We start from the raw sequence: 56,460 nt of genomic DNA, 5'->3' as shown, positions 1-56,460 counted from the left end.
CGCCTCGTCCAACCGCACGCTGGAAATCATCGACAAGGTCGAAAAGTACTTCATGGCCCTGCCGCAGGTGGCCAACATCATCGCCGTCCAGGGCTTCAGCTTCAACGGCAATGGCCTGAACGCGGCCATCGCCTTCGTGCCCCTGAAGGATTTCTCGGAACGCAAGGGCCCGGGCGATTCGGCGCAGGCCATTTCCGGCACAGCCATGGGCAAGCTGCTGTTCGGGCTGCCGGATTCCATGGTGATTTCCATCACGCCGCCCGCCATCTCCTCGCTGGGCAATGCCTCCGGGTTCGACCTGCGCCTGGAAGACCGCAGCGGCGTAGGCAGCGAGGCGCTGCAGAACGCCACCCAGCAACTGCTGCAGCTGGCCTCGCAAAGCCACATCCTGACCGGCACGCGCGTCACGGGCCTGGGCGCGGGGCCCCAGCTGAAGGTGAACATCGACCGCGCCAAGGCGGCCGCGCTGGGCGTGGATTTCTCCGAGGCGGCCCAGCTGATTTCCACGGCGATCGGCTCGTCCTACATCGGCAAGTTCACGAACCAGGGCTGGGTGCAGAACGTCTGGGTCCAGGCGGATCAGAACGCCCGGATGAACCCCGACGACATCCTGCGGCTCAATGCCCGCAACGCCAGTGGCGAGATGGTGCCGCTGTCCTCGTTCGTCTCCCTGGAATGGACCCGGGGTCCGGTCCAGGTCGTGCGCTACAACGGCTACGAATCCATCCGCATCGGCGGTTCGGCGGCGCCGGGCTACTCCACGGGCCAGGCCATGGCCGAGATGGAACGCCTGATCACGCAGCTGCCGTCCGGCCTGGGCTACGAATGGACCGGCCTGTCCTACCAGGAAATCCAGGCGGGCAGCCAGTCCACGATCCTGATGGGCCTGTCGATCCTGGTGGTCTTCATGGTGCTGGCCGCCCTGTATGAAAGCTGGGCCATTCCGTTGTCGGTGATGCTGGCCGTGCCGCTGGGCATGCTGGGGGCCGTGGTGCTCAGCAGCCTGATGGGCAAGGACAACGACGTGTACTTCATGGTCGGGATGGTGACTGTGATCGGTCTGGCGGCGAAGAACGCCATCCTGATCGTCGAATTCGCCAAGGACCTCTACGCCAGCGGGGCCGGCCTGAAGGAAGCCGCCATCGAAGCCGCCCGCCTACGTTTCCGGCCCATCCTGATGACTTCCTTCGCCTTCATCCTGGGGGTGGTGCCCCTGGTGCTGGCCAACGGCGCGGGCGCCGCCAGCCAGAACGCCGTGGGCCTGGGGGTGCTGGGCGGAATGCTCGCGGCCACGCCGCTGGCCGTGATTTTCGTGCCGACCTTCTTTGTGGTGATTCTGAAATTGTTCAAGACCAAACCGAAACTCCTGGGCCATCAGGCGCCGCACATCCCGGCGGCGGAAGACTCCAGCGGAGACCGCACATGACATCCTGGATGCGACAAGGCCGCCTGGGGGCCATGACGGCCCTGTGCCTGGCCCTGGGGGCCTGCTCCCTGGCGCCGACGTATCACCGGCCCGCGGCGCCGGTGCCCGATCAATTCCCCCTGGCGGAAAACGCGGCCGGGCCGTCGGAACTGCCCGCCTGGCGCGACGTGTTCCGCGATCCCCGGCTGCAGGCCCTGATCGAACTGGCCCTGCGCAACAACCGCGATCTGCGCATCGCCGTGGAAAATGTCGAGGCGGCCCGCGCCCAGTTCGGCATCGTCCAGAGCGACCGGCTGCCCACCATCGGGGTGCAGGGCACGGAGCAGGCCTCCCATTCGCCGGAGAACATGCGCAATGGGGGCGCGAACAGCCCCGCGGTGAACCGCAGCTTCGTGGCCGGCGTCGGTATGACGGCCTTCGAACTGGACTTCTTCGGCCGCGTGCGCAATCTCAGCGAGTCCGCCTACCAGCAATTCCTGTCCACCGAACAGGCGCGCCGCACCGTGCAACTGAGCCTGATCGCCCAGACCGCCGAGGCCTATTTCAATCTGCGTTCCGCGCAGGCGCTGCACGATCTGATGGAAAAGACCCTGCAGGCCCGACAGGGCTCGCTGGATCTGGTGAAGGTGCGCTTCGACGTGGGCGTGGCGTCGGATCTGGATCTGGCGCAGGCGCAGTCCCAGCTGGATACGGTGCGGGCCGACCTGGTGGCGGCCGAGCGCGCCATGACGCAGGCGACCAATGCCTTGCAGCTCATCCTGGGCGCTCCGGTGCCCGCCGACCTGCCGGCGCCGCTGCCGTTCGGCCGTGACCAGCTGCTGCAGGCCATCCCGGCCGGGCTGCCGTCTCAATTGCTGGAACGCCGCCCCGACATCATCGGCGCCGAAAACGGCCTGAAGGCCGCCAATGCCGAGATCGGCGCGGCGCGGGCGGCGTTCTTCCCGCGCATCACGCTGACCGGCCTGCTGGGCTTCGCCAGCCCCGAACTGGGCGGCCTGTTCGCCGGCAGCCAGCGCTACTGGCAGTTTTCGCCGCAGATCCAGATGCCGCTGTTCTCCGGCGGCGTGAAGGGCAATCTGGACCTGGCCAAGGCCCAGGACAACATCGCCGTCGCCACCTACGAGAAAGCCATCCAGACCGCCTTCCGCGAAGTCGCCGACGGCCTGGCGGGCGAGGCCACCTACAGCCGCCAGCTCGACGCGGTGCGCGCCACCGAGGCCTCGACGCTGCGGGCTCTGAATCTGGCGCAGGTGCGGTACGAGACGGGGGTGGACAGCTATCTGCAGGTGCAGACCGCCCAGGTCAACCTGTACGGCGTGCAGCAGCAATTCATCCAGCTGGGGGCCGCCGCGCTGGCCAACCGCGTGGAACTCTACAAGGCGCTGGGCGGGGGCTGGTCTCCCGACGACCTGCCGGCAAAGGAAGACTGATGGAACTGGGCGTCAATATCGATCACGTGGCCACGCTGCGCCAGCAGCGGCTGACGCGTTATCCGGACCCTCTGCAGGCCGCGCTGCGGGCGGAAGACGCCGGCGCCGATCTGATCACCCTGCATCTGCGGGAAGACCGGCGCCACATCCAGGACGCCGATGTCTGGGCGATCCGCCCGGCCCTGCGCACCCGCATGAATCTGGAATGCGCCATCACGCCGGAGATGCTGGACATCGCCTGCCGGCTGCAGCCTCAGGACGTCTGCCTGGTGCCGGAGAATCGCCGTGAATTGACCACCGAGGGCGGCCTGGACGTGCTGGGCCGCTTCGACGAGGTCCATGCCGCGGTGTCCCGTCTGCACGACGCGGGCATCCGGGTGTCGCTGTTCATCGACCCGCAGGCGGACCAGATCGCCGCCGCCGTGCGGGCCGGCGCCCAGGTGATCGAGCTGCATACGGGCGCCTTCGCCGATGCGCCGGACGAGGCGCAGCAGGCGGCGCAGCTGGAACGGCTGAGGGCCGCGATTGCCGTCGGCGTGGGCGAAGGCCTGAGGGTCAACGCCGGTCATGGCCTGCATTACGGCAATGTGCAGGCGATCGCAGCCTTGCCGGGCATCCGCGAACTGAACATCGGGCACGCCATCGTGGCCCAGGCCGTCTTCGACGGCTGGGAACCCGCGATCCGGCGGATGAAGGCCCTGATCGTCCAGGCGGCCAGCCGCTAGCGCCGTCCTCGGCCAGGGCGGCCGTCTTCTTTCACTTCTTCAGGGCTTGCCCGGCAGGGCGGGCCCGTTACCGGAGCGTCCATGTCTGCCATGGTGGAAACCCTTCTGAGCCGTCAATCGGTCAAATTCGTGCAGTCTCCCGGCCCGACCGGAGCGCAGCTGGACCTGATCCTGCAGGCCGCCATGCGGGCGCCGGATCACGGCGCGGTGCGTCCCTGGCGGTTCGCCCTGGCGCAGGGCGCCGACGTGCCGGCGCTGGTGGATGTCGCCGTGCGCGTCGGGCTGGCCGAAGGCAAGCCCCTGCCGGAACACAAGGTCGCGAACGCCCGCATGTGGTTGTCCAAGGTTCCGCTGGTGATCCTGCTGGCCTGCAGGCCGGATCCCAACGGCCGCATCCGGCCCGAGGAAAGTCGTCTGTCGGTGGCGACGGCCGTGATGAACATGCTTAATGCCGCGCATGCGCTGGGGCTGCACGGCTTCTGGAGCACCGGCCTGGGCACGTACCTGGACGGCATGGGCGAAGCCCTGGGATTCGACCCCCTGGACGAGCAGTTCATGGGCTATCTGGCCATCGGGACGCCCATCGACGCCCCGCGCGCCCCGCAGCGCCCGGATTACCGGGATTTCGTGCGGGAATGGCATCGGGACCCGGCTGAGGCCTGATCTCCCCGAAGGGGCGCCGCTTGCGCTATCGCCCGCGGCCGGCCTGGGCATCGACGGCCGGCCGATCCTGGAGGGCCTGGGCGGCCAGCCCCTCCAGGATCGGGCATTCGGGCCGGTCGTCGCCGTGGCAGTGGAGCGCCAGCGTCCTCAAGGTCGCCGCCATGCTCTGCAGGACGGCGGCCTTGGCTTCCAGTTCGTCGATATGGGCCATGGCCAGGCGCTTAACCTCCGCGCTGGCGCGGTGGCGGTCGCGCCACAGATCGGTCAGGTCGGCGATCTGGGACAGCGAAAACCCCAGGTCCCGGGCGCTGCGGATGAAGCGCAGGGCGTGCAGGTCGGCCTCGTCGTACAGGCGGTAGCCCGCGTCGCTGCGCCCCTGGGGGGCGAACAGCGCCTGGCTTTCGTAGTAGCGGATCATCTTGGGCGTCAGGCCCGTGCGGGCGGCGGCCTCGCCGATGGTGTGCAGGGAATTCATCAGAGGCCCTCCTGGCGCGTGTTCAGGGATTGGGTTTTCAGCCGCAGCGCGTTGGCGACGACGAAGACGCTGGACAGGGCCATCGCCCCCGCGCCCAGCATGGGCGAGAGCTGCAGGCCCGTCCAGGGGTACAGGGCGCCGGCCGCCACCGGAATCAGGGCCGCGTTGTAGGCGAAGGCCCAGAACAGGTTCTGGCCGATGTTGCGCAGTGTCTTGTGCGACAGCGTGATGGCGCGGGCCACGGACGTCAGATCTTCGTTCATCAGCACCACGTCGGCCGATTCGATGGCCACGTCGGTGCCGCGTCCCATGGCGATTCCCACGTCGGCGGTGGCCAGGGCCGGGGCGTCGTTGATGCCGTCCCCGACGAAGGCCAGCGGCCCGATGGATTGCTGCAGTTCGCGCAGCCGTTCGGCCTTGTGTTCCGGCAAAGTCTGGGCGTGGACGACGTCGATTCCCAGTTCTTGCGCCACTGCCTGGGCGGCGGCCGCGTGGTCGCCCGTGATCAGGGCGGTCTTCAGCCCCCGGGCGTGCAGTTGCGCGATCAGCGGCCGGGCGGACGGACGCAGGATGTCGGCCACGGCGACGATGGCGATCGGCTGCCCGTCGCGGGCCACCAGGAACGGGGTCTTGCCCGATTGCGCGAGGGCTTGCATCCGCGCCAGCGCGGCCTCGGAGACCGGCACGGCGGCGTCCTGCATCAGGCGCAGGGACCCCATCAGATAGAGTCCGCCCCCGACCCGCGCCTGTACGCCGGCCCCGGTGATCGCCTTGAAGTGCGCGGCCTCGGGGATGCGCAGCGATTTTTCCAACGCGGCGGTCCGGATGGCGTGGGCGATGGGGTGTTCGGATCCCGCCTGGACGGCGGCCAGCGCCGCCAGCAGCTCGTCCGGATCGCCGCCGTCCAGCGGCAGCAGGTCGGTGAGGGCGGGGCGGCCCAGCGTCAGGGTGCCCGTCTTGTCGAAGGCGACGACGCGCACGTCGCGCAGGCGCTGCAGCGCTTCGCCTTGCCGGAACAGGATGCCCAGGCCGGCGGCCCGGCCCGTGGCGACCAGGATCGAGATGGGAGTGGCCAGGCCCATGGCGCAGGGGCAGGCGATGATCAGCACCGCGACGCCCGCCACCAGGGCGTGGGCCAGGGCGGGCGCGGGTCCCCAGATCCACCAGGCCGCGAAGGCCAGGGCCGCGAGGCCCATGACGACCGGCACGAACCAGGCCGTCACCTGGTCGATCCGCTGCTGCACCGGCAGCTTGCCGGACTGCGCCTGCTCGACCAGGCGGATGATCTGGGCCAGCACGGTCTGCGCGCCGACTTCCGTGGCGCGCAGGACCAGGCTGCCCTGGGTGTTCAGGGTGCCGCCGATCAGGCGGTCGCCCACGCCCCGGCTGGCGGGCATGGGTTCGCCGGTGATCATGGATTCGTCCACCCAGGATTCGCCTTCCTGGACCACGCCATCCACCGGGATCTTTTCCCCGGGCCGCACGCGGATGTCGTCGCCCGCCGCCAGGCTGTCGATGGGCTGTTCGCTCCAGTCGCCGCCCCGGCGCACCCAGGCGGTGCGCGGCTGCAGGCCGATCAGTTGGCGGATCGCGGAGCCCGCCCGGCCCTTGGCCCGCGATTCCAGCCAGCGGCCCAGCAGGATCAGGGTCGCGACCACGGCGGCGGCCTCGAAGTACAGATGCCTGGATTCGGCGGGGAAGAGGGCGGGGGCCCAGGCGACGCCGGTGGAATACAGCCAGGCGCTGCCCGCGCCCAGCGCCACCAGGGTGTTCATGTCCGGTCCGCCATGCGCCAGGGCCTTGGCGCCGCGCGTGAAGAAGCTGCGACCCGGGCCGGCCAGCACGGCCGTGGTCAGCGCGAATTCCAGCCACGCCAGGGATTGTCCGGGGACCAGTTCCTGAATCAGGTGGTGCAGACCGGGGATGAGGTGACCGCCCATCTCCAGGATGAAGACGGGCAGGGTCAGGATCAGCGCCCAGGCGAAACGCCAGCCGGCGCGCGGGTCTTCCGCGCTCAGGTCTTCTTCGGTGGCGAGGCGCGAGGCGTCGAGCACCTGGGCCGTATAGCCGCGCTTGGCCACGGCGGCGATCAGGGCCAGGGGGTCGGCGCCCGCCGGAGCCAGGGTGACGCTGGCCCGGTGCAAGGCCAGGTTGACGCTGGCGTCCGCCACGCCGGGAACGGATTTCAGCGCGGTTTCCACGCGTCGCACGCAGGACGCGCAGGTCATGCCTTCGACGTCCAGATCGAGGGTGGAAGAGGGGGAGAGCCTGTTCATGTCGAGTTCCTGATCATAAGGATGATTGTATGATCAAGCTTGACCTTATGGTAAGGTCAAGGGGCTTGAGCTTGCCATCGTGTCAGGGTTTAACATGGCTCTATCCCTTTCCCGGAGTCTTTCATGAAAACCGAATTCATCGTGTCCGACATGACCTGCAACCATTGTGTGCAGACCATCACCCAGGCCGTGCAGGCGGCCGCGCCCGGCGCCGTGGTTTCCGCGGATCTGAACGCGCATCGGGTCGTGGTCGAATCGGCGGCGGATGCGGGCGTGTTGCGGGCGGCCATCGCCGACGAGGGCTACGACGTCCGTCCAGCTTGAAGGAGGCGTCATGAGCACACGCAGCGATTGCGACGTCGCCATCATCGGCGCGGGCTCGGCGGGCCTGCCGGCCTATCGTGAAGTCGTGAAGGCGGGCTTGAAGCCCCTGCTGATCGAAGGCGGCCCGCACGGCACCATGTGCGCGCGGGTAGGCTGCATGCCGTCCAAACTGCTGATCGCCGCCGCCGAGGCGGCCGCCGCCATCCGCCACGCGCCGGGGTTCGGCATCACGGCGGCTGGTGATCCCCGGGTGGATGGCGTGGCCGTCATGGATCGCGTGCGCCGCGAACGCGACCGTTTCGTCGGTTTCGTCGTGGACGACGTCCAGGCCATGCCGCCGGAACATCGCCTGGACGCCCGCGTGGAGTTCCTGCGCGACGGCGTGCTGCGAAGCGACCAGGGGCACGAGATCCATGCCTCCCGCATCGTCATCGCCACCGGCACCCAGCCGGTGGTGCCCGACCTCTACCGGCCGCTGGGCGAGCTGGCTATCGTCAACGACGATGTGTTCGATTGGCAAGATCTGCCGCGCAGCGTGCTGCTGATCGGATCGGGGGTGATCGGGGTCGAGCTGGGCCTGGCCCTGGCGCGGTTGGGAGTGCGGGTGCGGGTGCTGAACCGTTCGGACAGCTTCGCCCACCTGACGGATCCCCCGGTGCGCCAGGCGGCCTTGGACGCGCTGGCGCCGGAATTGAACCTGGTGCGCAATGCCCGGGTGACGGCGGTGCGGCGCGATGGCGACGAGGCGCTGGTGAACTGGTCGACGGCGGGCGGTTCGGACATGCAGGAACGCTTCGATCGCGTGCTGCTGACCGCAGGCCGCCGCCCCGTGCTGGCTTCGCTGCATCTGGACCGCACCAGCCTGCCGCTGGACGACCGGGGCGTGCCGGTCATCGACCCGGCCTCGCTGCAGGTGCGCGGGCAGCCCGTGTTCCTGGCCGGCGACGTGACCGGGCGGCATGCCATCCAGCACGAGGCCTCGGACGACGGCCGCGTGGCCGGCGCCAATGCGGCGGCCTGGCCCGACGTGCGGGCGCGGCCGCGCCGGGCGCCCATGGCCGTGGTCTTCAGCAATCCGCAGATCATGCAGGTGGGCGGCGGCTTCGGCGCCTACGATCCCGACACCATGGCGATCGGCGCCGTCGACTGGACCCGCCAGGGCCGCTCGCGCGTCATGCTGCGCAACCAGGGCGTGCTGCACGTGTACATGCGGCGCGCCGATCAGCGTTTCATCGGCGCGGAAATGGTCGGCCCGGACGCCGAGCACGTCGCGCATCTGCTGGCCTGGGCCCTGCAGATGGAACTGACGGTGCCGCAGATGCTGAAGCTGCCGTTCTATCACCCCACGATCGAGGAAGGCATCCGCACGGCCTTGCGCGACGCGGCGAAGCAGGGGGAGTAGGGAATTCCGCGCCTGTCCCGCGCCGCCGGGACCCGCTATTGCAGCATCGGCTTCAGGGCGGCCAGCAGGTCGTCCTGGGATTCGCTGTCGGAGGCCAGCCACACGGCCTTGCCCTGCTGGTCGAAGGCGTAGATGCCCCGGCTGTGGGACACCTCGTAGGGCGCGCCGGGCGCGGTGGAGTCGGGGCGCTCGATCTGGTAGGCCACCCGGTAGCGGCGCGCCAGGGCGGCGATGGCGGATTCGTCGCCCGTCAGGCCGATGGCATGGCGGTCGAACTGATCCACATAGGCCTGCAGCACGTCGGGCGTGTCCCGGTGAGGATCCACGCTGACGAACAGGATGCGGACCTGGTCGGCCTTGGGCCCCAGGGATTCCGTCACCTGCGCCAGCTGGGCCATGGTGGTGGGGCAGATGTCGGGGCAGCTGGCATAGCCGAAGAACATCAGCACGACCTTGCCGGCGAAGGCCTGCTGGGTGACCGTGGCGCCGCCCGCGCCTTGCAGCGTGAACTTCAGGTCGGGCAGAAAGCCGCGCACCGGGTGGACCGCCGCCAGCGCTACGCCGATGCCGCACGCCCATAGAACCAGGGCCGCCATCAGGCGCTGGACGAAGCCTGCGCGGCGCGGGGGCTTAGTCATTTTTCAGGCTTCCACCAGGCCGCTGTGGCGCAGCAGGGCGTCCAGCGACGGATCGCGGCCGCGGAAGGCCCGGAAGGAATCCGCCGCCGGGCGCGCGCCGCCCACGGCGATGATCTCGTCCAGGTAGCGGCGGCAGGTATCGGGATCGAACACGTCGCGGGTGCCGTCCGGCTGGGCCTGCGCGCGTTCTTCGAACGCGGCGAAGGCGTCGGCGGACAGCACCTCGGCCCACTTGTAGCTGTAGTACCCGGCCCCGTAGCCCCCGGCGAACAGGTGCGAGAAGGCATGCGGAAAGCGGTGCCAGGCCGGCGGCACCAGCAGGGCGACTTCCTGGCGCACCTGGTCCAGGGTGTCGAGCACGGCGCTGATCGACAGGCCGTGGTCCTGCGTGTGGATCAGCATGTCGAAGAGCGAGAATTCCACCTGGCGCAAGGTCTGCAGGCCGCTCTGGAAATTGCGGGCGGCGGTCAGCTTGTCGAACAGGGCCCGGGGCAGTGTTTCACCCGTCTCGGCATGCCGGGTCAGGGACTTGAGCACGCCCCATTCCCAGCAGAAGTTCTCCATGAACTGCGAAGGCAGTTCGATGGCGTCCCATTCGACGGCGGCGAAGGCCGCCGCGGCCGGCTCGTCCACCCGCGAGAGCAGGGTATGCATGGCGTGGCCGCTTTCGTGGAACAGGGTGATGACTTCGTCGTGCGTGAGCTGCGCCTCGCCGCCGTCGTGGGGCGCCGAGAAATTGCAGGTCAGCCAGGCCAGCGGCTGGTGCAGCGTGTCGCCGTGGCGGCGTCGGCTGCGTTCGCTGTCCACCCAGGCGCCGCCTTGCTTGCCGGGGCGGGCGTACAGATCCATGCCCAGGCGTCCCAGCTCGCGGCCCTGCGCGTCGAGCACCCGGTAGATGCGGGCGTCGGGATGCCAGGCCGGGGCATCGCAGGCTTGCAGGCGCACGCCGAACAAGGTGTGGATGACCTCGAACAGCCCCTTGAGCACCTGGGATTCGGTGAAGTAGGGGCGCAGTTCTTCGTCCGAGTAGGCGTAGCGCTGTTCGCGCAGCCGCTCGGATGCGTAGGCGATGTCCCAGGGTTCCAGCGTGCCCAGGCCCAGATGCCGGGCGGCGAATTCGCGCAGTTCTTCCAGGTCTCGCCGGGCGCTGGGGCGGGCTTTGGCGGCCAGTTCGCGCAGGAAGGCCAGCACCTGGGGCGCGCTGTCGGCCATGCGGGTTTCCAGGCGCAGCGAAGCGAAATCGGCGTGGCCCAGCAGCGCGGCTTCCTCGGCCCGCAGCGCCAGCAGCGATTCGATGGATTCGGAGTTGTCGAAGGCCGGATCGCCCTGGTCGGAGGCGCGGGTGCCGTAGGCGCGGTATACGGCCAGGCGCAGATCGCGGTCCTGGGCGTGCTGCATGACCGGCAGGTAGCAGGGCATGTGCAGCGTCAGTTTCCAGCCGTTTTCGCCGGCGGATTCGGCCAGCTGGCGGGCGCTGGCGACGACGTTGCCGGGCAGCCCCTTCAGGCGGGCTTCGTCCGTGATCAGCAGGGACCAGCCGTCGGTGGCGTCCATGACGTTTTCGGAGAATTTCTGCGATACCTGGGCCTGCAGATCGGCGTTGCGGGCGTAGGTGTCGCGGGCCGGGCCCTGGAGTTCCACGCCGCTCAGTCGGAAGTCGCGCAGGGCCAGGTCGACGATGCGCCGGCGGGTGGGCGACAGGCCGGCATAGGCGGGGCTGGCCGCCAGGGCCCGATAGCGTTCGTACAGGCCCTGGTGCAGGCCGACCCAGGTCGAGAATTCGCTCATCAGCGGCAGGCACGCGTTGTAGGCCGCCCGCAGTTCCGGGGTGTTGACCACGCTGTTCAGGTGGCCTGCGATCGACCAGGCCCGATGCAGGCGCTCGGAAGGGTCTTCGATGGCTTCGACCAGGTTTTCCCAGTCGGGCGCCTCGGGGGCTTCCGCCGCCTTAATGATGGCGGCGCGGGTCTCGGCGATCAGCGCGCTGATCGAGGGCTCGATGTGCGCCGGCAGCACGGCGCTGTAGTCGACGAAGGCCTCGGCCGGCGCGAGGAGGGGATTTTCTACGGCAATCGGTGCGGATGTCATGAGCGGCACATGGGGGCGCAAGGCCCCGATTTCAAGTCTGTAGCGTACGTTCTGCGGCTTCGAGGGTGTTGACCAGCAGCATGGCGATGGTCATGGGGCCCACGCCGCCCGGCACCGGCGTGATGGCGGCGGCCGTCCTCGCGGCGGATTCGAAATCCACGTCGCCGGTCAGCTTGCCCGAGGGCAGGCGGTTGATGCCCACGTCGATGACCACGGCGCCGGGCTTGACCATGTCGCCCTGGACGATGCCGGGCTTGCCGGTGGCGACCACCAGCACGTCGGCGCGCCGCGTCTGGGCGGCCAGGTCGCGGGTCTTGGAGTTGCACAGGGTCACGGTGGCGCCGGCCGCCAGCAGCAGCATGGCCATGGGCTTGCCGACGATGTTGCTGGCCCCGACGATGACGGCTTCGGCGCCGCGCAGCGGCACGTTCTCGGATTCCAGCATCTTCATGACGCCGTAGGGCGTGCAGGGCCGGAACAGCGGCCGGCCGGTCATCAGCAGGCCGGCGTTGCTGACGTGAAAGCCGTCGACGTCCTTGGATGCGCTGATGGTTTCGATGACCAGGCCGGTGTCGATGTGGCCCGGCAGCGGCAGCTGCACCAGGATGCCGTGGATGGCGGGATCCGCATTCAGCGCCTCGATGACGTCCAGCAGTTCGCCTTCGGGCGTGTCCGCACCCAGCGGGATGACGCGCGACAGCATGCCGGCGGCCTCGCAGGCCGCCGCCTTGTTGCGCACGTAGACTTGCGAGGCGGGGTTGTCGCCCACCAGCACCACGGCCAGGCCGGGGGTGACGCCCCGCTGCCTGAGCGCCTGGACGCGTTGTGCCACGTCGGCGCGGACGCGCGCGGACAGGGCCTTGCCGTCGATGATGCGGGCGCTCATGATCCGGCTTCCTCGGTGCGGGTCAGGGCGATCTTCATCAGGTCGGCCACGGTGGTGACTTCCAGTTTTTCCATGATGTTGGCGCGGTGCGCCTCGACCGTCTTGATGCTGATGTTCAGGTCGCCGGCGATCTGCTTGTTCAGGCGGCCGGCCACGATGCGTTCCAGCACCTGCTGTTCGCGGGCCGTCAGGCGCCCCAGCACGGCCTGCTGGTCGCGCTGCGCCTGGGCTTCGCGGACGCGTTCGGTGGCCTGGGCCAGCATGCCGGCGACGATGCGCCGCAGGTCGGCCTCGTTGAACGGTTTTTCCAGGAAGTCGACGGCGCCTTTCTTCATGGTGGAGACGGCCATGGGGACGTCGCCGTGGCCGGTGATGAAGACGATGGGCAGGGGGGCCTTGCGGGCGATCAGGGTTTCCTGCAGTTCCAGGCCGCTCATGCCGGGCATGCGCACGTCGGCGATCAGAACCGCGGTCTGGTCGGGGTTGTAGGCGTCCAGGAATTCCTCGGCGCCGGCGAAGCTGCGCACGGCGTAGCCGTTGGCTTCGAGCAGCCAGCGCAAGGAGTCGCGGACAGCCTCGTCGTCGTCGACGATGTAGATGATGCTGGAGACTTGAGGGTCGGTCATGCTTGCGTTTCCTCCGTGGATTCTATTTGTGCGCTCGGGGGCGCCTTGGGCAGGGTAAAGCGGAATATGGTCCCGCCTTCCGGATTCGGGCTGGCCCACAGGCGCCCGTGATGCGATTCGATAATGGTACGGCAGATATTCAGGCCCATGCCCAGGCCTTCGGATTTGGTGCTGTAAAAAGGCTCGAACAGGCGGTCGGGATTGCGCAGGCCGTGGCCCCGGTCGATCACGGCGATCTCGATCTGCGGATCCTGGTCGGTGATGTTCACGTGCAGGCTGCGGTATTCGCTGTGCTCCATGGCTTCGACGCCGTTCTTCAGCAGGTTCAGCAGCACCTGTTCGATCAGGATCGGGTCGGCCAGCACTTCGGGCATGGGGTCGGGCAGGCTCTGGACGATGTCGATTTGCCGCTTGCGCGCGTCGATGTCGGCGAAGCCCACGGCGTTTTCCACGATGCGGGTCAGCTCCACCGCCTGGCGCCGCGGCTCGCTGCGTTTGACGAACTCGCGGATGCGGCTGATGATCTTTCCGGCCCGTTCGGCCTGCTGGGATGCCTTTTCCAGCGCTTGCAGCAGCGATTCGGCGGGCGCCTTGCCCGATTTCACCATGGCCACGGCCGCCATGTTGTAGTTGCTGATGGCCGTCAGGGGCTGGTTCAGTTCGTGCGCCAGGGACGAGGCCATCTCGCCCATGGTGGTCAGGCGGCTGGTCAGCTGGGCCTTTTCCTGCTGCACGCGGGATTCTTCCTCGTGCTTGCGGCGCTCGGTGATGTCGCGGGCCACCTGCAGGCGCACGCGCCGCGAGTCCGTCCATGCCAGCATGCGGTGGTGGACTTCGAACCAGCGTTCGGCCGTGGGCGAGAACAGTTCCATGGTCTCGTCGGTGAACCGGCCTAGGCGCCCGCCCAGCAGCTGCGCGTGGCCGCTGGTCTGGGCGCCGAACAGGCGCCGGTAGGTGCGGTTGGCGAACAGCAGTTCCAGGCCTTCGGGGGTGTCCGCCACCACGGAAATGGCGTCGTCCAGGCCTTCCAGCACGGTCATGAATCGTTCGTGCGCGGCGGTCAGGGCTTCGCGGATGCGCTTGGGCTCGGTGATGTCGGTCATGGACGTCATCCAGCCGATCTGTTCGCCCTTGGGGTCGCGCAGCGGCGACACGTACATGCGGGCGGTGAAGCGGGACCCGTCGCGGCGCTGGGCCTCGATTTCCAGGCCGCTGCTGGGGGTGCGGCCCGACAGCAGCTGCGCCAGGGTCTCGCGGTGGTGGTCGTGGCGTCCCGGCAGCCAGTAGGGGAAGGGGGCGGTGCGGCCGATCAGGTCGGCCTCGTTCCAGCCGATCATGCGGCAGAATGCCGGGTTCACGTAGGCGATGCGGCCCTGCATGTCGAACACCCGCATCCCGGTGGACATGGAATTTTCCATGGCGCGGCGGAAGCCGGTTTCCGCGATCAGGGCGGCCTCGGCCTGGGTGCGAAAGCGCGTGTAGCGCCACAGGGCCAGCAGGCTGAAGATGATCACCAGCGACAGGGCGAAGACCACCATCATCAGCCGCTGCTGCCGGGTTTCCTGATCGATGGTGACGAACATCACGCTGTCGCTTTGCAGGTGCTGCAGCCAGATGAAGGCCCCCATGACGCACAGGTACAACACCAGCACGACGGCCGGCGTCAGCCAGTACAGACGGCGGCTATGACGGGCATGCTCATAGAATGTCGTCGGGATCAGGGACTTGCGGTTCGGGTTTGCCATGGCCATGATGGTCTTGCGATTGCGTCATTTTAGACGCGAAATCAGTATTCAATTTTTCACATAATAAAAATTCACACCACGAGATGAAATTTCGCTTGTGCGGAACCGGGGTCTTTCCTAGAATGGGCACAGGTGCCGGACCCCTGGACGCATTCGTGTTCGGGACATCCTTTGCATCCGGCGTAATTTTCAGGCAGGCGCGATGTGTGGTCGCGCCCTCGAACCACACAGGAGACACACCTTATGTCCTCTCTTGAACAAGCTCAGGCCGCCGTGGCGGACCCCGATCGGCAGGAAACCCAGGAATGGCTCGACGCGCTCGAAGCCGTGCTCGATCGGGAGGGCGCCGAACGCGCCCACTTCCTGATTGAAAGCTTGATCGATCTCGCCCGCCGTTCCGGTGCGCATATCCCGTATTCCCTGAACACGGCCTATGTCAACACCATCCCTCCGGGGCTGGAGCCCCCGCACCCGGGCAACATGGTGCTCGAAGAGCGCATCCGTTCCTACATCCGCTGGAACGCCATGGCCATGGTGGTCAAGGCCAACAAACATGAACCGGCCGACGGCGGCAGCCTGGGCGGCCACATTGCCTCCTTCGCCTCGCTGGCGACCATGATCGAATGCGGCCAGAACCACTTCTGGCACGCCGAATCGCCCGATCACGGCGGCGATCTGGTCTACTTCCAGGGCCACTCGTCCCCGGGCATGTATTCGCGCGCCTTCCTGGAAGGCCGCCTGACCGAGGAAAACCTGAACTACTTCCGCCAGGAAGTCGGCGGCAAGGGCAAGGGCCTGTCCTCCTACCCGCACCCCAAGCTGATGCCCGATTTCTGGCAGTTCTCGACGGTGTCCATGGGCCTTGGCCCCATGATGGCCATCTACCAGGCCCGGTTTCTGAAGTACCTGCATGCCCGCGGGCTGGCCGACACGGCCCAGCGCAAGGTCTGGGTCTTCGTGGGCGACGGCGAGATCGACGAGCCCGAAACCCTGGCCGCCATCGGCCTGGCTTCCCGCGAGAAGCTCGACAACCTGATCTTCGTCGTCAACTGCAACCTGCAGCGCCTGGACGGCCCTGTGCGCGGCAACGGCAAGATCATCCAGGAACTCGAAGGCGCCTTCCGCGGCAACGGCTGGAATGTGCTCAAGCTCATCTGGGGCGGTTATTGGGATCCCCTGTTCGCCCGCGACAAGGAAGGCATCCTGCGCCGCGTCATGGAAGAAACCGTGGACGGCGAATACCAGGCCTACAAGGCCAACGACGGCAAGTTCGTGCGCGAGAAATTCTTCGGCAAGCATCCGAAGCTGCTGGAAATGGTCAGCCGCATGAGCGACGAAGACGTCTGGCGTCTAAACCGCGGCGGCCACGATCCGCACAAGGTCTACGCGGCCTTCGCCGCCGCCGCCGGCCACAAGGGCCAGCCTTCCGTCATCCTGGCCAAGACCATCAAGGGCTACGGCATGGGCCACGTCGGCCAGGCCAAGAACCCCACCCATCAGCAGAAGAAGCTGGACATCGATTCGGTGCGCGAATTCCGCGACCGCTTCAACATCCCCATTCCCGACGACAAGGTCGAGGAAATCCCCTTCTTCAAGCCGGCTGAAGACTCGCCGGAAATGAAGTACATGCATGAACGCCGCAAGGCGCTGGGCGGCTACCTGCCGCACCGCCGCGCCAAGGCCGACCAGTCCCTGCCGGTGCCGCCGCTGGATGCCTTCAAGGCCGTGCTGGAACCCACCGCGGAAGGCCGGGAAATCTCCACGACCCAGGCCTTCGTGCGGGTGCTCAACCAGATCCTGCGCGACAAGGACCTCGCTCCGCGCGTCGTGCCCATCCTGGTGGACGAATCGCGCACCTTCGGCATGGAAGGCCTGTTCCGCCAGATCGGCATCTACGCGCCGGAAGGTCAGAAGTACGTGCCGGTCGACAAGGGCCAGGTGATGTACTACCGCGAAGCGGAAAACGGCCAGTTGCTGCAGGAAGGCATCAACGAGGCCGGCGGCTTCAGCTCCTGGGTTGCCGCGGCGACGTCGTATTCCGTCAGCAACACCATCATGATCCCGTTCTTCATCTACTATTCGATGTTCGGGTTCCAGCGCTTTGGCGATCATGCCTGGGCGGCGGGCGACATGCTGGCGCGCGGCTTCGTGCTGGGCGGCACGGCGGGTCGCACGACCCTGAACGGCGAAGGCCTGCAGCACGAAGACGGCCACAGCCACATCCAGGCGTCCCTGATCCCCAACTGCGTGGCCTACGATCCGGCCTTCGCCCACGAAGTCGCGGTCATCATCCGCAGCGGTCTGCAGCGCATGATGCACGACCAGGAAGACGTGTTCTTCTACATCACGGTGATGAACGAGAACTACGCCCATCCCGGTCTGAAGGCCGGCGACGAGGACGGCATCCTGCGCGGCATGTACAAGCTGCAGTCCAGCGCCAAGGCGTCCAAGAAGACCCACGTGCAGCTGATGGGTTCGGGCACGATCCTGCGCGAAGTCATGGCGGCCCAGGAACTGCTGGAAAAGGATTGGGGCGTGACCTCCGACGTCTGGAGCGCCACCAGCTTCTCCGAACTGCGCCGCAACGGCCTGGACGTGGAGCGCCACAACCTGCTGCACCCGACCGAGCCGGCTCAGGAAGCGTACGTGACCCAGCAGCTGAAGGGTACGCAGGGCCCGATCATCGTCTCGACCGACTACATGAAGGCCTATGGCGACATGATCCGTCCCTTCATCCCCGACGGGCGTCACTTCAAGGTCCTGGGCACCGACGGTTTCGGCCGTTCGGACTTCCGCTCCGAACTGCGCAAGCACTTCGAGATCGACCGTCACTTCATCGTGCTGGCCGCCCTGCGCAGCCTGGCCGACGAGGGCTCGATCGACATCAAGAAATGCGCCGAAGCCATTGCCAAATACGGGATTGAGTCCGACAAGGCCAACCCGCACCACGCCTGAGGAGGACGAGGAACATGAGCATCGTGGAAATCAAAGTCCCCGACATCGGTGATTTCGACCAGGTCGACGTCATCGAAGTCCTGGTCGCCGTGGGCGATACGATCCAGGCCGAACAGAGCCTGATCACCGTGGAATCCGACAAGGCCTCCATGGAAATTCCCGCCTCGCAGGGCGGGGTGGTCAAGGCCGTCAAGGTCAAGGTAGGCGACAAGGTCGCGGAAGGTTCCGTGATCCTGGAAGTGGAAGCCGCCGAGGGCGCGGCCGCCAAGCCCGCCGACGAGGCCCCCAAGGCGCAGGCCCAGCCGGCCTCCGAAGCGGCGCCGGCCGCCAAGGCCGAAGAAGCCGCCCCGGCCCCGGCGCCCGCGCCGACCATGGCCTCCAGCACACCGGATCGCACGTCGCCGACCGCCGCGTTCGCCGAGGCCGACGTGCCGCTGCGCAACCTGCCGCATGCCTCGCCGTCGGTGCGGCAGTTCGCCCGCGAACTGGGGGTCAATCTGGCCCAGGTCAGCGGCACCGGACCGAAGAACCGCATCACCGCCGACGACGTGCGGGCCTATGTGAAGCAGGCGCTGGCCACGGGCGGCGCCAGCCCGGTGGGCTCGACACTGCCGGCCGGCGAAGGCTTCAGCGTGCTGGGCTGGCCCAAGGTCGATTTCGCCAAGTTCGGCGAGATCGAATCCAAGCCGCTGTCGCGCATCAAGAAGATCTCCGGCGCCAACCTGCATCGCAACTGGGTCATGATCCCGCACGTCACCAACAACGACGTGGCCGACATCACCGACCTGGAAGCCCTGCGCCAGCAACTGAATGCGGAAAACAAGAAGGCCGGCGTCAAAGTCACCATGCTGGCCTTCCTGATCAAGGCGGTCGTGGCGGCCTTGAAGAAGTTCCCGGAATTCAATGCGTCCCTGGACGGCGACAATCTGGTGCTGAAGCGCTACTTCCATATCGGCTTTGCCGCGGATACGCCCAACGGCCTGGTCGTGCCGGTGATCCGCGACGCCGACAAGAAAGGCGTGCTGCAACTGGCCACCGAGACGTCCGAACTGGCGGCCCTGGCCCGCGACGGGAAACTGTCGCCGGCGCAGATGCAGGGCGGCTGCTTCTCGATTTCGTCCCTGGGCGGGATCGGCGGCACCGACTTCACCCCCATCATCAATGCGCCGGAAGTGGCCATCCTGGGGGTGTCGCGCTCGACCATGCAGCCTGTCTGGGACGGCTCGGCCTTCCAGCCGCGCCTGATGCTGCCGCTGTCGCTGTCCTACGATCACCGCGTGATCGACGGCGCGGCCGCGGCCCGCTTCAACGCCTATCTGGCTGGCCTGCTGGCGGACTTCCGCCGCATCATCCTGTAAGGGGGCACGCATGAGTCTGATCGACATCAACGTTCCGGACATCGGCGACTTCGACCAGGTCGACGTGATCGAACTTCTGGTGGCCGTGGGCGATACCATCGCCCCCGAGCAAAGCCTGATCACGGTGGAATCCGACAAGGCCTCCATGGAAATCCCGGCCGATCAGGGCGGGGTGGTCAAGGAGATCCTCGTCAAGGTCGGCGACAAGGTCGCGCAGGGCACGACGATCCTGCGCGTGGAAGCCGAAGGCGGCGCCGCCAAGGCGGCGCCGGCCGGCGAACCTGCCGCAGCTCCCGCTGCGGCGCCCGCGCCCGCGCCTGCCGCGGCGGCGCCCGCCGCCCAGCCCGCGGCGCCGGCTCCGACGGCCGCCCAGTTCGCCGGCACGGCGGACTCGGATTGCGACGTGCTGGTCCTGGGCGCCGGGCCGGGCGGCTATTCGGCCGCCTTCCGCGCCGCCGACCTGGGCCTGAAGGTGGTGCTGGTCGAACGCTACGCCACCCTGGGCGGGGTCTGCCTGAACGTCGGCTGCATTCCGTCCAAGGCGCTGCTGCACACCGTGGGCGTGCTGGAAGAAGCCAAGTCGCTGGCGGGCCACGGCATCAGCTTCGCCGAACCCAAGATCGACCTGGATGCCCTGCGCGGCTACAAGGACGGCGTGGTCGGCAAGCTGACCGGCGGCCTGGCCGGCATGGCCAAGGCCCGCAAGGTCACGGTCGTCCAGGGCGTCGGCGCCTTCGCCGATCCGCATCACCTGACGGTGACCAAGGACGACGGCGGCAAGACCACGGTGAAGTTCGCCTCGGCCATCATCGCCGCCGGCAGCCAGTCCGTGAAGCTGCCGTTCCTGCCCGACGATCCGCGCATCGTCGACTCCACCGGGGCGCTGGCGCTCAAGTCCATCCCCCAGCGCATGCTGATCATCGGCGGGGGCATCATCGGCCTGGAAATGGGCACGGTCTATTCCGCGCTGGGCGCCCGCCTGGACGTCGTGGAAATGCTGCCCACCCTGATGACGGGCGCGGACCGCGACCTGGTCAAGGTCTGGGACAAGATGAATGCCAAGCGCTTCGACCACGTCATGCTGAACACCAAGACCGTGGCCGCCGAGGCCAAGGACGACGGCATCTGGGTGACCTTCGAGGGCGAAGCCGCCCCGAAGGAGCCCCAGCGCTACGACCTGGTCCTGCAGGCCGTGGGCCGCTCGCCCAACGGCAAGAAGATCGGCGCGGAGAACGCCGGGGTGGCGGTCGGCGACCGGGGCTTCATCGCCGTGGACAAGCAGATGCGCACCAACGTGCCGCACATCTACGCCATCGGCGACATCGTGGGGCAGCCCATGCTGGCCCACAAGGCCGTGCATGAAGCGCACGTCGCCGCCGAAGCGATCGCGGGCGAGAAGGCCTGTTTCGACGCTCGCGTGATCCCGTCCGTCGCCTATACGGATCCGGAAGTCGCCTGGGTCGGCCTGACCGAGGAAGAAGCCAAGAAGCAGGGCGTCGCCCTGAAGAAAGGCCTGTTCCCCTGGCAGGCCTCCGGGCGGGCCATCGCCAATGGCCGCGACGAGGGCTTCACCAAGCTGCTGTTCGACGCCGAGACCGGTCGCATCCTGGGGGGCGGCATCGTCGGCACCCATGCGGGCGACCTGATCAGCGAAATCGTCCTGGCCATCGAGATGGGCGCGGATTCCGTGGATATCGGCAAGACCATCCACCCGCACCCGACCCTGGGCGAATCCGTCGGCATGGCCGCCGAAGTGGCCGACGGCCACTGCACGGACGTGCCCCCCGCGCGGAAAAAATAGGGATATCCCCAAGAAAGAGGACGGCAGGTGCTAATATCGGCACCTGCCGTTTTCTTTGTGATTTTCATTCTCATGTCATCGATTGCTCCCGCCCAAGGCGCTGCGCTGGCCGATTGGCTGGCTTATCTGGAAACTCTGCATCCCAAGGCCATCGATCTGGGCCTGGACCGGATCCGGGCGGTGTCCCGGCGCTTGGAGCTTTCCCTGGAGTGCGTCAAGATCACCGTGGCGGGCACCAACGGCAAGGGTTCCACCTGCGCCATGCTGGAAGCCATCCTGCTGGATGCGGGCTATCGGGTCGGGCAATACACCTCGCCGCACCTGCTGCGCTTCAACGAACGCATCCGCGTCAACGGCCAGGAGGCCCCGGATGCGGAGATCGTCGCGCAGCTTGAACGCATCGAGGCCGCGCGCGGCGAGATCACGCTGACCTATTTCGAGATGACGACGCTGGCGGCCCTGCTGCTGTTCCAGGCGTCCAGCCTGGACGTGGTCGTGCTGGAAGTCGGCCTGGGCGGGCGCCTGGACGCCGTCAATCTGATCGACACGGACTGCGCCATCCTGACCAGCGTGGACCTGGATCACATGGCCTACCTGGGCAACACCCGGGAGGCCATCGGCTGGGAAAAGGCGCACATCTTCCGCCCCGGCAAGCCGGCGATCTGCGCCGATCCCGTACCGCCCCAGACCGTCATCGACTACGCCGCCGAGATCGGCGCGGATCTGTGGCGCGTCGGCATCGATTTCAACTATTCCGGCGATCGTCAGCAGTGGGCCTACGGCGGGCGCAGCCAGCGCCGCAACGCTCTGGGCTATCCGGCCCTGCGCGGCGCCAACCAGCTGCTGAACGCCTCGGCCGCCCTGGCGGCCCTGGAAAACCTGCGCGACCGCCTGGTGGTCACCCAGCAGAACGTGCGCCAGGGCCTGCTGCACGTCAGCCTGCCCGGGCGCATGCAGATCCTGCCGGGGCTGCCGGCCACCATCCTGGACGTCGGCCACAACCCCCATGCCGCCGCCGCCCTGGGGCAGAACCTGGACAGCATGGGGCATTATCCGCATACCTATGCCGTGGTCGGCATGCTGCACGACAAGGACATCGAAGCCACGTTGTCGCGCCTGTCGCGCCGGGTGGACCGCTGGCTGTGCGCGACGCTGGGCGGACCGCGCGGCACCACCGCGCAGGAACTGGCCGACGTCGTGCATCGCATCGCCGGCGACGCGGCCCCCGTGGATCCCTTCGTGGCGCAGGCTACGGAAGTCACGCGCCAGGACCACAAGCCCGGCGTGCGGGCGGCCCCCCGGCCGGCCGTGGCGGCCCGGGACGTGCTCGTTTCGACTTTTGACAGTCCGGAACAAGCCTTTGCCGAGGCCCGGAAGCTGGCGGGCGACAATGATAGAATTCTCGTGTTCGGGTCATTCGCGACGGTCGGCCCGGTACTTCAGGTCCTGCGCCAGGAAGGCAGGGACGTCCTCTCTTGACCGGGCGGGAACGTCTCCGCCCTTGCTAACGGGTAAGCTGCACGATGCTTTTTCGTCATGGGACTGACACGGGGAAACGCGCGACGCGTGCCGGTGGCGCCAGCGAGGCTCAGTTGAAAGAATTGCGCGGCAAGGCGCGCCGTCGACTGATCGGCGCGCTTGCTCTGGTGCTGGCCGCTTTCATCGTGGTGCCCTGGCTGTTCGACGAACCCGTGCCGGACGACACGCATGCGCCGGTGGTCGTGCCCGCCACGCCCCCCGGTCTGCCGCCTCCCGCCAGCACGCCCGCTCCCGCGGACGCCGCGGCGCCCTCCACGGCGCCGCCGGCCGACAATGCCATCGGCGGCACACTCGCCCAGAACGGCGGGCAGCCCGGCGGTCCGGTGACGGAAACACCCGCTCCGGGATCGCCTGCCGCTGCTGCCCAGAATGGTCAACTAGGGGCTGCGACGTCGCCCGCCGCGCCCGCCGCCCCTGAAACGCCCGCGGCCAAACCTCCCGCGCCGCCCGCCGCGCCTTCCACGGCCGCAAAGAAACCCGGCGATGCGGAAAAACCGGCCAAGTCCGGCGCCAAATCCGGCGAACGCACCGACGACGGCTCCGTGGCGCTGGCCCTGCTGGCGGGCAAAGCCCCCGCAAGCTCCTCGCGCGGCAGCACGGCTCCGTCATCCGGACAGGGGCGCTATTACCTGCAGGTGGCGGCCTACACGGTCGAACAGGATGCCCAGAACCGCCGCGACAGCCTGCGCCAGTCGGGGGTGAGCGACGCCTACGTCGAACGCGGGCAGTCGGGCGGGCGCACCGTCTATCGTCTGCGCGTGGGCCCGTTCAGCTCTCACGAAGCCGCGCAAGCGGCCCAGGCCCGCCTGCGCGCGCTGGGGTATCAGAACGGCCTGATCTCCGACAAGTGACCAGCTTCGACTACATCGTCCTGACGATCGTGGTGGTGTCCAGCCTGATCGGCCTGCTGCGCGGCTTCCTGCGGGAAGTCCTGTCCCTGGTCGCCTATGTCGCCGCCTTCGTCGCCGCCATCTGGTGGGGGCCGACGGCCTCGCAGTGGCTCGACACCCTGATCGAGAACGGTCTGTTGCGCACGCTGGCGGCCTATGGCGCGGTGTTCATCCTGGCGCTGCTGGCCGTCGGGCTGCTGAACATGGCGCTGGGCGCCCTGGTGGACCGCACCGGCCTGACGCCCGCCGATCATGGCCTGGGCGCCGTGTTCGGCGCGGTGCGAGGCCTGGTGCTGGTGCTGGCGCTGGTCGGGCTGGCCGGCTACACGGAACTTCCCCGCGAGCCCTGGTGGCAGCAGGCCCGCACGTCGGCGGCGCTCACCAAAGGCTTTCAGCAAGTCAAATTCCTGTTGCCCGCCGATGTGGCGCAGCTACTTCCCTACTAGTTCGGAACTCAACCATGTGTGGAATCGTCGGTGTCATGGGCACCAGCCCGGTCAATCAGCTGATCTATGACAGCCTGCTGCTGCTGCAGCACCGGGGCCAGGACGCCGCCGGCATCGCCACGGCGCACGACCAGTTCTTCAGCATGCACAAGGCCCACGGCCTGGTGCGCGACGTCTTCCGCACACGCAACATGCGGGCGCTGCCCGGCAACAGCGGGGTGGGGCAGGTGCGCTATCCCACGGCCGGGTCCAGCGCCAGCGTGGACGAGGCCCAGCCCTTCTACGTCAATGCCCCGTTCGGCATCACCTTCGTGCACAACGGCAATCTGACCAACTGGCGCGAACTGCGCGAGGCCCTGTTCAAGCACGACCGGCGCCACATCAACACCAATTCGGATTCCGAAGTCCTGCTGAACGTCTTCGCCCACGAATTGCAGCAGGCCTCCAACGGCGTCACGCTGGACGCCAACGCGGTCTTCCAGGCGGTGCGGGCGGTCCACCGCCGGGCCAAGGGCGCCTATGCCGTGATTGCCCGCATCAGCAGCTTCGGCCTGGTGGCTTTCAGGGATCCGCATGGCATCCGTCCTCTGTGCCTGGGCTGCCACGATACGGATGCCGGTCCCGAATGGATGCTGGCCTCCGAATCGGTGGCGCTGACGGGCAGCGGCTTTACGCTGGTGCGCGACGTCGCCCCGGGAGAAGCGCTGGTGATCACCGAGGATGGCGAGGTCAGCCACGAACTGTGCGGGGACGCCGACGCCGCGCAGACCCCCTGCGTCTTCGAATACGTGTACTTCGCCCGCCCGGATTCCATCATGGACGGGATTTCCATCTATGACGCCCGTCTGCACATGGGGGAATACCTGGCCGACAAGGTCGCCAAGACCCTGCGGCTGGGCGAGGTGGACGTGGTCATGCCGATTCCGGACTCGTCCCGGCCGTCGGCCATGCAGCTGGCTTCCCGCCTGGGGCTGAACTACCGCGAGGGCTTCATCAAGAACCGCTACGTCGGACGCACGTTCATCATGCCCGGCCAGGCGGTGCGCAAGAAATCCGTGCGTCAGAAGCTCAGCGCGATCGATCTGGAATTCCGGGGCAAGAACGTGCTGCTGGTGGACGATTCCATCGTGCGCGGCACCACCAGCCGGGAAATCGTGGACATGGCCCGTGCCGCCGGCGCCAACAAGGTCTATTTCGCATCGGCCGCCCCGGCCGTGCGCTATCCCAACGTCTATGGCATCGACATGCCGACCCAGGCCGAACTGATCGCCACGGGCCGCGACACGGACCAGATCGCCCGGGAAATCGGCGCCGACAGCCTGGTCTACCAGGACCTGGACGATCTGGAGCAGTCGCTGCGCGACCTGAATCCGGCGATGCGGGACTTCGAGTCCTCGTGTTTCAACGGGCGGTACGTCACGGGCGACATCGATGCCGCCTATCTGGAGCGCCTGAGCCAGACGCGAGGCCTGCCCATCCGCTCCGGCGCCATGACGCCGGCCCTGGCGGACGACAACTGACGGACGAGGCGCCCCCACGCTGTGCAGCCTGCGGCCGGAGTCCGTCTATTCGCGGCGGCCCGCTACTTTTCCCGCACCAGCACCCAGGCGCACAGCGCCGCGCAGACCGCGAACAGCATCAGCCCCCAGAGCGCGTATTCGATGCCCAGCAGGCTCACGCGCGCGTCCGCGCAGCTGGCGTAGATGCCGAACAACCAGGGCAGGGCGGCGTCCAGCCCGGAGCCGGACATGAAGCGATCGGCGAAGGTCTGGGCGCAGGAAAAGGCATTGCTGGCGACGGAATACTGGTACCAGGCGGCGACGATGCCGCAGACGCCCAGCACGGCCCCCAGCGCGGCGCCGATCCGCCGCGCCAGGGTCGAGCCCCAGCCGGTGCCGGCCAGGCCGCAGACCGCCGCGATGGCCAGCAGGATCAGGCGCTGCAGCACGCACCAGGCGCAGGGCCGCATGTTGAAGACGTGCTGCGAGATCAGGGCGATGCCCACCGCCGCCAGGCACAGCAGGGAAACGGCTCTCAGGGTGCGATCGGATGAACTGGTTTTCATGATGGATCAGTGAGTGGAGTGGCCGGATCGAGTCCGGGAATGGGCGCCCTGTCGGTTTCGACCGTCAGGGCATCGAAGACGTGGCGTTCGAACTGGAGCTGGCCGCGCGTTTGTTCCAGAATGGCGCCCTGCAGGATGAAGATGTCCTCGACCCGGTCGCCCAGGGTCATGATCTTCGCCATCTTCAGATTGACGCCGTGGCGGGTGAACACCCGGGCCAGATCGCGCAGCAGGCCCACGCGGTCGGCCGAGGTGACGGACAGGCGCCAGGTGCCGCCCTGTTCGTCCGCCTGCAGGGTGATGCTGGGCATGATGGGAAAGACCCGCGAGCGCCGCGATCCCCGTCGCGCGGCGGAAGGGGGCGGCTGAGACCCAGGCGGCGCCGTCAGGGATGCCCGCAACTCGTGTTCGATCAGGCTGGCGTGGGAGCGGTAGTCGCGGTCCGCGTCGGGCAGCAGCACGATGAAGCTGTCCAGCGCCCAGCCCTGGCGCGTCGTGTGGATGCGGGCGTCCTGGATGCTCAGCCCGTGCCGGTCGAAATAGGAGCAGATGTCCATGAACAGGTCGGCGCGGTCCGGCGCATAGGCCAGGATCTGCAGGGCTTCGCTCTGTCCCAGGACACGCGCCCGGACCACGGGGTCCGGCCCCTGGAAGCAGTGGTACAGGTGCCGCGTGTGCCAGGCGATCTCGTTGGCGTCGTGGCGCAGGAAGTAGGCGACGTCCAGCTGCGACCAGAAGGCGTCCCGGCTCTCGTCGCGCAGCCCCATGCGGCGGATCTCGGCGGCGGCCGCGTCCTTGCGCAGGGCCAGGATGGTGCCGGTGTCGGGGCGGGCGCCCCCCAGGGCCGCCAGGGTCTGGTGGTACAGGTCGTCCAGCAGCTTGCCCTTCCAAGCGTTCCAGACGCGCGGGCTGGTGCCGCGGATGTCGGCCACCGTCAACAGATACAGGGCGGCCAGGCGGCGCTGCGTGCCTACCCGGGTGGCGAATTCATGGATGACGCGCGGGTCGCTCAGGTCGCGCTTCTGCGCCACCTGCGAGAGCGTCAGATGTTCGCGCACCAGGAACTCCAGCAGGTCCGCCTGGTCGCGCGGCAGCTGGTGCTGGCGGGCGAAGCGGCGGACTTCGGCGGCGCCCAGCTGGGAATGATCGCCCCCGCGGCCTTTGGCGATGTCGTGGAACAGCGCGGCCACGTACAGCAGCCAGTGCTCGTCCAGGTCGGCGATCAGTTGGCTGGCCAGGGGGTATTCCTGGGCGTGTTCCGGCATGGTGAAGCGGCGCAGATTGCGGATCACCATCAGGATGTGCTGGTCCACCGTGTAGGCGTGGAACAGGTCGTGCTGCATCTGTCCGACGATGCGGCGAAAGACCGGCAGGTAGCGCGGCAGGATGTTCCACATCGTCATGTCGCGCAGGGCGTGGACGATGCCGCGCGGCTGCTGCAGGATCTGCAGGAACTGCCGCCGGTTGACCGGATTGTCGCGGAACTGCGGGTCGATGCGCCGCCGCGCGTGCCAGATGGCGCGCAGCGTGCCCGCCGCCATGCCCTGCAGTTCCGGGTGCTGCTGCATCACCAGGAAGACGCGCAGCAGCAGGGCCGGGTTGCGCTCGAAGGCGTCGGGGCGCCGCAGCGCCAAGTGGTCTCGGCGCACGCAGAAATCGTCGTCCAGGTTCACGGTGCGGGTCTGCGGCTGGGGGAACAGGTGTTCTTCCAGGCTCTGCATCAGCAGCCGGTTGACCTGGCAGACCACCCGCGCCGCCCAGTAGTAGCGCTGCATCAGCAGTTCGCTGGCGCGGCGGTGGGGCTGGTCCGTGAAGCCGTAGATGTGCGCCAGACGCGGTTGCAGATCGAACAGCACCCGGTCTTCGCGCCGGCCCGCCAGCAGATGCAGTTCGATGCGCAGGCGCTTGAAGGCCCGTTCCGCCCGGCGCAGCGAACGGAATTCGGCCGGCGTCAGCAGGTCTGTCCTGGCGACTTCCTTCCAGCTGGCGCCCAGGCCCGCGGCCCGCGCCAGCCATAGCAGCACCTGCAGGTCGCGCAGGCCTCCGGGGGCTTCCTTGCAGTTGGGTTCCAGCGCGTAGGGCGTGTCCTGGTGGCGGACATGGCGCTGCTGCATCTCGGTCCGCTTGGCCAGATAGAATTCGCGCGGGTCCAGGTCCGCCTGCATCTGGTCGCGGAACTGCTGGAACAGACCGCGGCTGCCCGCCAGCCAGCGGGCTTCCAGCAGGGCGGTCTGGACCGTGATGTCGGCGGCGGCCTCGTGCCGGCACTGCGATACGGTGCGCACGCTGTGGCCGGGCTCCAGCCCGGCGTCCCACAGCGCGGCGATCAGGGTTTCGATGCGGTCGCGGTCATCGGCGTCCGGGCTGTGTTCCAGCAGGATGAGGATGTCCAGATCCGAGCCAGGGTAGAGTTCGCCGCGTCCATAGCCCCCCACGGCGGCCACGCAGGCCCCCCGGGGGACGGGATGGATCTTCAGCAGTTCGCGGACCTGTTCGTCCGCGATCCGGCGCAGGGCCGTCAGCAGGGGTTCCGGCCGCAGGTGGCGGCGATAGGCCTCGACGGCTTCGGCGCGGCGTGTCTGCAGGCGGCAGCGCAAGGCTGCGACGCCGTCCTGCGGCGAGGAGATCATGCAGAGGCGGCGGCTTTGGCGAACGCGGGAGGAGCCGGCATGCCGGGCGAGACGGTCAGCACTTCATAGCCGTCATCCGTCACCAGGATGCTGTGCTCCCACTGCGCCGACAGGCTGTGGTCGCGCGTCACCACCGTCCATTGGTCGGCCAGGGTGCGGATCTCGCGGCGGCCGGCGTTGATCATGGGCTCGATGGTGAAGATCATGCCGGGTTCCAGGCGCAGCCCGGTGCCCGGCTTGCCGTAGTGCAGCACCTGGGGATCCTGGTGGAAGCGCCGGCCGACTCCGTGGCCGCAGTATTCGCGCACGACGGAAAAGCCGGCTTTTTCGGCATGCTGCTGGATGGCGTGGCCGACGTCGCCCAGGGTGGCGCCGGGGCGCACCTGCTCGATGCCCAGCCACATGCATTCATAGGTGGTTTCCGCCAGGCGCCGGCCCAGGATGGTGGGTTCGCCCACGTAGTACATGCGGCTGGTGTCGCCGAACCAGCCGTCCTTGATGATGGTGATGTCCATGTTCAGGATGTCGCCGTTCTTCAGAACCTTGTCGCCGGGGATGCCGTGGCAGATGACGTGGTTGACCGAGATGCAGATGGAAGCCGGGTAGGGCGGGTAGCCCGGCGGCGCGTAGCCGACCGTGGCGGACTTCACGTGCAGCACGTTGGTCAGGTAGTCCATGCACAGACGCTCGAGTTCCCCGGTGGTGGCGCCCGGGCGCACATGGGGTTCCAGATAGTCCAGAATGCTGGCGGCCGCCTGGCAGGCGGCGCGCATCTGGTCGAGTTCCTGGGGGTCTGTGATCAATGGAATCATGGGAGAAGCTTGCTGAAAATGTAGGAAGAATAGTAGAATTATAGGCTTCGCTGTAAATAGCGTGCATGGCCTACCATGGGTGTCTTTGACTAGCCCTTGCCTGCAAGACCGAGTGCGTCTTGGATGCAGGACATGTTAGTCCCGGATGCTGGCCATGTACAAGACCAAACCCTTTGGAGATCCATTCCATGAGCCTCATGCGTGAAATGCTGGAAGCTGGTGTGCACTTTGGCCACCAGACCCGTTACTGGAACCCGAAAATGGCCGAATACATTTTCGGCCAGCGCAACAAGATTCACATCGTCAACCTGGAACGCACGGTTGAAAAGTACCTGGAAGCCACGCAATTCGTGCGCCAGGTGGCGGCCCGCGGCGGCAACGTGCTCTTCGTGGGCACGAAGCGCTCCGCCCGCGAACTGGTGGCGGCCGAAGCCCAGCGCTGCGGCATGCCCTACGTCGACAGCCGCTGGCTGGGCGGCATGATGACCAACTTCAAGACGGTCAAGACCTCCATCAAGCGCCTGAAGGACATGGAAGCCCAGCAGGCCGAAGGCGCCACCGAGCACATGAGCAAGAAAGAAGCGCTCATGTTCGAACGCGAACTGGTCAAGCTGAACAAGTCCATCGGCGGCATCAAGGACATGAACACCCTGCCCGACGCCCTGTTCATCATCGACGTGGGCTACCACAAGATCGCCGTGGCCGAAGCACGCACCCTGGGCATCCCGGTGGTCGGCGTGGTGGACACCAACCATTCGCCCGAAGGCATCGACTACGTCATCCCCGGCAACGACGATTCCAGCAAGGCCATCGCCCTGTATGCCCGCGGCATGGCGGACGCCGTCCTGGCCGGTCGTGAGCAGAGCCTCAATGGCCTGGTCGAAGAACTGGCCGAAGGCGAGGAATTCATCGAGGTCGAGCAGGATCAGCACGAGGAATAAGTCCTCGTCCCTCGTCCCCCCTGGCGCGGGCTCGTTCCGCGCCAGCCAGTCCGATACCGGCACCAGCCGGTATCTGCATTGATCGAACAGGAGAATCGAATGGCTCAAATCACCGCTGCCATGGTCAAGGAACTGCGCGAAAAGACCGACGCGCCCATGATGGAATGCAAGAAGGCCCTGACGGAAGCCGAGGGCGACCTGGCCCGAGCTGAAGAACTGCTGCGCGTCAAGCTCGGCAGCAAGGCCTCCAAGGCCGCCAACCGCGTCACGGCCGAAGGCCTGATCGGCCTGTACATCGCCGCCGACGGCAAGACCGGCGCTCTGGTCGAAGTCAACTGCGAAACCGACTTCGTCGCCAAGAACGACGATTTCGTCGCCTTCGTCAATGATCTGGCCCGCCTGGTCTCCGAACACAATCCGGCCGACGTCGCCGCCCTGGGCCAGTGCGCCATGGGCGAGGGCACCGTCGAAACCACCCGCACGGCCCTGATCGGCAAGATCGGCGAAAACATGTCCGTGCGCCGCTTCCAGCGCTTTGAAACCGTGGACGGCCTGAACAGCTACGTGCACGGCGGGCGCATTGGCGTGCTGGTGGACTTCGCCGGCGCCGAGGAAGTCGGCAAGGATCTGGCCATGCACATCGCCGCCACCAAGCCCCGCGCCCTGGACGCGGGCGGCGTGGATCCGGCCCTGATCGCCGCCGAACGCTCGGTCGCCGAGCAGAAGGCCGCCGAATCGGGCAAGCCGGCCGAGATCGTCACCAAGATGGTCGAAGGCGCCGTGCAGAAGTTCCTCAAGGAAGTCACGCTGCTGTCGCAGCCCTTCGTGAAGAACGACAAGCAGTCCGTCGAGCAGATGCTCAAGGAAAAGAGCGCCCGCATCAACCGCTACACGCTGTTCGTGGTGGGCGAGGGCATCGAGAAGAAATCCGAGGACTTCGCCGCCGAAGTCGCCGCTGCCGCCAGCGGTTCCTGATTTCTTCCGATTCAGGTACGATGGCATCGCGCCGCGTGCGCGGTGCCGTTGCACGTCTGCTCCACCCGTTTTTTCCGTTTCGTCCTTCCAGGAACCTGGTGCATGTCAAATCCAGCCTACAAGCGCGTCCTTCTGAAATTGTCGGGCGAGGCGCTGATGGGGGGTGATGCCTTCGGCATCAACCGCGCGACCATTCTTCGCATGACCGAAGAAATTCACGGCATCGTGTCGCTCGGAGTGCAATTGGCCGTCGTGATCGGCGGCGGCAACATTTTCCGGGGCGTGGCGCCGGGCGCCCAGGGCATGGACCGGGCCACCGCCGACTACATGGGCATGCTGGCCACCGTCATGAACGGGCTGGCCCTGCAGGATGCCCTGAAGAACCACGGCGTGGATGCCCGCGTGCAGTCGGCCCTGAACATCGACCAGGTGGTCGAACGCTACATCCGCCCCAAGGCGCTGCGTTACCTGGAAGAAGGCAAGGTCGTGATCTTCGCGGCCGGCACCGGCAACCCTTTCTTCACGACCGACACCGCGGCGGCCCTGCGCGGCGCCGAAATCGGCGCGGAAATGGTCCTCAAGGCCACCAAGGTCGACGGCATCTACAGCGCCGATCCCAACAAGGACCCGAACGCCACCCGTTACTCGCGCATCAGCTTCGACGAGGCCATCGTGCGCCGCCTGGAAGTCATGGATGCGACGGCCTTCGCCTTGTGCCGCGACCAGAAGCTGCCCATCAAAGTCTTTTCGATCAATAAACCCGGGGCCCTGCGCCGCGTCGTCTGCGGCGAGGACGAAGGCACCCTGGTTCAGGTATAGGAACACCCCTCATGAGCCTTTCCGACATTCGACGCTCGGCCGACGAGCGCATGGGTAAAACCATCGAATCCCTGAAGACCAGTCTGGGCAAGATCCGTACCGGCCGCGCTCATGCGGGCATCCTGGATCACGTCCTGGTGGAATATTACGGTTCTCCCGTGCCGATCAGCCAGGTGGCCAACGTCACCGTCATCGACGCCCGCACGCTCAGCGTCCAGGTCTGGGAAAAGACCATGGGGGCGGCGGTGGACAAGGCCATCCGCGAATCCGACCTGGGCCTCAATCCCATCGCCATGGGCGACAACATCCGCGTGCCCATGCCGGCCCTGACCGAAGAGCGCCGCCGCGACCTGACCAAGGTCGTGCGAGGCGAAGGCGAGGACGCCAAGGTCGCCGTGCGCAACCTGCGCCGCGACGCCAACGATGCGCTGAAGAAGCTGCTCAAGGACAAGGAGATCTCCGAGGACGACGAGCGCCGCGGCCAGGACGACATCCAGAAACTCACCGACCGCTACGTGGCCGATGTCGACAAGCTCGTCTCCCAGAAGGAAGCCGAGATCATGACGGTCTGACCGCCGTCTTCCGATGGCTCACAGCGGCATGACCCAGGCCAGCTCCACGCGCAGCATTCCCGCGACCGGACAGATCCCCCGACATGTGGCCATCATCATGGATGGCAACGGCCGCTGGGCCACGCAGCGCATGCTGCCGCGCACGGCGGGCCATGTGCGCGGCGTGCAGGCCGTGCGCCGCGCCGTCGAGGCCTGCGGGCGCCGGGGCGTCGAATACCTGACGCTGTTCGCCTTCAGTTCCGAGAACTGGCGCCGTCCGGCCCAGGAAGTCTCGCTGCTGATGAAGCTGTTCGTGCGCACCCTGGAAAAGGAAGTCGACAAGCTGATCGCTCAGGGCGTGCGCCTGCGCATCGTGGGCGATCTGACGCCTTTCGATCACAAGCTGCGGGATCTGATCCGCGACGCCGAGGCGCGCACCGCCGATCAATCCGCTCTGGTGCTGACCATCGCCGCCAACTACGGGGGGCGCTGGGACATCCTGCAGGCCGCGCGAGCCCTGCTGGCGGAGCGCCCCGATCTGGCCGATCACCCCGAACGGCTGGACGAGGAAGCCCTCGGCGCCCGGCTGGCCATGGCCTACGCGCCCGAGCCCGACCTGTTCATCCGCACCGGCGGCGAACAGCGCATCTCCAATTTCCTGATCTGGCAGCTGGCCTACACCGAGCTGTATTTCACCCCCTGTTACTGGCCCGATTTCGGGGCTGAGGACATCGATCAGGCCTTTGCCTGGTATCGTGACCGTGAACGGCGCTTTGGTCGCACCAGCGAACAATTGCGCGCGCAGACCTGAAAGGGGCTTCCATGTTGCGTCAAAGAGTCTTCACCGCGATCGTCCTGCTGCTGATCGTTGCGGGCGCCGTCTCCGCACCCACGCCCTGGCCCATGCTGTCGCTGCTGACGCTGATGACGGGCTGCGCCCTGTGGGAATGGTGGCGGCTGGTATGGCCGCATCCCCTGGCGCGCGGCGGGGCGGCCGTCCTGGCCGTCTGTATCCTGGGCATCGTATCGCGCCTGCTGGTCGACGGCCAGCCGGATGCGCACCGCGTGTTCCAGACGGTTCTGCTGCCTCTGGCGGTCGTCTTCTGGCTGCTGCCCGCGCCCTGGATGGTGGCGCGCGCCGGGGTGCCGGAGCGCTGTCCGTCCGCCGGGCTGGCGCTGGCCGGGGTCTTGGCGCTGGCGGCCACCTGGTATGCCTTGTCCTGGGTCTTCCTGCAGCATGGCGCGGGGGCGCTCATCAGCCTCTGGGCCCTGGTCTGGTGCGCCGATATCGCCGCCTATTTTGCCGGCCGCAGCCTGGGGCGTCATAAACTGGCTCCGCGCGTCAGTCCCGGCAAGACCTGGGAAGGCGCGGCGGGCGGGGTCCTGGCGGCCACGGCCTGGCTGCTGGCCACGGCCGCCTGGTGGCCCGGCAGCTACGGGGCGCTGCTGCAGCAGCGTCTGGGCTGGCCCGCGCTGGCGCTGGCCGGCATCGTGCTGGCCGCCTGGTCCATCGTCGGCGATCTGTTCGAATCCCTGTTGAAGCGCCGCGCGGGCGTCAAGGACTCCAGCCAGCTGCTGCCGGGGCACGGCGGGGTGTACGATCGGATCGATGCCGTGCTGCCTGTGGCGCCGGCCGCCATTCTTCTGCTGCTGATCGGATAAGTCATGCCTGCTGCTGTCCAAAGACTGTGCATTTTGGGGTCTACGGGGTCCATCGGGGTCAGTACCCTGGACGTCGTCGCCCGCCATCCGGATCGCCTGTCGGTGTACGCGCTGAGCGCCCATAGCCGCATCGAATCCCTGGCGGCCCAGGCCGCCGCCCATGCCGCGCGGGTGGTGATCGTGCCCGACGACGCCGCACGGCGGCGCTTCCTGGCCGCCTGGCCCGCCGGACGCGCGCTGCCCGAGATCCGCCAGGGGGCCCAGGCCCTGGCCGACACGGCGGCCGATCCCGAAGTCACGGCCGTGATGGCCGCCATCGTGGGGGCGGCCGGCCTGCCGGGCGCCCTGGCGGCGGCCCGGGCGGGCAAGCGGGTGCTGCTGGCCAACAAAGAAGCCCTGGTCGCGGCCGGCTCCCTGTTCATGCAGGCGGTGCGGGACGCGGGGGCGGAACTGCTGCCCATCGACAGCGAACACAACGCCATCTTCCAGTGCCTGCCGCAATCGGCGGATCGCGCCCGGGCCCCCGCGCAGCCCGCGCCGGGCGTGCGCCGCCTGCTCTTGACCGCTTCGGGCGGCCCTTTCCGCTGCACGGCGCTCGACGAGCTGGAACACGTCACTCCGGAACAGGCCTGCGCGCATCCCAACTGGCGCATGGGCCGCAAGATCTCCGTCGATTCCGCCACCATGCTGAACAAGGGGCTGGAGGTCATCGAGGCTCACTGGCTGTTCGCCATGCCGCTGGAACGCATCCAGGTCGTGATCCATCCCCAGAGCGTGGTGCATTCCATGGTCGAATACACCGACGGGTCCATCCTGGCTCAGCTGGGCCAGCCCGACATGCGCACGCCCATCGCCTTCGGCCTGGGCTATCCCGACCGCATCGACAGCGGGGTGGGGCTGCTGGAGCTCACCCGCCTGGGGCGCCTGGATTTTGAACCGCCCGATCTGCGGCGTTTCCCCTGCCTGCGCCTGTCGCTCGACGCCCTGAAGCAGGGGCAGGGCGCGTGCATCACCCTGAACGCGGCCAACGAGGTCGCCGTGGACGGCTTCCTGCATGGGCGCATCCGGTACACTCAGATATCCGCCATCATCGAACGCTGCCTGGGCGATTCCGTCCGTTCGGGCGTTTATGCGCCGGCCTCGCTGGAAGAAGTCCTGGATCTGGACGCGCATACCCGCCGGCTGGCGACGAGCTACTGTCAAGCCGCTTTGGGCTGAGTCTTCATGCTGTTCACGCTGTTCGCCTTCATCCTGGCCTTGGGCCTGCTGGTGACGTTCCACGAGCTGGGCCACTACTGGGTGGCCCGCCGGTGCGGGGTGCGCATCCTGCGGTTTTCCGTGGGCTTCGGCCCGGTCCTGTTGCGGCGCCACGACCGGCGCGGCACGGAATGGGCGGTGTCGGCCATTCCCCTGGGCGGTTACGTGAAGATGCTGGACGATGCGCCGCCGGGCGCCGATGCCGCCACGCGGCGGGCCGCCTTCAATGCCCAGCCCCTGTCCAGGCGGGTGGCGGTCGTGGCCGCCGGTCCGCTGGCCAACCTGCTGCTGGCCGCCGTCATCTATACGCTGCTGGGCCTGTGGGGCACCCAGGAACCCGCCGCCATCCTGGCGGCGCCGGCCGCCGGAACGCCCGCCGCCCAGGCGGGCCTGCAGGCGGGCGACCGCCTGACCGCCGTCGATGGCCGGGCGGTGGCGTCCTGGACCCAGGCCCGCTGGCAGCTGCTGGAACCCCTGGCCGGGGGCGGACAGGTGACGCTGTCGGCGCAGACGCCGCAGCATGCCGTCCGGCAGGCGACGCTGCAACTGAGTTCCCACGATTTCGGGCCGGACGGCCCCGATCCCCTGGCTCAGGCGGGGCTGGCCCTGCAGGCGCCCCGGGCGGTCATCGGCACGGTGAACGCGGACGGCGTCGCCCGGCAGGCCGGCCTGCAGGCCGGCGACGTGGTGCTTGCCGCCGGAGGACAGGAAGGGCCGTCCGTGCAGGCTTTCGTGCGCATCGTGCAGGAACATCCGGGTCAGCCGCTGGCGCTGCGGGTGCAGCGGCAGTCCGCCGCACTGGATCTCACCCTGACGCCGGCGGCCGTGGACGACGCCGGCCGGACGGTGGGCCGGATCGGCGCGCTCATCGAAGCGCGCCAGCCGCTGGTGCTGGTGCGCCTGGGGCCGCTGGAGAGCCTGTGGTCGGGCGCGCGCCGCACCTGGGACACGAGCCTCTTCACCGTGCGCATGATGGGCCGCATGGTGGCGGGCGCCGTGTCCTGGCGCAACATCAGCGGACCGGTCACGATCGCCGAATATGCCGGCCAGACGGCCCGCCTCGGCCTGGAGGCCTACCTGAGCTTCCTGGCCCTGATCAGCATCAGCATCGGGGTGCTGAATCTGCTGCCGATCCCCATGCTGGACGGCGGCCATCTGTTGTTCTACCTGATCGAGGCGCTGCGCGGCGGGCGGCCGGTCTCCGATCGTGTCCGCGACCTGGGGTCGAGGGTCGGGATGGGTTTGGTATTCAGTCTCATGTTTCTCGCCTTGTTCAATGATTTTTCGCGGCTTTTCAGGTGATCGGATTGTGACTTACAATCGCGCATCACTTGTCCCATGTCCCTCCCGCGGCTGAAAAGGATTGCCAGGATGTCGTCTCTCCGGAACTCTCGTCTCATCAAGCGCGCCATTCCCCTGGTGCTGGCTGCCTTGCTGGCGCCGGCCGTGGCGGCCGCCTTCACGCCTTTTGTCGTGCGCGACATTCAGGTGCAAGGCATCGAACGGGTGGATCCTGGCACGATCTTCACCTATCTTCCTGTGAAAATCGGCCAAACCTTCACCGAGGAAGAGGCCGCCACCGCCATCCAGAAGCTGTACGGCACGGGCTTCTTCAGCGACGTCAAGATCGATTCCCGGGGCGACGTGCTGGTCGTCTCCGTCAAGGAACGGCCGACCATCGCCTCCATCAACTTCAACGGCATGCGCGAATTCGATGCCAAGGCGCTGACGAAATCCCTGTCCCAGGTGGGCTTCGGCCAGGGCCGCATCTTCGATCAGGCCATGCTGGACCGCGCCGTCTTCGAATTGAAGCAGCAGTATCTGTCCAAGGGCAAGTACGGCGTGCAGATCAGTCCGGTGATCACGCCGCTGCCGCGCAATCGCGTGGGGGTCAGCTTCGACATCTTCGAGGGCGGCGTCGCCACCATCGACAAGATCGAATTCATCGGCAACGAGGCCTTTTCTTCCAGCACCCTGGAAGACCAGATGGAACTGACCACTGGCGGCATGATGACCTGGTACACGGGCACCAACAAGTATTCGCGCGAAAAGCTGGAAGGCGACGTCGAACGCATCCGTTCGTACTACCTGGACCGCGGCTACCTGGAATTTTCCATGGAACCGCCGCAGGTCACGATCTCGCCCGATCGCAAGAACATCTACATCACCATGACGGTGCATGAAGGCAAGCCCTACAAGCTGGGCGCGGTCGACATGGCCGGCGACCTGCTGGGCCTGGACGACAAGCTCAAGCCCCTGGTCACGGTCAAGGAAGGCGAAACCTTCTCGGCCGAAAAGACCAACGCGGTGGCCAAGTCCATCACCGACTACCTGGGGTCTCTGGGCTACGCCTTCGCCAACGTCAACCCCAGCCCGGCCCTGGATCGCGACACCCACGTCGCCAAGCTGACCTTCTACGTCGATCCGGGCCGCCGCGTCTATGTGCGCCGCATCAACGTCGGCGGCAACACCCGCACCCGCGACGAAGTCGTGCGCCGGGAAATGCGCCAGCAGGAAGCCGCCTGGTACGACGCCTCCAGCATCAAGACTTCGAAGGAACGCGTCGACCGCCTGGGCTACTTCAGCGAAGTCGACGTCAAGACCGACCCTGTGCCGGGTTCCCCCGACGAGGTCGACGTCAATGTGGACGTCAAGGAAAAGCCCACCGGCATGATCAATCTGGGCGTGGGCTACGGCACCACCGACAAGCTGATGCTGTCGGCCGGCATCAGCCAGGACAACGTCTTCGGCAGCGGCAATTCCCTGTCGCTGAACGTCAACACCAGCAAGACCAACCGCGCGGCCGTGCTGTCGCACACCAATCCCTACTGGACCCAGGACGGCATCAGCAAGACCACGTCCCTGTACTACCGCCGCACCACGCCGTACGACGTGGCCGACAGCGGTTCGCGGGGCTGGTACACGATCGAATCCATGGGCCTGGGCCTGAATTTCGGCGTGCCGATTTCGGAAGTCGACCGGGTCTTCGCCGGGGTGACCTTCGAGCGCAATTCGCTCAAGGACATCCGGCGCAGCGGCGTCAATCCGGCGCCTCTGGCCTACCAGCAGTTCGCGGATCAATACGGCGAAACCACCAATGCCGGCATCTTCACAGTGGGCTGGTCCAAGGACACCCGCGACAGCGCCCTGGCGCCCCATCGCGGCAGCTACACCCGTCTGTCGACCGACGTCTCCACCATGGATCTGCGCTACTACAAGCTGTCGGGCCAGCAGCAATACTACCTGCCGCTGGGCCGCGCCTTCACGCTGGCACTGAACGGCCAGGTGGACTGGGCCAAGACCTACGGCAGCAGCGGCAAGGCTTTCCCCGTCATCAAGAACATGTATGCCGGCGGCATCGGCTCGGTGCGCGGCTACGAGGGCGCTTCGCTGGGGCCTCGCGACTCGCTGACCGACACCTTCCTGGGCGGCTCCCGGCGGATCGTCGGCAACGTGCAGCTGTATCTGCCGTTCCCGGGGGCGTCGCGCGACCGCACCCTGCGCTGGTTCATGTTCTCCGACGTGGGGCAGGTCGCCAACACCGACGGTTCGCCGTGCGCCCAGGGACAGTACGGCCAGGTGGCCGATCCCTGCGGCTGGAAGTATTCCGCCGGTCTGGGCCTGTCCTGGGAATCCCCCCTGGGGCCGCTGCAGCTGTCCTTCGGCCGGGCACTGAACGCCAAGGAAGGCGACCAGAAGCAGGTCTTCCAGTTCCAGATCGGCACAGGTTTCTGATTCCGATCGTTTAATGGCACAATAGTTCTTTTTTATCGCAGCCTTTTGGGCAGGTGGTTTTATCATCATGATTCTTTCAGGTTTGAATGTTTCAACGTTGGCGCAGCGCGCCGTCTCCAGCCACCGTGCCCTGGCCGTGGCGGCTGCAATCGGTCTGGGGGTGCTGTTCGTCGCCCCGTCCTACGCCCAGAGCACCAAGATCGGCTTCGTCAGCACCGAACGCATCCTGCGCGATTCCAAGCCGGCCAAGGCCGCTCAGGCGAAGATCGAATCCGAATTCAAGAAGCGCGACCAGGATCTGCAGAAGCTGTCCGACAGCCTGCGGGCCCAGGCGCAGAAGCTCGACAAGGACGCTCCCGTGCTGTCCGAAGCCGAACGCGTGAAGCGTCAGCGCCAGCTGCAAGACATGGATTCCGACCTGCAGCGCAAGCGTCGTGAATTCCAGGAAGACTTCAATCGCCGCCGCAACGAGGAATTCTCCTCGATCGTGGAAAAGGCCGACGCTGCCATCAAGAAGATCGCCGAGCAGCAGAACTACGACCTGATCATCCAGGACGCCGTGACGGTCAGCCCGCGCGTGGACATCACCGACCAGGTCATCAAGGCTCTGGGCGGCTGATTCCCGATGCCGGTGTTGCTTGCGCCCCAGCGGGCTCCTGCGTTGTCACATCTGTTGCAGGCTGCCGACTCGGTCGGGCTGGGATGCAGCATCACCGGCGCAGCCGATGCGGACGCGCTGCCGATAGCGGGGCTCGGATCCCTGAATGCGGCCGGCGCGACCGAAATCAGTTTCCTCTCCAATCCGCGCCTGCAAGGGCAACTCGCCCAGTGTCGGGCGGCGGCGGTGATCCTTCGCGCCGAGGACTGGGCGGCCTTCCAGACCGCCCATCCGGAACCGCCCGGCTGGGTGCCGGTGCTGTGCAGCCAGCCGTATCTCATGTACGCGCTGCTGGCGCAATGGTTCGACCGGCACCGCCTGGAGGGTCTGCCCCGGGGCATCCATCCCAGCGCCGTGATCGCGGCGGACGCCGTCCTCGAGGACGACGTCCATGTCGGGCCGCTGGCGGTCATCGAATCCCGCACGCGCGTCGGCGCCGGCACGCGCATCGGCGCGGGCTGCATCATCGGACCGGATTGCGCCATCGGGCGCGACAGTCTCCTGCATGCGCGCGTGACGCTCTATCACGGCGTGCGGGTGGGGGATCGGGCCATCCTGCATTCCGGCGTGGTGCTGGGGGCGGACGGTTTCGGCTTCGCGCCGGACCCCCGCACGCCCGGCGCCTGGGCGAAGATCGCCCAGCTGGGGGGCGTGCGGATCGGCGACGATGTGGAGATCGGCGCCAACACCACGGTGGACCGCGGCGCGGTGGAAGACACCGTGCTGGGCCATGGCGTCAAGCTCGATAACCAGATCATGATCGGTCATAATTGCCGCATCGGGGATCATACGGCCATGGCCGCCTGCGTGGGGGTGGCCGGCTCCACCACCATGGGCCGGCGCTGCGTGATCGGCGGCGCGGCCATGTTCGGCGGGCATCTGACGCTGGGCGACGATGTGCATATTTCCGGCGGCACCGCGGTGACGTCCGATATTCTCAAGGCGGGCCGCTATACCGGGGTCTTTCCCGTGGCGGAACACGGCGCGTGGCAACATAATGCAGCAGTCATCGGTCAGCTGGCCCAGTTGCGCAAGCGCCTCCGCGCTGCGGAACAGCAAGCGGCCAGCCGGGCTGAGCCGAAGAACAACAAGCAGGACACACGATAATGGAACTCGATATCAAAGACATCATGGAACGGCTGCCGCACCGGCAGCCGATGCTGCTCGTGGACCGCGTCCTGGAAATGGACCCGGGCAAGAGCATCGTCGCCATCAAAAATGTCACCTATAACGAACCGTTTTTTCAGGGGCATTTCGCGCATCACCCCGTGATGCCCGGGGTGCTGATCATCGAGGCCCTGGCCCAGGCGGCCGCCTTGTTTTCCTTCGCCGATGCCGGGGCGCCCAACCTGGCCAGCACCAAGATCGCCTATTACCTGGTGGGCGTCGACGGGGCGCGGTTTCGCCGGCCGGTCGTGCCGGGCGACCAGTTGCGCATGGAAGTCTCCGCCGACAAGCTCAGCCGCTCGATCTGCAAGTACACGGCCGTGGCCAAGGTCGGCGACCAGATCGCGGCGGAAGCCAAGATCATGTGCGCGGTGCGCATCCTGGAAGAATAATGACGGCGGCGCAGATCCATCCCACGGCCATCGTCGCGCCAGGAGCCGTGCTGGGTGACAAGGTCAGCATCGGTCCCTACAGCATCATCGGGGAACACGTCCGCCTCGGGGCGGGCACGCGCGTCGGACCGCATTGCGTGATCGACGGGCACACCACCATCGGGCCGGACAATCACTTCTATCGCTTCTGCTCGATCGGCGGCATTCCCCAGGACAAGAAGTACCAGGGCGAACCCACCACGCTGGAGATCGGCGCCGGCAACACCTTCCGGGAATTCGTGACGGTCAACATCGGCACCGCGCAGGACGTGGGCGCCACCCGGCTGGGCGACGACAACTGGATCATGGCCTACGTGCACATCGCCCATGATTGTCAGTTGGGCAGCCACATCGTCATGGCCAACAGCGTCCAGCTCGCCGGACACATCCATATCGGCGACTGGGCGATCGTGGGCGGGCTGTCGGCCGTGCACCAGTTCGTCCGCATCGGGGCGCACACCATGATCGGCGGCACCAGTTCCGTGCGCCAGGACGTTCCGCCCTACGTGATCGGCGCGGGGGATTCCTTCCGGCCGGTCGGCATCAACTCCGAAGGCCTGAGCCGGCGAGGCTTCACCGCCGCCGACATCCAGGTCTTGAAAGACGCCTACAAGATCCTGTATCGCCGCAAGCTGGACGTCGAACAGGCGATCCAGGCGCTGGCGGCCTTGCAGGCGGATCATCCGGCCGAGGCCCCCGCCGTGCAGACGCTGCTGGATTTCCTGCGGGCATCCAATCGGGGCATCGCGCGCCCATGATCGCACCGAGCCGGTCCGGCCCTGCGAACGATCCGGCGCGAGGCCGCCCGGGCCGGCCATGACGGCTCCTGGAATCCGCGCCGCCATCGTCGCGGGCGAACCCTCCGGGGACCTGCTGGCCGCCCGCATGATCCGGGGGCTGCGGGCGCGGGATCCCTCCGCTGCGGCGGCGGGCATCGGCGGTCCGGCGATGGCCCGCGCGGGCTTTCAGGCCTGGCATCCCATGGATGCCCTGTCGGTCTTCGGCTACGTCGATGCGCTGCGGCAGGCGCCGCGCTTGATCCGCACCTGGCGCGACACCCGACGCCGCGTCCTGGCCGAGCGTCCCGACGTGTTCGTCGGGGTCGATGCGCCCGATTTCAATCTGCGGCTGGAAGAAAAACTGCGGGCGGCCGGCATTCCCACCGTGCATTTCGTCGGTCCGTCGATCTGGGCCTGGCGCTTCGAGCGCATCCACCAGATCCGCCGGGCGGTGTCGCACATGCTGGTGCTGTTCCCCTTCGAGGTCGATCTCTATCGCGAGCAGGGCGTTCCCGTCACCTACGTGGGACACCCCCTGGCGGAACTCATCCCCAAGGCGCCCGACCGCGCGGCGGCCCGGGCCGCGCTGAACCTGGATCCGGGGCGCCGGGTCCTGGCGCTGATGCCCGGCAGCCGGGAGTCCGAAGTGCGCCTGCTGGCGCCCCGGTTCCTCCAGGCGGCGCAACTCCTGCTGCGTCAGGATCCGGATCTGCAGATCGTCGTGCCCGTCGTCAACGCCCGGCGCCGCGCCCAGTTCGAGGCCATCCTGGCGCAGATTCCGGTGCCGGAATGCCGGGTGCTGGAAACGCTGCCGTCCGAGCCCGGCGTCGCGTCGCGCCAGGACGGGCTGGATTCCGCGGAATGGCCGGTCGCCTGGCATGCGATGGAGGCCGCGGACGCCGTGCTGGTCGCCAGCGGCACAGCGACGCTGGAGGCCGCCCTGTTCAAGCGGCCTCTGGTCATCTCCTACGTCATCAGCCCCTGGATGCGGCGCATCATGGCCTGGAAGTCCGGCCAGGACGCGCCCAGCCTGCCCTGGGTGGGCCTGCCCAACATCCTGGAGCGGGAATTCGTCGTGCCCGAACTGCTGCAGGAAGCCGCCACGCCGGAGGCCCTGGCGGAACAGACCTGGGTGGCGCTGAGCGACCGCGACCATGGCCAGCGGGTGGCGCGGCGCTTCGCCGCCCTGCACGAGACCCTTGACCGCGATACGCCGGGCCTGGCCGCCGAAGCCATTCTGCGAGTCTGCCATGATCATGCAGCCTGAGCTGTTCACGGCGCCGCCGCCTGCGCCGGACTGGATCGCCGGAGTGGACGAGGCGGGCAGGGGGCCGCTGGCGGGGCCGGTCTTCGCCGCCGCCGTCATCCTGGACCCCGATCGTCCCATCGAAGGACTGGCGGATTCGAAGAAGCTCAGCGCCCGGCGGCGCGAGGTCCTGGCGCAGCAGATCCGCGAGCGGGCGCTGGCCTGGGCCATCGCCCAGGCGGACGTCGAGACGATCGACCGCGTGAACATCCTGCAGGCGACGCTGCTGGCCATGAGCCAGGCGTGCGCCGCGCTTTCGCGTCCGCCGCGGCTGATCCTGGTGGACGGCAACCGCCTGCCGGCGGGACTGCCGTGCGCCGCGCGCGCCGTGATCGGCGGCGACGCCCTGGAGCCCGCCATTTCGGCCGCCTCGATTCTGGCCAAGACCGCCCGCGACGCCTGCTGCCTGGCTTTGCACGCCCAGTATCCGGGCTATGCCTTCGACCAGCACAAAGGCTATGGCACGGCGCTGCATCTGGAGCGCCTGATGCAATTCGGTCCCTGCCCGGCGCACCGGCGCAGTTTCGCCCCCGTCCGGCGGCTTCTACAGGATACCCAGGCATGAGCATCGCGGCGCCCGTGCGGCACATCGCCTCGCGCGACAATCCGGATTACCGGCTCTGGCTGCGCCTGGCCCAGGGCCGGCCCGGCCGTCGCGAAAGCCGCGTCATTCTGGAAGGCGAGCACCTGTGCCGCGCCTGGCTGGAGCACAACGGTCCGCCGCAGGCCCTGATCGTCAGCGAGGCGATCCAGGCGCAGTCTCCGGGCTGGATCAAGCCCCTGTGGCAGGACTGCGAGACCACGCGCCGCATCGTGCTCGAGGATCATCTTGCGCGGATGCTGTCCCAGGTGGAGCACGGTCCCGCCGTCTTTTTCCTGGTGGAACCGCCCGTGCCGGTTTTGCCGGACCGGATCACGGAGGGCTGCCTGTGGCTGGACCGGGTGCAGGATCCCGGCAATCTGGGCACCCTGTTGCGCACGGCCGCCGCCGCCGGTCTGTCGGCCGCCTATCTGTCGGAGGGCTGCGCGGCGGCCTGGTCGCCTAAAACGCTGCGCAGCGGGCAGGGCGCCCACTTCGCCCTGGACATCCATGAGCACGCCGATCTGCAGGCCCTGCGCGATCGCCTGCGGGTGCCCCTGGCGGCCACCACCCTGGAACGGGCGCAGTCCGTGCATCGCCAGGATCTGCGGCAGCCCTGCGCCTGGCTGTTCGGCAATGAAGGACGCGGCGTGGCGGCCGATCTGCTGGAGGCCGCCGACTGGCGGGTGCACATTCCGCAGTCCGCGGGGGTCGAGTCCCTGAACGTCGCGGCCGCCGCAGCCATCTGCCTGTTCGAGCAGCGCCGGCAGCAGGGAAGCTGAATCCGCGCGATCCGGGGGAGCCGCCCAGACGGCGCGTCCCCTGCGCGGCGGCCTTCGTTCAGTAGGTGGTGCGGTCCAGCCCGACCTCGTCCAGGATCTTGGTGGAGATTTCTTCGATGGAGCGCGTCGTGGTGGACAGCCACGGGATGTTTTCCATGCGCATCAGGCGTTCCGCGTCGGCGATTTCCTGGCGGCATTGCTTCAGGGACGCATAGGTGCTGTTGGGCCGGCGCTCGTTGCGCACTTCCGCCAGGCGCTCGGGCTGGATCGACAGGCCGAACAGCTTGCGCCGGAAGGGCAGCAGCGTGGCGGGCAGCGCGCCCCGGTCGAAATCTTCCGGGATCAGGGGGTAGTTGGCCGCCTTGACCGCGTACTGCATGGCCAGGTACAGGCTGGTGGGGGTCTTGCCGCAGCGCGACACCCCCACCAGGATGACGTCGGCCTGTTCCAGGCCCTGGATGTACTGGCCGTCGTCGTGGGCCAGGCTGAAATTGATGGCTTCGATGCGGTTGTTGTATTGCTTGGACAGGCCGTTGGTGTGCGAACGGCCCACCGAGCGGCTGGATTTCACGCCCAGCACGCCTTCCAGGTGCTGCACGAAGGCGCCGAACAGGTCCAGGAAGATGCAGGGGGCCTCGCGGATGCGGTCGGCGATTTCCGGATCGACCAGCGTGCTGAACACCAGGGGCGGGGGGCCGCCCTGGTCCGCCCGCAGGGTGATGCGCCGCGCGGCGGCGTCGGCCTTCTCGACCGAGTCGATGAAGGGCAGGCGCACCGCCTGGAAGGCGATTTCCTCGAATTGCGACAGAACCGCATGGCTGAAGGTTTCAGCGGTAATCCCGGTGCTGTCCGAGACGATGAACACGGGGCGTTCGATGACGGGATCGATCATGGATTTTGAACCACCAGGCCTGAGAAACGGTACAATCCGCGAAGGTTACCAGTCACCTGATGGTCAGGCAAGGCTGGTTTGCCGGACGCATGCCGGCCGCAGGCGGCCGATGCCTTTCCAGGGCATCCGCCGCCGCGCGGTCCGCGTTCCCGGGGCTTTGCCCCCCGGGCGGCGTGCGTCCCGCAAACACGCTTTTTCTATCTCAAAGGTGACATCATGTCGTACGTTGTATCTTTCGAGCAGCTCCGCATGTCGGACGTGGACTCGGTAGGGGGTAAGAACGCTTCTCTCGGTGAAATGATCAGCCAGCTGGCCGGCGCCGGGGTCCGGGTGCCGGGCGGCTTCGCGACCACCGCGGACGCATTTCGCGATTTCCTGAAATCCACCGGGCTGGACGACCGCATCAAGGCGCGCCTGGACGCCCTGAATGCCGACGACGTGCGCGAACTGGCCGCCGCCGGCGCGGAAATCCGCCAGTGGGTGATCGACACCCCGTTCCCGGCCGCCTTCGAACAGGCCATCCGCGGCGCCTTCGCCCAGCTGGATGCCGACGGCAAGGGCTCGTTCGCCGTGCGCTCGTCGGCCACCGCCGAAGACCTGCCCGATGCGTCCTTCGCCGGCCAGCAGGAAACCTACCTGAACGTGGTCGGCATCGACGACGTGCTGGAAAAGATCCGCCACGTGTTCGCGTCCCTGTACAACGACCGCGCGATTTCCTATCGCGTGCACAAAGGCTATGCGCACGCCGAGGTCGCCCTGTCTGCCGGCATCCAGCGCATGGTGCGTTCGGACAAGGGCAGCGCCGGCGTGATGTTCACGCTGGACACGGAATCCGGCTTCAAGGACGTCGTCTTCATCACCTCGTCCTACGGCCTGGGCGAAACCGTGGTCCAGGGCGCCGTGAATCCTGACGAGTTCTACGTCTTCAAGCCCACGCTGGCCGCCGGCCACTATCCCGTCATCAGCCGCCGCATCGGCTCGAAGCTCATCAAGATGGAATTCGACGAGCAGCGCGCCTCGGGCCATGCCGTGCGCACCGTGGAAGTCCCGGCCTCGGAACGCAACCGCTACTCCCTGACCGACGACGAGATCATCGAACTGGCGCGCTATGCGACCATCATCGAGAAGCACTACCAGCGACCCATGGACATCGAATGGGGCCGCGACGGCATCGACGGCAAGCTCTACATCCTGCAGGCCCGCCCGGAAACCGTGAAGTCCCAGCAGGGGCACCATGACGTGCAGGAACGCTATCGCCTGAAAGCCACGGGCGAAGTCCTGGTGCGCGGCCGGGCCATCGGCCAGAAGATCGGCTCGGGCACCGTGCGCGTGGTGGCGGACGCATCCGAAATGGACAAGGTCCGCTCGGGCGACATCCTGGTCACGGACATGACCGACCCCAACTGGGAACCGGTCATGAAGCTGGCATCGGCCATCGTCACCAACCGGGGCGGGCGCACCTGCCACGCGGCCATCATCGCGCGCGAACTCGGCATTCCGGCGGTGGTCGGCTGCGCCGACGCCACCGACGTGCTGGCCAACGGGCGCGAGGTCACGGTGTCCTGCGCCGAAGGCGACGAGGGCCACATCTACGATGGCCTGATCGAGACCGAGATCGAGGAAGTCCGCTGGGGCGAGATGCCCGACATCGGCCTGAAGGTCATGATGAACGTCGGCAACCCGCAGCTGGCCTTCGACTTCTCCCAGATTCCCAATGGGGGCGTGGGGCTGGCCCGGCTGGAATTCATCATCAACAACAACATCAACGTCCACCCCAAGGCCATCCTGGACTATCCCAACGTGGACGGCGACCTGAAAAAGGCCGTGGAATCCGCCGCCCGGGGCTATGCCAGCCCGCGCGCCTTCTTCGTGGAAAAACTGGCCGAAGGCATCGCCACCATCGGCGCCGCCTTCTATCCGAAGCCCGTCATCGTGCGCCTGTCGGACTTCAAGTCCAACGAATACCGCAAGCTGGTGGGCGGCTCGCGCTACGAGCCCGAGGAAGAGAACCCCATGCTGGGCTTCCGCGGGGCGTCGCGCTACATCTCCGAGGACTTCGCGGAATGCTTCCGCATGGAATGCGAAGCCCTGAAGAAAGTCCGCGACGAGATGGGCCTGACCAATGTGGAAATCATGGTGCCCTTCGTGCGCACCCTGGGCCAGGCGCAGCGCGTGGTGGAACTGCTGGCGTCGCACGGCCTGAAGCGCGGCGACAACGGCCTGCGTCTGATCATGATGTGCGAGGTCCCCACCAATGCCATCCTGGCCGATGAATTCCTGCAGTACTTCGACGGCTTCTCGATCGGATCCAACGACATGACCCAGCTGACCCTGGGTCTGGACCGCGATTCGGGCATGGAACTGCTGGCGGCCGATTTCGACGAGCGCGATCCGGCCGTGCAGTTCATGCTGCGCCGCGCCATCCAGGCCTGCCTGAAGGCCGGCAAGTACGTCGGCATCTGCGGCCAGGGCCCCAGCGATCACCCCGACCTGGCCCAGTGGCTGCGCGACGAAGGCATCCTGTCCATGTCCCTGAATCCGGACACGGTGGTGGATACCTGGCAGCGGCTGGCCGACACCAAGGTCGCCGCCTGATCGCATCGGGCTGCCGGCGTGTCCGCCGGCTGCTGAAGAGCCCCAGCCTTCATCGGCTGGGGTTTTTTCATGCGCATCGTTAAACTGGTTGCGCCATCATCCGTCGAGAATCCCTTCATGCTGTTTCATGCGCTTCTTTCATCCCCGCTGGGCGACATCCTGCTGTCGGCCGACGAGCATTGCCTGACCGGCCTGTATTTCACCGATCAGAGGGATTGTCCGCACCTGCCGGGGCTGGCCGCCGTGTCCGAGTCCGAGATCGTTTCCCGGCCGTCCGCGGGCGTGGTGCGAGGCAGGGCGGCGCGCACCCTGAAGGCCGTCCGGGCGGGCTCGGTGCCCGCCACGGGCGAGCTGTTTCCCCCGGATGTCCCGGCAACGGCCGGGGACGTGTCCGACGGGCAGGCGATGGTGCTGCGGCTGCTCCAGGCCGACATGCCGGCCGGCGCCCGGACCGTCCTGGAACAGACCCGGCGGGAACTGGACGAATACTGGCGCGGCGAGCGCAAGGTGTTCGGCGTGCCTCTGGATCCACAGGGCACCGCTTTTCAGAAACGGATCTGGCAGGCGCTGCTGGACGTGCCCTGCGGGGCGACCCTATCCTATGGAGAACTGGGCGAACAGGCCGGGCTGGGGGCGGGGCACGGTCGCGCCGTCGGCACCGCCGTGGGCAGCAACCCCATCAGCATCATCATTCCCTGCCACCGCATCCTGGCCCGCAACGGCACCCTGAACGGCTACGGCGGGGGGCTGAGCCGCAAGGCGCGGCTGCTGGAAATCGAAGGTTTCACGATCCGCGCCTAGTGCAAGGATTGGTCCGTGGCGGCCATCGGAGCCGAGATTGCCCCGTCGCCTGCGTCGCTCAGAACTCGCGCTTTTCGAACCAGTGCTGCGCGTAGGGGTTGGCGTTGTAGGGCGAGATTTCGACGTAACCGCTGCGCAGGTATAGGGCGCGCGCCTCGGCCAGGCTGTGATGCGTGTCCAGGCGCAGCACGGTCACCCCGGCCTCGGCGGCCTTGGCTTCCAGGGCCGCCAGCAAGCGCCGGGCGATGCCCAGGCCCCGCGCCGACGGCGCCACCCACATGCGCTTGATTTCCCCGTAGCCGTCTTCCCGATGGATCTTGAGGGCGCCGCAGCCGACCGCTTGCGCCTCCAGCCGTGCGATCAGCAGGTATCCTGCGGGGGGCGCCAGTTCCTCCGGGGTGGCCGAGACGGTCAGTTCGGGGTCGAAACCTTCGTCGAAGCGCGCCTGCAGTTCCTGGAAATAGGCCTGGATGCAGGCCCGGGCTTCCTCGCTGAATGGATCGGCGACCGCCACAGTGATGGAGGGTCCCTGCGGCGGGCGTTCAGTTCTGGTCATGGCCAACGCCAGGCATTGCCGCTGTGATGCGCTCAGCAGCGCCGACGGGAAGGCTGCCAAATTCCCGGGATACTGATCGGGAGCCTGTCATGGGCGTCAATCCTTGCTTTCGCGCCGGGTGTCATGCTTCATCAGGCGTTCTTTTTCGCGCGCCCAGTCCTTGTCGCGCTGGGTATCGCGCTTGTCGTGCAGTTTCTTGCCCCGTCCCAGGCCGAAATCCAGCTTGATGCGCCCGCCCTTGTAGTGCAGGTTCAAAGGAACCAGGGCATAGCCGCGCTGTTCGACCTTGCCTATCAGCTTGCTGATTTCCTGGGCGTGCAGCAGCAGCTTGCGCGTGCGGGTGGCGTTGGGATGGATGTGGGTGGACGCCGTGGGCAGGGGGCTGATGTGCATGCCCAGGATCCACAGAGCGCCGTCGCGCACGATCACGTAAGCTTCTTTCAGCTGGACGTGGCCGGCCCGGATGGCCTTGACCTCCCAGCCTTCCAGGACCAGCCCGGCCTCGAAGCGTTCCTCGATGAAGTAATCGTGGGTGGCCTTGCGATTTTCTACAATACTCATGGATAACGCATGCGCTGATAAAATCCTTCAATTCTATCCTAACCATCCGTCTTGCTGATGCATTCGATCCAACGCTCCGTCCTCGTCCCTTTCAGTTGCGCCCAGATGTTCGATCTGGTGGCCGACGTCGCGCGTTACCCCGAATTCATGCCCTGGTGCGGCGGGGCCGCGGTGCAGTGGCAGAACGAACAGGGCATGCAGGCCACGGTTCAGATCCATTTCGCCGGCATCCGCCAGAGCTTCACCACGCGCAACGACCACGACTATCCGAACAAGATCGTCTTTCACCTGGTGGACGGGCCGTTTTCCAATCTGACCGGGCACTGGGCCTTCCAGCCCCTGGGCGAGGACGGCTGCAAGGTCCTCTACACCATGGAATACGCGTTTTCCAGCCGCGCCCTGTCGGCGGTGATCGGTCCGGTGTTCAACCGCATCGCCACCAGCTTCATCGATTCCTTCACTCAGCGCGCCCACGCGGTCTACGGGGGCTGAGATGCGCGTGTCCGTCGCCTTTGCCGCGCCCGCGCGCCTGTGGCGCCGGGCGCTGGACGTCCCCGAGGGCGCCACGGCGGGGCAGGCCGTCGCCCTGAGCGGCTTCGCCCGGGAATTCCCCGAATTCACCGACGCGCCCCTGACGATGGGCGTCTACGGCGAACGCTGCGGCCCGCAGCGCCTGCTGCGCGAAGGCGACCGCGTCGAACTCTGCCGGCCTCTGGTGTTCGACCCCCTGGAGTCCCGACGCCGCCGGGCCGCCCATCGGCAGATCAAGGGACAGCGGTCCAAGTAGGCCGGGGCGGCCTTTCTCTCCGGCAAGCGCCTTCAGTGCGCCGCGCCCGTCTCTTCGGCCGGGGTCCGATCCGGCATCGGCGGCTTGCCATACAGGCCGGTGTGTTCATCTCCCCAGGATTTCAAGGCCAGCAGGATGGGTTCCATGCTGCGTCCCAGAGAGGACAGGCGATAGTCCACCCTGGGCGGCACCTGCGCGTAGACCGTCCGCTCGATCAGGCCGTCTTCCTCCAGTTCACGCAGCTGCCGCGTCAGCATGCGGGGCGAGACATTGGCGATCTGGCGGCGAAGTTCGCTGAAACGCAGCGTCCCGCCCAGCAGATGGAACAGCACGACGGATTTCCATTTGCCCTCGATCAGGCCGATCGCGGCTTCGACCGCGCATCCGGGGCTGCAGTCGAAGCGTGAATGTTTGGATTTGGCCACCTTGGTATCCTTTTTGTCACTATGGGCTGAATTTGTGCGTAGAGACAAAATCATGAATGACGGTATTCTGCAGGCACCTTCATTTTCAGACAAGCAGGAGTCTTCATGAAAGCCATCGGATACCGCCGGACCGGCCCCATCGACCGGCCGGACGCGCTCGTGGATATCGAGCTGGACCGCCCCGGTCCCACGGGCCATGACCTGTTGGTGGAGATCGCGGCCGTGTCCGTCAATCCGGTGGACACCAAGATCCGGCAGCGCGTGGAACCCGAGGGCGCCGACTGGAAGGTCCTGGGCTGGGACGCATCCGGCCGCGTGGTGGCGGTCGGCCCCGAGGCCAGCCGCTTCAAGCCCGGGGACGAGGTGTTCTACGCGGGCGCCTTGACGCGGCCGGGAACCAACAGCGAATTCCATCTGGTGGACGAGCGGATCGTCGGGCGCAAGCCGGCGACGCTGGATCATGCTCAGGCGGCCGCTTTGCCCCTGACGGCGCTGACGGCATGGGAGATGCTGTTCGACCGCCTGGACGTGCGCCGACCGGTGCCCGGCGCCGCGGATGCGGTCCTGATCATCGGCGGGGCGGGGGGCGTGGGCTCCATGGCCATCCAACTGCTCAAGGCGCTGACCGGCCTGACGGTCATCGCCACGGCGTCCCGTCCCGAAACGCGGGACTGGGTGCGGTCTCTGGGCGCCGACCATGTGGTGGACCACCGCCAGCCCCTGGCGGCGCAACTGGGCGCGCTGGGCCTGGGCGACCCGGCCTTCGTCTTTTCGACGACCGCCACCGGCCAGCACCTGGCCGACGTGGTCGAACTCATCGCCCCGCAGGGGCGCTTCGGCCTGATCGACGATCCGGAGTCCCTGGACATCCGGGGGTTCAAGCGCAAGTCCGTCTCGGTCCATTGGGAGTTCATGTTCACCCGTTCCCTGTTCGGCACGGCGGACATGGGTGAACAGGGCCGCGTGCTGGATGAGGTCGCCCGCCTGGCGGATGCCGGCCGCATCCGCAGCACGCTGACGCGGCGCATGGGTCCCATCAACGCCGACACGCTGAAGCAGGCGCACGCCCTGCAGGAAAGCGGCCGGGCGTGCGGCAAGACCGTGCTGGAAGGGTTCTGAGGACGTGTGTCGGGGTGTCGGACCCGGAGTCCGGCCGCGCGGATTGTCACCCGATTGACAGCCGCGCCGGCCGGGCTGAATTAAGGTGGACCCATTCGAACGGGCCCTGCCGCCAAGTGCTACAGTAAGCCTGCGACGCGGCAGCCGGCCTTGACCAGGTCCGGCTGCGCCGAATGGCGTTACCCGCGCCCTGCGGCTGCGATCACCTTAGATCCGGAGACACACACCATGGATTTTCGCCTCAGCGAAGAACAAGAGGCCTTTGCACAGGCCGCCCGCGAGTTCGCCCAGGGGGAACTCGCCCCGCACGCGGCGCGGTGGGACGAGGAACACATCTTTCCGCGCGAGGCCTTCGCCAAGGCCGGAGAACTGGGCTTCTGCGCCATGTACGCGCCGGAATCCATCGGTGGACTGGGGTTGCCCCGGCTGGACGCCACGCTGGTCTTCGAGGAAATGGCCGCCGTGGATCCGTCCACCACCGCTTTCATCACCATTCACAACATGGCCACCTGGATGATCGGCAGCTGGGCGCAGCCCGCCGTGCGCGACCACTGGGGGCCGTTGCTGGCCAGCGGCGAAAAGCTGGCTTCCTATTGCCTGACCGAGCCCGGCTCCGGGTCGGACGCGGCATCGCTCGCCACCAGCGCCCGCCGCGAAGGCGATCACTACGTGCTGAACGGCGCCAAGGCGTTCATCTCCGGGGCGGGCGACACCGACGTGCTGGTCGTCATGGCCCGCACGGGCGGCGAAGGCGCGCGCGGCATTTCGGCCCTGGTCGTGCCGGCCGACGCCGCCGGCATCACGTATGGCCGCAAGGAAAACAAGATGGGCTGGAACAGCCAGTCCACGCGCCCCATCACTTTCGAAGACGTCCGGGTGCCGGTGGAAAACCGCCTGGGCGAAGAAGGCGAGGGCTTCCGTTTCGCCATGAAGGGCCTGGACGGCGGACGCATCAACATCGCCACCTGTTCCGTGGGCGCCGCCCAGGGGGCCTACGAGGCCGCCCGGCGCTACATGGGCGAGCGGCGCCAGTTCGGCCGGCCCCTGGCGGACTTCCAGGCGCTGCAGTTCAAGCTGGCCGATCTGCTGGCCAATGTGGTGGCCTCGCGCCAGATGGTGCGGCTGGCCGCCAGCAAACTCGACGAGGGCGATCCCCAGGCCAGCGCCTACTGCGCCATGGCCAAGCGTTTCGCCACGGACCTGTGCTTCCAGTCCTGCCTGGATGCGCAGCAGATCCACGGCGGCTACGGGTATCTGAAGGACTATCCGCTGGAACGGCTGGTGCGCGACACGCGCGTGCATCAGATCCTGGAAGGCACCAATGAAATCATGCGCGTCATCGTGGCGCGCCACATCCTGACCCAGGAGGCCGATCTGCGATGAGCACTTCCGATTCCGCCGAGCCCGTCCCCGACTCCCCGCCGGATCCCGTCCTGTTCCAGGAAGTGGCCGGGCGCAATGGCCGGCGCATCGGCCTGGCGACCTTGAACAGCCCGCAGACCCTCAATGGCCTGTCCCTGGCCATGAGCCGCCTGCTGGACGAACGCCTGGAATCCTGGGCGGACGACGAGCGGATCGTCGCCGTCGTGTTGCGCGGGGCGGGGGACAAGGCCTTTTGCGCGGGCGGCGATCTGCATGCGCTGTATGACAGCATGCTGGACAGCCCGCCCGCGGATGCCTGGGCCAACGTCCATGCCCGCAGCTTCTTCGAAACCGAATACCGGCTGGACTACCAGATCCATCGCTACGCGAAACCGGTCCTGTGCTGGGGCAGCGGTATCGTCATGGGCGGGGGCGTGGGGCTGATGCTGGGGGCCAGCCATCGCCTGGTCACTGAAACCACGCGCTTCGCGATGCCGGAAATCACCATCGGCCTGTATCCCGACGTGGCGGGCACCTGGATGCTCGGCCGGCTGCCGCGCGGCATCGGCGAATTCCTGGCCTTGACGGGCGCCCAGCTCGGCGCGGCGGATTGCCTGCATTACGGCCTGGCCGATCGCGCCTGCGCGGCGGACGGCTTCGACGCCCTGATCGACGCCCTGGCCGCGGTCGACTGGTCCGCGACGGCGGCCCAGCACGCGGCGCAGGTCGATGCGGCGCTGGATGCGCTGTCGCAGGACGCCCCCGAGCCCGGCCCCCTGCAACGCCATTCGGATCTGATCCGCCGCGCCTGCGGCCGCTCGGACCTGCAGGAGATCGCAGCCGCCATCGCGGGCTGGAAGCGCCATGCCGATCCCTGGCTGGCGCGCGCCGCCGCGACGTTCCTGGCGGGCTCGCCGGGTTCGGCGCGGCTGAGCCACACCTTGCTGGGCCGCGCCCGCCACCAGTCGCTGGCGGATACCTTCCGCATGGAATACATCGCCTCGCTGCATTGCTGCGCCGAGCCGGACTTCCGCGAGGGCATCCGGGCCCTGCTGATCGACAAGGACAAATCCCCGCGCTGGCGGCCCGCCACCCTGGAACAGGCGACGGCGGACTGGGCGCGGCGCTTTCTGGCGCAGCCCTGGCCGGCGGGGCAGGCGCATCCGCTGGCGGACCTGCGAGGCTGACCCTCTTCATCGAATTCCCACAATAATTTCAAGGAGACATCCATGAGCAGCACGATTGGTTTCATCGGTCTGGGCCACATGGGCGGCCCGATGGCGCAGAACCTGCTGAAGGCCGGCCACGCCCTGAAGGTCTTCGACCTGGTGCCGGCGGCCCTGAAGGCCGCCACCCAGGCCGGCGCCACGGCAGTCGCCTCGGCGGCCGAAGCGGTGGCGGGCGTGGACCTGGTCGTCACCATGCTGCCGGCCAGTCGCCATGTCGAAGGCCTGTATCTGGGGGAAAACGGCCTCCTGAAGGCCATCGCCAGGAACACCCTGGTGCTGGAATGCAGCACCATCGCTCCCGAATCGGCCCGCAAAGTGTCGAAAGCGGCGGCGGAACACGGCATCCGCATGCTGGATGCGCCGGTGTCGGGCGGCACGGGCGGAGCGGCGGCGGGCACCCTGACCTTCATCGTCGGCGGCGCGGCCGCCGACCTGGAGGCGGCCGCGCCGTATCTGCAGGTCATGGGCAAGAACATCTTCCACGCCGGCGACGCGGGGGCGGGGCAGGTGGCCAAGATCTGCAACAACATGCTGCTGGGCATCCTGATGGCCGGCACGGCCGAAGCCCTGGCCCTGGGCGTCGCCAACGGCCTGGACCCCAAGACCCTGTCCGACATCATCGCCAAGAGTTCCGGGCGCAATTGGGCGACGGAACTGTACAACCCCTGGCCCGGCGTCATGGACCACGCGCCGGCCTCGCATGACTACGAAGGCGGCTTCGGCGTGGACCTGATGCTGAAGGACCTGGGCCTGGCGGCAGAGGCCTCCATGCTGTCGCGCGCCACGACCCCCCTGGGCGAACTGGCGCGCAATCTCTACGCCCTGCACAGCACGCAAGGCCATGGAAAGCTGGATTTCTCCAGCATCCTGAAGCTGTATCACCAGCCGCGTTGACCGGCGGTTCGCCGGCGCAGGATCAGGCGGCTTCCGACGGCATCCGCATGCTCAGCGCCGCGCCGTCGGGCGCGCCCACGGCGTAGCGCATGGCCGGCCAGTCCGACAGGGTGATTTCGGCCGCCACGTGCAGCAGCCCCTGGTGGACCGCGGATTCGATCACGCGGCCCACGGGCCGACTCCCCGTTTCACCGGCGGGATACAGGTCGGTCGCGGGCGGCGGCGGGGGAGCGTCCGGCGACCACGAGGCGGTGCCGTGCGCCAGGCGGCGCTTGACCGTGCCCCGGTAGTGGCTGCGGGCGATGACTTCCTGGCCGGGGTAGCAGCCCTTGGCGAAGTCGATGGTGCCGTTCAGGTCCATGTCCAGGGAAGCGGGCAGGAACAGGTCCTGGGACG

The 56,460-nt window shown here is 67.5% G+C and carries 52 protein-coding genes (2 of these 52 cut by a window edge); 37 read left to right on the top strand and 15 right to left on the bottom strand.

Annotated features, from left to right (window positions below):
- From Q0263_RS12520 to Q0263_RS12505, 4 genes are all read left to right on the top strand, one after another.
- Nucleotides 1-1,426, top strand: partial view of an efflux RND transporter permease subunit gene (locus tag Q0263_RS12520; protein ID WP_298016507.1) — the 3' portion only. Its footprint begins 1,739 nt before the window's first position; only the last 1,426 of its 3,165 coding nucleotides appear in the window; the start codon falls outside the window, past its left edge; it ends in the stop codon at nucleotides 1,424-1,426.
- Nucleotides 1,423-2,856, top strand: coding sequence for an efflux transporter outer membrane subunit (locus tag Q0263_RS12515; RefSeq protein WP_298016504.1), 1,434 nt, complete (start codon nucleotides 1,423-1,425; stop codon nucleotides 2,854-2,856). The genes Q0263_RS12520 and Q0263_RS12515 overlap by 4 nt, the downstream gene beginning before the upstream one ends.
- Nucleotides 2,853-3,581 carry a pyridoxine 5'-phosphate synthase gene (pdxJ, locus tag Q0263_RS12510; protein ID WP_298019074.1) on the top strand — a complete coding sequence of 243 codons (729 nt, stop codon included), beginning with the start codon at nucleotides 2,853-2,855 and terminating at the stop codon, nucleotides 3,579-3,581. The genes Q0263_RS12515 and pdxJ overlap by 4 nt, the downstream gene beginning before the upstream one ends.
- Before the next feature lie 81 nt (nucleotides 3,582-3,662).
- Complete coding sequence (locus Q0263_RS12505) at nucleotides 3,663-4,244, top strand: nitroreductase (protein WP_298016501.1); 582 nt, start codon at nucleotides 3,663-3,665, stop codon at nucleotides 4,242-4,244.
- Nucleotides 4,245-4,269: 25 nt separating this feature from the next.
- On the opposite strand, the gene cueR is transcribed toward Q0263_RS12505, so the two are convergent.
- Both cueR and Q0263_RS12495 read right to left on the bottom strand, forming a co-directional pair.
- Complete coding sequence (cueR, locus tag Q0263_RS12500; RefSeq protein ID WP_298016498.1) at nucleotides 4,270-4,719, bottom strand: Cu(I)-responsive transcriptional regulator; 450 nt, start codon at nucleotides 4,717-4,719, stop codon at nucleotides 4,270-4,272.
- Entirely contained in the window at nucleotides 4,719-6,995 is a 2,277-nt protein-coding gene (locus Q0263_RS12495; RefSeq protein WP_298016495.1) for a heavy metal translocating P-type ATPase, read from the bottom strand. The genes cueR and Q0263_RS12495 overlap by 1 nt, the downstream gene beginning before the upstream one ends.
- A 123-nt stretch (nucleotides 6,996-7,118) precedes the next feature.
- On the opposite strand from Q0263_RS12495, the gene Q0263_RS12490 reads away from it, so the two are divergent.
- Together Q0263_RS12490 and Q0263_RS12485 are read left to right on the top strand one after the other, a co-directional pair.
- Nucleotides 7,119-7,319 (top strand): heavy-metal-associated domain-containing protein, encoded by a 201-nt coding sequence (locus Q0263_RS12490; protein WP_298016492.1) that lies wholly within the window; start codon nucleotides 7,119-7,121, stop codon nucleotides 7,317-7,319.
- Nucleotides 7,320-7,329: 10 nt separating this feature from the next.
- Nucleotides 7,330-8,721 (top strand): dihydrolipoyl dehydrogenase, encoded by a 1,392-nt coding sequence (locus Q0263_RS12485; protein WP_298016490.1) that lies wholly within the window; start codon nucleotides 7,330-7,332, stop codon nucleotides 8,719-8,721.
- A 35-nt stretch (nucleotides 8,722-8,756) separates the two neighbouring features.
- On the opposite strand, the gene Q0263_RS12480 is transcribed toward Q0263_RS12485, so the two are convergent.
- The 5 genes from Q0263_RS12480 to Q0263_RS12460 are packed head-to-tail and all read right to left on the bottom strand — an operon-like array spanning nucleotide 8,757 to nucleotide 14,704.
- Complete coding sequence (locus Q0263_RS12480) at nucleotides 8,757-9,317, bottom strand: SCO family protein (RefSeq protein WP_298019072.1); 561 nt, start codon at nucleotides 9,315-9,317, stop codon at nucleotides 8,757-8,759.
- 45 nt (nucleotides 9,318-9,362) lie between these two features.
- Entirely contained in the window at nucleotides 9,363-11,447 is a 2,085-nt protein-coding gene (locus Q0263_RS12475) for a M3 family metallopeptidase (protein WP_298016488.1), read from the bottom strand.
- Between the two features lie 31 nt (nucleotides 11,448-11,478).
- Nucleotides 11,479-12,333 carry a bifunctional methylenetetrahydrofolate dehydrogenase/methenyltetrahydrofolate cyclohydrolase FolD gene (gene folD, locus Q0263_RS12470; protein WP_298016486.1) on the bottom strand — a complete coding sequence of 285 codons (855 nt, stop codon included), beginning with the start codon at nucleotides 12,331-12,333 and terminating at the stop codon, nucleotides 11,479-11,481.
- Complete coding sequence (locus tag Q0263_RS12465; RefSeq protein WP_298016484.1) at nucleotides 12,330-12,959, bottom strand: response regulator transcription factor; 630 nt, start codon at nucleotides 12,957-12,959, stop codon at nucleotides 12,330-12,332. Before Q0263_RS12465 ends, folD begins: the two co-directional genes overlap by 4 nt.
- On the bottom strand, nucleotides 12,956-14,704 hold the full coding sequence (locus Q0263_RS12460; RefSeq protein WP_298016482.1) for a PAS domain-containing sensor histidine kinase: 1,749 nt from the start codon (nucleotides 14,702-14,704) through the stop codon (nucleotides 12,956-12,958). Before Q0263_RS12460 ends, Q0263_RS12465 begins: the two co-directional genes overlap by 4 nt.
- A gap of 243 nt (nucleotides 14,705-14,947) precedes the next feature.
- On the opposite strand from Q0263_RS12460, the gene aceE reads away from it, so the two are divergent.
- From aceE to purF, 7 genes are all read left to right on the top strand, one after another.
- Nucleotides 14,948-17,659 (top strand): pyruvate dehydrogenase (acetyl-transferring), homodimeric type, encoded by a 2,712-nt coding sequence (aceE, locus tag Q0263_RS12455; RefSeq protein ID WP_298016480.1) that lies wholly within the window; start codon nucleotides 14,948-14,950, stop codon nucleotides 17,657-17,659.
- A 14-nt stretch (nucleotides 17,660-17,673) separates the two neighbouring features.
- Complete coding sequence (gene aceF / locus Q0263_RS12450) at nucleotides 17,674-19,017, top strand: dihydrolipoyllysine-residue acetyltransferase (protein ID WP_298016478.1); 1,344 nt, start codon at nucleotides 17,674-17,676, stop codon at nucleotides 19,015-19,017.
- 10 nt (nucleotides 19,018-19,027) lie between these two features.
- Nucleotides 19,028-20,818 (top strand): dihydrolipoyl dehydrogenase, encoded by a 1,791-nt coding sequence (gene lpdA / locus Q0263_RS12445; protein ID WP_298016476.1) that lies wholly within the window; start codon nucleotides 19,028-19,030, stop codon nucleotides 20,816-20,818.
- Between the two features lie 72 nt (nucleotides 20,819-20,890).
- Complete coding sequence (folC, locus tag Q0263_RS12440) at nucleotides 20,891-22,297, top strand: bifunctional tetrahydrofolate synthase/dihydrofolate synthase (protein ID WP_298016474.1); 1,407 nt, start codon at nucleotides 20,891-20,893, stop codon at nucleotides 22,295-22,297.
- Between the two features lie 113 nt (nucleotides 22,298-22,410).
- A complete protein-coding gene (locus tag Q0263_RS12435; protein ID WP_298016472.1) occupies nucleotides 22,411-23,208 on the top strand; it encodes an SPOR domain-containing protein in 798 nt (265 codons plus the stop codon).
- Nucleotides 23,205-23,693 (top strand): CvpA family protein, encoded by a 489-nt coding sequence (locus Q0263_RS12430; RefSeq protein WP_298016470.1) that lies wholly within the window; start codon nucleotides 23,205-23,207, stop codon nucleotides 23,691-23,693. The genes Q0263_RS12435 and Q0263_RS12430 overlap by 4 nt, the downstream gene beginning before the upstream one ends.
- Before the next feature lie 14 nt (nucleotides 23,694-23,707).
- Entirely contained in the window at nucleotides 23,708-25,213 is a 1,506-nt protein-coding gene (gene purF / locus Q0263_RS12425; protein ID WP_298016467.1) for an amidophosphoribosyltransferase, read from the top strand.
- A 62-nt stretch (nucleotides 25,214-25,275) separates the two neighbouring features.
- On the opposite strand, the gene Q0263_RS12420 is transcribed toward purF, so the two are convergent.
- From Q0263_RS12420 to map, 3 genes are read right to left on the bottom strand one after another with little or no spacing between them, the layout of a single operon-like run.
- Complete coding sequence (locus Q0263_RS12420) at nucleotides 25,276-25,758, bottom strand: disulfide bond formation protein B (protein ID WP_298016464.1); 483 nt, start codon at nucleotides 25,756-25,758, stop codon at nucleotides 25,276-25,278.
- Nucleotides 25,755-28,388 (bottom strand): [protein-PII] uridylyltransferase, encoded by a 2,634-nt coding sequence (locus tag Q0263_RS12415; RefSeq protein WP_298016461.1) that lies wholly within the window; start codon nucleotides 28,386-28,388, stop codon nucleotides 25,755-25,757. The genes Q0263_RS12420 and Q0263_RS12415 overlap by 4 nt, the downstream gene beginning before the upstream one ends.
- On the bottom strand, nucleotides 28,385-29,197 hold the full coding sequence (map, locus tag Q0263_RS12410) for a type I methionyl aminopeptidase (RefSeq protein WP_298019069.1): 813 nt from the start codon (nucleotides 29,195-29,197) through the stop codon (nucleotides 28,385-28,387). The genes Q0263_RS12415 and map overlap by 4 nt, the downstream gene beginning before the upstream one ends.
- Nucleotides 29,198-29,388: 191 nt before the next feature.
- Here map and rpsB point away from each other — a divergent pair, with 191 nt between their 5' ends.
- From rpsB to Q0263_RS12330, 16 genes are all read left to right on the top strand, one after another.
- The gene (gene rpsB / locus Q0263_RS12405) at nucleotides 29,389-30,141 is read left to right on the top strand and encodes a 30S ribosomal protein S2 (RefSeq protein WP_298016458.1); all 753 of its coding nucleotides are present in this window, start codon (nucleotides 29,389-29,391) and stop codon (nucleotides 30,139-30,141) included.
- Between the two features lie 99 nt (nucleotides 30,142-30,240).
- A complete protein-coding gene (gene tsf, locus Q0263_RS12400) occupies nucleotides 30,241-31,116 on the top strand; it encodes a translation elongation factor Ts (RefSeq protein ID WP_298016456.1) in 876 nt (291 codons plus the stop codon).
- Nucleotides 31,117-31,218: 102 nt separating this feature from the next.
- The gene (gene pyrH / locus Q0263_RS12395) at nucleotides 31,219-31,935 is read left to right on the top strand and encodes a UMP kinase (RefSeq protein WP_066455616.1); all 717 of its coding nucleotides are present in this window, start codon (nucleotides 31,219-31,221) and stop codon (nucleotides 31,933-31,935) included.
- A gap of 11 nt (nucleotides 31,936-31,946) precedes the next feature.
- Nucleotides 31,947-32,507 carry a ribosome recycling factor gene (gene frr, locus Q0263_RS12390; RefSeq protein ID WP_298016449.1) on the top strand — a complete coding sequence of 187 codons (561 nt, stop codon included), beginning with the start codon at nucleotides 31,947-31,949 and terminating at the stop codon, nucleotides 32,505-32,507.
- A gap of 28 nt (nucleotides 32,508-32,535) precedes the next feature.
- Nucleotides 32,536-33,297: a polyprenyl diphosphate synthase gene (gene uppS / locus Q0263_RS12385; RefSeq protein WP_298016446.1), complete on the top strand. Its 762-nt coding sequence runs from the start codon at nucleotides 32,536-32,538 to the stop codon at nucleotides 33,295-33,297.
- A gap of 11 nt (nucleotides 33,298-33,308) precedes the next feature.
- Nucleotides 33,309-34,148, top strand: coding sequence for a phosphatidate cytidylyltransferase (locus Q0263_RS12380; RefSeq protein ID WP_298016443.1), 840 nt, complete (start codon nucleotides 33,309-33,311; stop codon nucleotides 34,146-34,148).
- A gap of 3 nt (nucleotides 34,149-34,151) precedes the next feature.
- Nucleotides 34,152-35,366 carry a 1-deoxy-D-xylulose-5-phosphate reductoisomerase gene (locus Q0263_RS12375; RefSeq protein WP_298016440.1) on the top strand — a complete coding sequence of 405 codons (1,215 nt, stop codon included), beginning with the start codon at nucleotides 34,152-34,154 and terminating at the stop codon, nucleotides 35,364-35,366.
- A gap of 6 nt (nucleotides 35,367-35,372) precedes the next feature.
- On the top strand, nucleotides 35,373-36,707 hold the full coding sequence (gene rseP, locus Q0263_RS12370) for an RIP metalloprotease RseP (RefSeq protein ID WP_298016437.1): 1,335 nt from the start codon (nucleotides 35,373-35,375) through the stop codon (nucleotides 36,705-36,707).
- Between the two features lie 69 nt (nucleotides 36,708-36,776).
- A complete protein-coding gene (gene bamA, locus Q0263_RS12365) occupies nucleotides 36,777-39,140 on the top strand; it encodes an outer membrane protein assembly factor BamA (RefSeq protein ID WP_298016434.1) in 2,364 nt (787 codons plus the stop codon).
- A 130-nt stretch (nucleotides 39,141-39,270) separates the two neighbouring features.
- Nucleotides 39,271-39,759 carry an OmpH family outer membrane protein gene (locus tag Q0263_RS12360; protein WP_298019066.1) on the top strand — a complete coding sequence of 163 codons (489 nt, stop codon included), beginning with the start codon at nucleotides 39,271-39,273 and terminating at the stop codon, nucleotides 39,757-39,759.
- Between the two features lie 6 nt (nucleotides 39,760-39,765).
- Nucleotides 39,766-40,905, top strand: a complete 1,140-nt coding sequence (lpxD, locus tag Q0263_RS12355) for a UDP-3-O-(3-hydroxymyristoyl)glucosamine N-acyltransferase (RefSeq protein ID WP_298016431.1) — start codon at nucleotides 39,766-39,768, stop codon at nucleotides 40,903-40,905.
- Complete coding sequence (gene fabZ / locus Q0263_RS12350; protein WP_291768721.1) at nucleotides 40,905-41,357, top strand: 3-hydroxyacyl-ACP dehydratase FabZ; 453 nt, start codon at nucleotides 40,905-40,907, stop codon at nucleotides 41,355-41,357. Before lpxD ends, fabZ begins: the two co-directional genes overlap by 1 nt.
- Nucleotides 41,357-42,154: an acyl-ACP--UDP-N-acetylglucosamine O-acyltransferase gene (lpxA, locus tag Q0263_RS12345; protein WP_298016425.1), complete on the top strand. Its 798-nt coding sequence runs from the start codon at nucleotides 41,357-41,359 to the stop codon at nucleotides 42,152-42,154. Before fabZ ends, lpxA begins: the two co-directional genes overlap by 1 nt.
- A 58-nt stretch (nucleotides 42,155-42,212) precedes the next feature.
- Nucleotides 42,213-43,442: a lipid-A-disaccharide synthase gene (gene lpxB, locus Q0263_RS12340; protein ID WP_298016422.1), complete on the top strand. Its 1,230-nt coding sequence runs from the start codon at nucleotides 42,213-42,215 to the stop codon at nucleotides 43,440-43,442.
- Nucleotides 43,429-44,046 (top strand): ribonuclease HII, encoded by a 618-nt coding sequence (gene rnhB / locus Q0263_RS12335; RefSeq protein ID WP_298019063.1) that lies wholly within the window; start codon nucleotides 43,429-43,431, stop codon nucleotides 44,044-44,046. The genes lpxB and rnhB overlap by 14 nt, the downstream gene beginning before the upstream one ends.
- Nucleotides 44,047-44,060: 14 nt before the next feature.
- Nucleotides 44,061-44,843, top strand: a complete 783-nt coding sequence (locus Q0263_RS12330) for an RNA methyltransferase (protein WP_298019060.1) — start codon at nucleotides 44,061-44,063, stop codon at nucleotides 44,841-44,843.
- A 58-nt stretch (nucleotides 44,844-44,901) separates the two neighbouring features.
- Here the strand turns inward: Q0263_RS12330 and Q0263_RS12325 are convergent, their stop codons facing one another.
- Entirely contained in the window at nucleotides 44,902-45,735 is an 834-nt protein-coding gene (locus Q0263_RS12325) for a pyruvate, water dikinase regulatory protein (protein ID WP_298016419.1), read from the bottom strand.
- Nucleotides 45,736-45,951: 216 nt separating this feature from the next.
- Between Q0263_RS12325 and ppsA the strand changes: the two genes are divergently transcribed.
- Together ppsA and Q0263_RS12315 are read left to right on the top strand one after the other, a co-directional pair.
- Complete coding sequence (gene ppsA / locus Q0263_RS12320) at nucleotides 45,952-48,330, top strand: phosphoenolpyruvate synthase (RefSeq protein ID WP_298016414.1); 2,379 nt, start codon at nucleotides 45,952-45,954, stop codon at nucleotides 48,328-48,330.
- A 69-nt stretch (nucleotides 48,331-48,399) separates the two neighbouring features.
- On the top strand, nucleotides 48,400-49,131 hold the full coding sequence (locus Q0263_RS12315; RefSeq protein WP_298016411.1) for a methylated-DNA--[protein]-cysteine S-methyltransferase: 732 nt from the start codon (nucleotides 48,400-48,402) through the stop codon (nucleotides 49,129-49,131).
- 58 nt (nucleotides 49,132-49,189) lie between these two features.
- On the opposite strand, the gene Q0263_RS12310 is transcribed toward Q0263_RS12315, so the two are convergent.
- Both Q0263_RS12310 and smpB read right to left on the bottom strand, forming a co-directional pair.
- Complete coding sequence (locus Q0263_RS12310) at nucleotides 49,190-49,687, bottom strand: GNAT family N-acetyltransferase (protein WP_298016407.1); 498 nt, start codon at nucleotides 49,685-49,687, stop codon at nucleotides 49,190-49,192.
- Between the two features lie 96 nt (nucleotides 49,688-49,783).
- Nucleotides 49,784-50,248 carry an SsrA-binding protein SmpB gene (gene smpB / locus Q0263_RS12305; protein ID WP_298016404.1) on the bottom strand — a complete coding sequence of 155 codons (465 nt, stop codon included), beginning with the start codon at nucleotides 50,246-50,248 and terminating at the stop codon, nucleotides 49,784-49,786.
- Nucleotides 50,249-50,305: 57 nt separating this feature from the next.
- Here smpB and Q0263_RS12300 point away from each other — a divergent pair, with 57 nt between their 5' ends.
- Nucleotides 50,306-50,740, top strand: a complete 435-nt coding sequence (locus tag Q0263_RS12300; protein ID WP_298016401.1) for a type II toxin-antitoxin system RatA family toxin — start codon at nucleotides 50,306-50,308, stop codon at nucleotides 50,738-50,740.
- Between the two features lies 1 nt (nucleotide 50,741).
- Nucleotides 50,742-51,035 carry an RnfH family protein gene (locus tag Q0263_RS12295; RefSeq protein WP_298016398.1) on the top strand — a complete coding sequence of 98 codons (294 nt, stop codon included), beginning with the start codon at nucleotides 50,742-50,744 and terminating at the stop codon, nucleotides 51,033-51,035.
- 32 nt (nucleotides 51,036-51,067) lie between these two features.
- Here the strand turns inward: Q0263_RS12295 and Q0263_RS12290 are convergent, their stop codons facing one another.
- Complete coding sequence (locus Q0263_RS12290) at nucleotides 51,068-51,460, bottom strand: helix-turn-helix domain-containing protein (RefSeq protein WP_298016395.1); 393 nt, start codon at nucleotides 51,458-51,460, stop codon at nucleotides 51,068-51,070.
- Between the two features lie 105 nt (nucleotides 51,461-51,565).
- On the opposite strand from Q0263_RS12290, the gene Q0263_RS12285 reads away from it, so the two are divergent.
- The 4 genes from Q0263_RS12285 (at nucleotide 51,566) to mmsB (ending at nucleotide 56,064) form a co-directional block, all read left to right on the top strand.
- Entirely contained in the window at nucleotides 51,566-52,579 is a 1,014-nt protein-coding gene (locus Q0263_RS12285; protein ID WP_298016392.1) for a zinc-binding alcohol dehydrogenase family protein, read from the top strand.
- A gap of 228 nt (nucleotides 52,580-52,807) precedes the next feature.
- Nucleotides 52,808-53,962 (top strand): acyl-CoA dehydrogenase family protein, encoded by a 1,155-nt coding sequence (locus Q0263_RS12280; protein WP_298016389.1) that lies wholly within the window; start codon nucleotides 52,808-52,810, stop codon nucleotides 53,960-53,962.
- Complete coding sequence (locus Q0263_RS12275; protein ID WP_298016386.1) at nucleotides 53,959-55,128, top strand: enoyl-CoA hydratase/isomerase family protein; 1,170 nt, start codon at nucleotides 53,959-53,961, stop codon at nucleotides 55,126-55,128. The genes Q0263_RS12280 and Q0263_RS12275 overlap by 4 nt, the downstream gene beginning before the upstream one ends.
- A gap of 42 nt (nucleotides 55,129-55,170) precedes the next feature.
- Nucleotides 55,171-56,064 carry a 3-hydroxyisobutyrate dehydrogenase gene (gene mmsB, locus Q0263_RS12270; protein ID WP_298016383.1) on the top strand — a complete coding sequence of 298 codons (894 nt, stop codon included), beginning with the start codon at nucleotides 55,171-55,173 and terminating at the stop codon, nucleotides 56,062-56,064.
- A gap of 22 nt (nucleotides 56,065-56,086) precedes the next feature.
- Here mmsB and Q0263_RS12265 read toward each other — a convergent pair whose 3' ends face one another.
- A protein-coding gene (locus tag Q0263_RS12265; protein WP_298016380.1) for a folate-binding protein crosses the window boundary here: on the bottom strand, nucleotides 56,087-56,460 show its 3' end. The gene runs 547 nt beyond the window's last position; 374 of the gene's 921 nt are visible here — the last part of the coding sequence; the start codon falls outside the window, past its right edge; the stop codon is at nucleotides 56,087-56,089.

This window comes from uncultured Castellaniella sp., from assembly GCF_937988725.1.
Classification (GTDB): domain Bacteria; phylum Pseudomonadota; class Gammaproteobacteria; order Burkholderiales; family Burkholderiaceae_B; genus Castellaniella.
The sequence above is the reverse complement of the archived record's forward strand: the minus strand, read 5'-3'. Positions and strand labels throughout refer to the sequence as shown.

Bases quoted from the DNA above. Each gene is read 5' to 3' on its own strand.
- rpsB (WP_298016458.1), top strand. From the start codon at position 29,389: ATGAGCCTCATGCGTGAAATGCTGGAAGCTGGTGTGCACTTTGGCCAC.
- Q0263_RS12300 (WP_298016401.1), top strand. From the start codon at position 50,306: ATGCATTCGATCCAACGCTCCGTCCTCGTCCCTTTCAGTTGCGCCCAG.
- purF (WP_298016467.1), top strand. From the start codon at position 23,708: ATGTGTGGAATCGTCGGTGTCATGGGCACCAGCCCGGTCAATCAGCTG.
- Q0263_RS12420 (WP_298016464.1), bottom strand. From the start codon at position 25,758: ATGAAAACCAGTTCATCCGATCGCACCCTGAGAGCCGTTTCCCTGCTG.
- Q0263_RS12480 (WP_298019072.1), bottom strand. From the start codon at position 9,317: ATGGCGGCCCTGGTTCTATGGGCGTGCGGCATCGGCGTAGCGCTGGCG.
- Q0263_RS12315 (WP_298016411.1), top strand. From the start codon at position 48,400: ATGCGCATCGTTAAACTGGTTGCGCCATCATCCGTCGAGAATCCCTTC.
- Q0263_RS12325 (WP_298016419.1), bottom strand. From the start codon at position 45,735: ATGATCGATCCCGTCATCGAACGCCCCGTGTTCATCGTCTCGGACAGC.
- Q0263_RS12460 (WP_298016482.1), bottom strand. From the start codon at position 14,704: ATGGCAAACCCGAACCGCAAGTCCCTGATCCCGACGACATTCTATGAG.
- smpB (WP_298016404.1), bottom strand. From the start codon at position 50,248: ATGAGTATTGTAGAAAATCGCAAGGCCACCCACGATTACTTCATCGAG.
- ppsA (WP_298016414.1), top strand. From the start codon at position 45,952: ATGTCGTACGTTGTATCTTTCGAGCAGCTCCGCATGTCGGACGTGGAC.
- folD (WP_298016486.1), bottom strand. From the start codon at position 12,333: ATGAGCGCCCGCATCATCGACGGCAAGGCCCTGTCCGCGCGCGTCCGC.
- lpdA (WP_298016476.1), top strand. From the start codon at position 19,028: ATGAGTCTGATCGACATCAACGTTCCGGACATCGGCGACTTCGACCAG.
- Q0263_RS12275 (WP_298016386.1), top strand. From the start codon at position 53,959: ATGAGCACTTCCGATTCCGCCGAGCCCGTCCCCGACTCCCCGCCGGAT.
- aceE (WP_298016480.1), top strand. From the start codon at position 14,948: ATGTCCTCTCTTGAACAAGCTCAGGCCGCCGTGGCGGACCCCGATCGG.
- Q0263_RS12485 (WP_298016490.1), top strand. From the start codon at position 7,330: ATGAGCACACGCAGCGATTGCGACGTCGCCATCATCGGCGCGGGCTCG.
- tsf (WP_298016456.1), top strand. From the start codon at position 30,241: ATGGCTCAAATCACCGCTGCCATGGTCAAGGAACTGCGCGAAAAGACC.
- Q0263_RS12375 (WP_298016440.1), top strand. From the start codon at position 34,152: ATGCCTGCTGCTGTCCAAAGACTGTGCATTTTGGGGTCTACGGGGTCC.
- Q0263_RS12310 (WP_298016407.1), bottom strand. From the start codon at position 49,687: ATGACCAGAACTGAACGCCCGCCGCAGGGACCCTCCATCACTGTGGCG.
- Q0263_RS12475 (WP_298016488.1), bottom strand. From the start codon at position 11,447: ATGACATCCGCACCGATTGCCGTAGAAAATCCCCTCCTCGCGCCGGCC.
- Q0263_RS12380 (WP_298016443.1), top strand. From the start codon at position 33,309: ATGTTGCGTCAAAGAGTCTTCACCGCGATCGTCCTGCTGCTGATCGTT.
- Q0263_RS12415 (WP_298016461.1), bottom strand. From the start codon at position 28,388: ATGATCTCCTCGCCGCAGGACGGCGTCGCAGCCTTGCGCTGCCGCCTG.
- fabZ (WP_291768721.1), top strand. From the start codon at position 40,905: ATGGAACTCGATATCAAAGACATCATGGAACGGCTGCCGCACCGGCAG.
- Q0263_RS12465 (WP_298016484.1), bottom strand. From the start codon at position 12,959: ATGACCGACCCTCAAGTCTCCAGCATCATCTACATCGTCGACGACGAC.
- Q0263_RS12495 (WP_298016495.1), bottom strand. From the start codon at position 6,995: ATGAACAGGCTCTCCCCCTCTTCCACCCTCGATCTGGACGTCGAAGGC.
- rseP (WP_298016437.1), top strand. From the start codon at position 35,373: ATGCTGTTCACGCTGTTCGCCTTCATCCTGGCCTTGGGCCTGCTGGTG.
- Q0263_RS12515 (WP_298016504.1), top strand. From the start codon at position 1,423: ATGACATCCTGGATGCGACAAGGCCGCCTGGGGGCCATGACGGCCCTG.
- Q0263_RS12505 (WP_298016501.1), top strand. From the start codon at position 3,663: ATGTCTGCCATGGTGGAAACCCTTCTGAGCCGTCAATCGGTCAAATTC.
- Q0263_RS12285 (WP_298016392.1), top strand. From the start codon at position 51,566: ATGAAAGCCATCGGATACCGCCGGACCGGCCCCATCGACCGGCCGGAC.
- mmsB (WP_298016383.1), top strand. From the start codon at position 55,171: ATGAGCAGCACGATTGGTTTCATCGGTCTGGGCCACATGGGCGGCCCG.
- cueR (WP_298016498.1), bottom strand. From the start codon at position 4,719: ATGAATTCCCTGCACACCATCGGCGAGGCCGCCGCCCGCACGGGCCTG.
- folC (WP_298016474.1), top strand. From the start codon at position 20,891: ATGTCATCGATTGCTCCCGCCCAAGGCGCTGCGCTGGCCGATTGGCTG.
- Q0263_RS12490 (WP_298016492.1), top strand. From the start codon at position 7,119: ATGAAAACCGAATTCATCGTGTCCGACATGACCTGCAACCATTGTGTG.
- frr (WP_298016449.1), top strand. From the start codon at position 31,947: ATGAGCCTTTCCGACATTCGACGCTCGGCCGACGAGCGCATGGGTAAA.
- Q0263_RS12295 (WP_298016398.1), top strand. From the start codon at position 50,742: ATGCGCGTGTCCGTCGCCTTTGCCGCGCCCGCGCGCCTGTGGCGCCGG.
- lpxD (WP_298016431.1), top strand. From the start codon at position 39,766: ATGCCGGTGTTGCTTGCGCCCCAGCGGGCTCCTGCGTTGTCACATCTG.
- pyrH (WP_066455616.1), top strand. From the start codon at position 31,219: ATGTCAAATCCAGCCTACAAGCGCGTCCTTCTGAAATTGTCGGGCGAG.
- uppS (WP_298016446.1), top strand. From the start codon at position 32,536: ATGACCCAGGCCAGCTCCACGCGCAGCATTCCCGCGACCGGACAGATC.
- bamA (WP_298016434.1), top strand. From the start codon at position 36,777: ATGTCGTCTCTCCGGAACTCTCGTCTCATCAAGCGCGCCATTCCCCTG.
- Q0263_RS12280 (WP_298016389.1), top strand. From the start codon at position 52,808: ATGGATTTTCGCCTCAGCGAAGAACAAGAGGCCTTTGCACAGGCCGCC.
- lpxA (WP_298016425.1), top strand. From the start codon at position 41,357: ATGACGGCGGCGCAGATCCATCCCACGGCCATCGTCGCGCCAGGAGCC.
- lpxB (WP_298016422.1), top strand. From the start codon at position 42,213: ATGACGGCTCCTGGAATCCGCGCCGCCATCGTCGCGGGCGAACCCTCC.
- aceF (WP_298016478.1), top strand. From the start codon at position 17,674: ATGAGCATCGTGGAAATCAAAGTCCCCGACATCGGTGATTTCGACCAG.